Here is a 57,447-nt window from a genome sequence, read left to right as displayed (position 1 = left end):
GTGAATTTCCCCCATGCCCAGCGAGTAGAAGTCGACAACGGCATTATCCGGGTCCATACCGTCGGTTTTGTTAGCCACAAGGAAGGTGGCTTTTTCACGGGCACGCAGATGACGGGCAATCTGCTCATCCGCTGGCATAACCCCGGCACGGGCATCGACCATAAACAGCACGACATCCGCTTCTTCGATAGCCATCAGCGACTGCGCGGCCATCCGGGTTTCGACCCCCTCTTCGGTGCCATCAATACCGCCGGTATCAATAACAATGTATTCCCTGCCTTCAACTTCAGCGCGCCCGTATTTACGATCACGTGTCAGACCAGGGAAATCCGCTACCAACGCATCACGGGTACGCGTTAAACGGTTAAAAAGTGTGGATTTTCCTACGTTGGGACGTCCAACCAGCGCGACCACAGGTACCATAATAAAGCCTCATGACAAAAAAAATCGACCGAATCCGATGATTATAACGATTCCTGATACAGAGTTCAGGCAATTAACAGGAAAAACTGTCGGCCGAAGAAAAACGAAACGGCCCCTGCATCACAGGAGCCGTCATTAACAGGTATTTGACTACCGGATTTTTACTTATCCCTTAACGGGTAAAGGCATAAACCTCGCCGTTTTTCGCCTGAATTAACAGCTTATCACCGGCGACGACCGGCTGGGTCTGGAACCCGGAACTGTCAACTTTCTGCTGAGCGACAAAACGACCATCGGTGGTATCCATCCAGTGCAGATAACCTTCGCCGTCACCCACTACCAGGTAGCCATTATACAGCACCGGGGAGGTCAGGTTACGGTGTAATAAACCGCTCTGACGCCAGATTTCAACACCACCGTCGATATTAACCGCATCGACGCGGTCATTCTGATCCACCAGATAAATACGGCCATTATCGACAACCAGGTTTTTAACCCCGCCGATATCGCGTTTCCAGATGATCTGGCCCGAGCGCAGATCCAGCGCAGACAGGGAACCGTTATACGCCAGCGCATACACCACACCATTAACGATAACCGGCGTGGTATCAACATCACTCAGACGATCGATTTCGGTCGCACCGCTTGGCTGGGAAATACGTTGCTGCCAGATAATCTGTCCCTGGTTCATGATAACCGCACTCACGCGCCCGTTATCACCCCCGATAATCGCACCGCCGTAAGCGGTCGCCGGAGCAGATTCACCACGCAGAGAGAGTGCCGGCACGTCCAGGTTGACCACCCATTTACTGGCACCGGTGTTCTGGTCCAGCGCCTGGAACATACCGTTGCTGGTATGGATCAGCACTAAACCATCGCTGACCACAGGACGGGATAACGCTTCGCCAGCCACCTGGGTCTGCCAGGCAACCGCACCATTACTGCTGTTCAGGGCGAAGACTTTACCGTGCTCTGTACCAATATACAGCAGGTTACCCTGAACCGTGATCCCGCCGGATAACAGCGCCGGAATATTGGAAGAGAAGAAGCCGGTACGGGTGGAAAGATCAACTTTCCATTTCTGTTTACCGGTATTCGCATCCAGAGCTTCAACAATACCGTAGCGATCAGCCGCATAGACAGTATTATCCTGCCATACCGGGTGCAGATTCGAATAAAAATCACCCACACCATCGCCAACCGATTTATCCCACACCATTTTAGGGGTGAACTGATTTACTACTTTTGGCAGAGGTGCCATTTTTACGACATCTTCTTCGCCACTGAATAGCGAACAACCGCTGAGCAAAGTGACCGAAACGAGTCCCGGCAGCAGGTATTTACGTAATTCCATGCGCTCTCTCTTTACTGGCTTAGCTTAAATTATTCAATTTCATTTGCATCATCTGCTTCAGAGCCGGTGATGCATCAGAATCAATACCTTTACTCCAGGCAGCGCGGGCACCCTGCTTATCGCCTTTACTGAGCAATGCTTCGCCACGGATATCCGCACTCAGTGCCGTCCAGCTATCGCCTTGAATGCTGTCCAGAGTCTTCAGCGCATCGTCCGCCTGGTTTTGTTGCAACTGCAGACGGGCGAGACGTAAACGCATGACTGCCTGAAGATTCGCATCATCGCTGTCTTTCAGCCCCTGCTCCAGTTGCTGAGTCGCTTTATCCAGGTGACCACCGTCGACATACACCTTAGCCAGGTTCATCGCTGCCAGAGCACCATAAGAGCCGTGAGTCTGGTTCACAAAAGCAGCGAGCGCATCCAACGTTTCCGGCTTATCTGCATTCATGGCTTCAGATAACTGTTGGTAACGGGCCGACGTTTCCAGGGCATTACTTTCCTGATGACTGACCCAGATACGCCAGCCACCCAGGGCGGCAATACCGATCACCAGGCCAGCGGCCAGCGCTTTACCGTTGCTGGTAAAGAAGTTTCTGAGAGCAGCAGTTTGCTCTTGTTCGTTGCTGTAAACTTCCACGCAATCCTACTCCTGTTAAAACTTAATACTTATCCCTGGCTTACTGCAGTGCGCTCAGTAAAAACCCGGAGACGTCATTCCGGTCAACGGTTTGCTGGTCGCCGGAGCTCAGATTCTTAATCACAACCTGCTGGTTGGTGACTTCATCTTCACCTAACACCAGGGCCAGTTTCGCGCCCCACTTATCCGCACGGGCAAACTGTTTTTTAAAGTTTCCACCGCCAAAGTTGGTCATCAGTCTAATCTCCGGAGCCGCATCGCGGACTTCTTCAGCCAGCTTCATCGCCTCTGACTGGACACCTGCGCCGGAAGAGATAACATAGACATCCACTTTGCGGTTCGGTTCAAATTCCGGGTTAACGGCCTGAACTAAAAGTACCAGTCGTTCCAGACCCATCGCAAAACCGACGGCTGGCGTAGCCCGGCCACCCAGCTGTTCAACCAGGCCGTCGTAACGGCCACCGGCACAGACTGTGCCCTGGGAACCCAGGCTGGTTGTTACCCACTCAAAGACCGTACGGTTATAATAATCCAGACCACGGACCAGGCGCTGATTCACAGTATAAGCAATACCGACGTTATCCAGCAGCGCACACAGACCATCAAAATGTTCACGGGATTCAGCATCCAGATAATCACCCAACTGAGGCGCATCGTTCAGGAGTTGCTGGATTTCCGGGTTCTTACTGTCCAGTACCCGCAGCGGATTACTGTACATGCGACGCTGACAATCTTCATCCAGCGCGTCTTTATGTTGTTCCAGGAAGGCGACCAGTGCATCCCGATAGGCGGCACGGGCTTCAAGTGAACCGATGGAATTCAGCTCCAGGCTGACATGGTCAGCAATGCCCAGCGCTTTCCACCAACGGGCGGTCATCATAATCAGCTCTGCATCGATATCCGGTCCGGTCAGACCAAAGACTTCTGCGCCAATCTGATGAAACTGACGGTAACGCCCTTTTTGCGGACGCTCATAGCGGAACATGGGTCCGATGTACCACAGACGTTGTTCCTGATTATATAACAGGCCGTGTTCAATACCTGCACGGACACACCCGGCGGTCCCTTCAGGACGCAGAGTCAGGCTATCGCCGTTACGGTCGTCGAAAGTGTACATCTCTTTTTCGACCACATCGGTCACTTCACCAATCGCGCGTTTAAAAAGAGGCGTTTGTTCAACAATCGGCAGACGGATCTCACTGAATCCGTAACCTGCCAGTACCTGTTTCAGAACCTGTTCAATTCGTTGCCACAGTGCGGTATCTGCTGGCAGATAATCGTTCATTCCGCGGATAGCCTGGATATTCTTTGCCACGTCAAAATCTCTTAACACAAAAACCTGTCCGGCATCATACCCTATAGGGCTAATACCGCACAGGAGCAATCATCAAAGAAATGTCTTCCCGAAGGAAGACATCAACCATTATTTTTCAAGCTGGCGGACATTAATTCGCTGGTTTTCGTCGAGCATCGAGGCCTTTGCCCGGATACGCGCTTCAAGCTGGTCGACCATATCGAGGTTATCCAGTCGCTCACGCTGACGGATACCATCTTCATAGAAACCACTCTTTTTATTACCGCCGGTTACGCCCAGTGTCGATACCGTGGCTTCGCCCGGACCGTTCACGACGCAACCAATTATCGAAACATCCATCGGTGTAATGATATCTTCCAGTCGCTGCTCCAGGGCATTCACGGTACCGATAACATCAAATTCCTGGCGGGAACAGGTCGGGCAGGCAATAAAGTTGATCCCGCGGGCACGAATACGTAATGACTTCAGAATATCGAAACCGACTTTTATTTCTTCCACCGGATCGGCGGCCAGAGAAATACGCAGCGTGTCACCGATACCTTCAGACAGCAGTAAGCCCAGACCGATGGCAGATTTTACCGAACCGGCACGGGCGCCCCCGGCTTCGGTGATCCCGAGGTGCAATGGCTGATCGATCTGTTTTGCCAGCAGCCGGTAAGATTCAACCGCCAGGAAAACATCCGAGGCTTTAACGCTTACCTTAAACTGATGGAAATTCAGACGGTCCAGGTGATCGACATGGCGCATGGCAGATTCAAGCAATGCCTGTGGCGTCGGCTCACCGTACTTTTCCTGCAGATCCTTTTCCAGGGAGCCTGCATTCACGCCAATACGAATCGGGATGTTTTTATCACGTGCGCAATCCACTACCTGGCGGATACGCTCATTATTACCGATATTACCGGGGTTGATTCGCAGACAGTCAACGCCATATTCAGCGACTTTCAGCGCGATACGGTAGTCGAAATGAATATCGGCAACCAATGGAACATCTACCTGCTGCTTAATCAGCCGGAAGGCTTCAGCAGCATCCATCGTCGGAACAGAAACACGAACGATATCGGCCCCCACACGTTCAAGGGCCTTAATCTGATTAACGGTAGCTTCCACATCGGTAGTACGGGTATTCGTCATTGACTGAACGGCAATAGGCGCTCCGTCGCCGACTGGCACCTTACCTACATAAATCCGGGTGGATTTACGACGGTTTATTGGAGCCTGGTTATGCATATTTTCTCTCCACAAGTCCCCGGGATGGCGTATTAATGCGCGCCAATCGTCAGGCGAGCGACCTGGTTAGTACGAACAAAACGACTTAAATCAACGGGCTGACCACGGAACTGTACAGAGACCACCGCAGGCGCACCGATTTTCACACGGTAAGGGGGTTTACCATTAAGATTCAGCTGACCGCCCTTATGCTGTAATCCGCTGAATAATTTTTTACCCTGCGCATCTGTCACTTCCAGCCAGCAATCGCCACGGAAAGTCATGGCCAGTGCATCGGTAGTGGCCACCGTCGCGTCGGTAGCGACCGGAGAGGCCGCTGGCGTGGCAGGTGCCTGGGTTTCTGCAGAATTCTGAACCGCCGGGGTCGCTGGCTGAGTTGCCGCCGGGGCTGTCTGAGACGGTGTCGCAGTCGCAGGCTGAGCCGCACTGCCGGTGCCATCAGCAGACGCTGGTGCAGCGCTATCGGCTGCCGTCGCGCTGCCGGTCGCTACAGGTGCTGCATTGTCCGTCGCGGCTGGCGCCGTATTGCCGGTATCCAGCGGGATCGCATTTCCGCCGGCAGAGGCATCATCATTGCCATCGGATAACGGAATCGATTGTTCATTACCGCTGCCCGCCGTGGTGCTGGTCATAGCATTGAGATCGGCCTGTGAGGCTTTATGATTCTGCCACCACCAGGCGACCGTCAGCCCGATAACCACAACGATCACCAGCACGGTAAATGTCATTAACATCCCGTCACGTTTTTTCCGGCGTCCGCTGCTGCCGAGGGCGATGTTATGCATCGGCGTAATTTTCGCCGCACGGATAGGAGCCTGTTTGGACAGCATCGGTAAAATTTCATCTTCCGGTACATGCACAAGACGGGCGTAAGAGCGGATATAACCGCGCAAAAACGTCGCAGCTAAATCGGCCGGAGACTTATCCTCCTCGATATCGCGTACCGTGGAAAGTTTCAGGCACAGACGTTCTGCAACATTTTGCTGACTCAGTCCTTTCGCTTCACGTGCTAAACGCAGGCGTTCACCGGTGGACTGAACTGCTGATTTTTCTTGGTTGGCTTCAGTATTCATTAGCTAAATAACGCTGGTACTGTATCGAAAGTGGAAAGATCCGCGCTAACTGTTCACCGTAACGTTTCACGTCATTGGCGTCATTCTGTCGCGCGGCGTAAAGAATCTTTAACCATAAGCTTTCTGCACTGGCAGAACGAAACTGGTGATAAATGTCCAGCAGGAGTCCGGCATCCGCAAATTTCTGCCGTTCAATGCGGCGCCCCGCTTCTGCCAGTAACTTATCTGCCGCAGCAGGTTCGGTACGGCTCACCGTCGTCAGTTTTTCTGCTGCCCGGGTCAGTTGCCCTTCATCAAGGAAGCAATATCCCGATGACAGCGTCGCCTGAGTCCGGTTGTCCCCTGTTGTTGAGAGGGTTGCCAGTAAAAAACGCGACTGCGCTTTATCATACTGCCTTAAAGCACAGAGAAACGCACCGTAATTATTAAGTACATAACCATTTTCAGGTGCCAGCTTCTCCGCCCGAGTGTAGCAGACTCCGGCCATCGCATCATGGCCCTGAGTCTGATAAAGCCGGGCAAGTCCCAGTATCGGGCGGTAATCGTCCGGCGATGCCTTGACCGCACGCCGTAAATTACGTCCGGCTGCAGTATATTCGCCCACCGCCAGATACTGCAGACCTAATTGTAAACGTATCTCTCCGGCCACAGGGCCAGGATGCGGAGTGCAGCCGGCGAATAACAATACCACCGGTAACCACGGAATTATCCCTGAATATCTGAACATCCTGCCTCTCCCTGCTGATAATTGCGATGTTACCAGCAGAGTCACACAAGGCTCAGAACAGGGATAGCCGGTTTTGTTTAAGCCTGAACCGTCTTCACAGAGATTTCTTCTCCGGCGATTTTTTTACGCATGGTCCGTTTGGTACGGTCAATCACATCCCCGGCCAACTGACCACAGGCGGCATCAATATCATCACCACGGGTTTTACGCACGATGGTAGTAAAGCCGTATTCCATCAGTACCTTAGAAAAACGGTCTACACGGCTGTTCGAACTGCGGCCATAAGGTGCGCCCGGGAAGGGGTTCCAGGGAATAAGGTTAATCTTGCATGGCGTATCTTTCAGTACTTCGGCCAGCTGATGCGCATCATCGGTACTGTCATTAACGTGGTCCAGCATGACGTATTCCACGGTAACACGGCCCTGATTCGCATTCGATTTTGTCATGTAGCGCTTCACCGACTGCAGGAACGCTTCAATATTATATTTTTTGTTGATCGGTACGATGTCATCACGCAGCGCGTCGTTCGGCGCATGCAGAGAAATGGCCAGCGCAACATCGATCATGTCACCCAGTTTATCGAGTGCCGGTACAACACCGGATGTGGATAACGTTACGCGGCGTTTAGACAGCCCGAACCCGAAGTCATCCAGCATGATTTCCATCGCCGGCACGACATTGGTCAGGTTCAGCAGGGGCTCACCCATCCCCATCATTACAACGTTCGTAATCGGACGCTGACCTGTCACTTTTGCTGCACCGATAATTTTAGCTGCACGCCATACCTGACCGATAATTTCGGAGACACGCAGATTACGGTTAAAGCCCTGCTGCGCGGTTGAGCAGAATTTACATTCCAGTGCACAACCTACCTGCGAAGACACACACAATGTCGCGCGGTCGTCTTCCGGGATATACACCGTCTCGACTAACTGGTCACCCACACGGATTGCCCACTTGATTGTCCCGTCAGAAGAACGCATCTCTTCGGCCACTTCCGGTGCACGGATTTCCGCGACCCGGGCCAGCTTCTGGCGCAGCACTTTATTGATATCGGTCATTTGCTCGAAATCATCGCTGCAGTAGTGATACATCCATTTCATGACCTGATCGGCACGGAACGGTTTTTCACCCATTTCAAGGAAGAATTCACGCATCTGCTGACGGTTAAGATCCAGCAGGTTGATTTTGGTGTTTTTCGGGGTCACGGTTACGGGGGTATCGGACACAGGAGTAGCTGCAGGTTCGGACATAATAATCTCTGGCCTCGTTGTTACACGTTATGGCGCGGTAATGGATAGTTAAAAAGGAACACCCCCACAGAAAACTCTGCGGGGGTGTTCATTGTACATTATCTGTTGCGGGATGCCATCGGGGGTGCCCCTTTCGATGACAATTTCGTCACTGTATTTTTACAGTGGATCCCCGCACCGACAGATTAACGGGTGCGTGCGCAGACTTCACCTTCACCGAAGAAGTAAGCAATTTCACGTGCCGCAGATTCTGCAGAATCTGAACCGTGAGTTGCGTTTTCGGTAAAGCTGTCAGCGTAATCGGCACGTAAAGTCCCTGCCAGTGCGTTGTCCGGGTTAGTTGCACCCATCAGGTCACGGTGACGCTGGATAGCGTTTTCACCTTCCAGAACTGAAACAACAACCGGGCCTGAAGTCATGAACTCAACCAGACCATCAAAGAAAGGACGTCCTTTGTGTTCTGCGTAGAAGCCTTCAGCCTGCTCTTTAGTCAGGTGCAGCATTTTAGCACCAACAATTTTGAAGCCCGCGCTTTCAAAACGGTTGTAGATAGCACCAATCACGTTTTTAGCAACAGCATTTGGCTTGATGATAGAAAAAGTACGTTCGATTGTCATTTTGACCTCAGTCTGAACTTCCAAAGTATGTCGCGTGGAATGGTCGGGTATTCTTATTAAAAGCGTACGAATTAACCATTCCGGCGAAGAAACGGCGCAAATTATAGGGGGCTAAGCGCTCATTGCCTATGGATAATCACACTTTTTTTGAAAAAAAGTCAGCAGACCGCCCGGGTTGGTCATTAGATGACCAACCCGGGCTGTAGGCGCAGATACGTCAGGTCCGGTCGTCACCGCCTGTCTGCGTCTTTTTATGCAGTGCCCCTTGAGATGCCCCTGAAAATCACCGACACTCAAAAAAACGCTTATTCACAGGAGAAGCTATGAGTCAGACGCTTTTTGTTACCACTGAATGGCTGGCCGAACATCAGCATGACCCACAGATTCAGGTTCTGGATGCACGTATGCTCCCCCCGGGACAGGAACTGACCCGCAATATTACGCAGGAGTATCTGGCTGAACATCTGCCCTCAGCGCCTTTTTTTGATATTGAAGCGTTATCTGACCCGACCAGCCCTTACCCGCATATGATGCCACGTCCGGAAGCTTTCGCGGTCGCAATGCGTGAACTCGGGATCAGCAGCGATAAACACCTGGTCGTTTACGATGAGGGCAGCCTGTTTTCCGCCCCCCGGGCCTGGTGGATGCTGCGTTATTTTGGCGTGGCAGAAGTGTCTATTCTTGCGGGGGGACTACAGGCCTGGAAAGCAGACGGTTACGCCACAGAGCAGGGCCATCCTGAACTGAAGGAGGGCCTGTTTGAAGCATATCCGCAGCCGGACCAGATTAAACGCCTGAACGATGTCCTGCTGGTAAGCCATGAAGGCGGAGCACAGATACTGGATGCCCGTTCAGCGCCACGTTTTAATGCCGAGGTGGATGAACCCCGGCCGGGGCTGAGACGCGGCCATATCCCGGGCAGCCTGAATGTGCCGTGGAATACTCTGGTCAGCAACGGACGCCTGTCGGATAACGCACACCTGCAATCCGTCTTCGAAGCGGCGGGCGTTGACCTGAAGAAGCCGGTGATTGCCTCCTGCGGGTCCGGAGTGACCGCCGTTGTCCTGCTTGCTGCACTCACAGAGCTCGGCCATAAAGATGCCTCACTGTATGACGGCTCCTGGGGGGAATGGGGAAGCCGGGACGATTTACCTGGCGTCCGGTAACGGGTCAGTAATTTTCAAAATCTCCGGTCATCCGAAGCTTTCCACCGCAAAAATAAAGGCAGGTATAGGTGAAGGAAAAAATCACCCTGGTGACCGGTGCCTCCAGGGGCATCGGCCGGGCAACGGCATTACTGCTGGCCCGTCACGGGCATAAGGTCTGCATCAACTACCGTAATAAGGAGACTCAGGCGGCGGAGGTGGTCTCTGAGATCCGCTCTGCCGGCGGCACAGCCATTGCCATTAGTGCCGATCTCGCAGATGAGCATCAGATAATCGGGATGTTCAACCGTCTGGACGATGAGTTTGGCCCGCTGACCGGGTTGGTCAACAACGCCGGGATCCTGCTGCCTCAGTCATCGATTGAAGATATCCGCGCCGATCGTTTGCAGCAAATCTTTTCTGTGAATGTCTCGGGCAGCTTTATCTGTGCCAGAGAAGCTGTCAAAAGAATGTCAGCCAGGCATGGGGGGAATGGCGGTTCTATCGTGAATGTTTCTTCGGCGGCCTCCCGTCTTGGGTCACCCGGTGAATATATTGATTATGCTGCGTCCAAAGGCGCTATCGATAGCCTTACGCGCGGATTATCTCTGGAAGTCGCGGCGTATGGCGTACGCGTAAATGCAGTCCGGCCGGGATTTATCTATACAGAAATGCATGCAGATGGCGGAGAAGCCGGGCGGGTGGACAGAGTGAGTGCCGCATTACCGATGAAACGCGGAGGACACCCCGAAGAAGTGGCTGAAGCCATCCACTGGTTACTTTCCGATGCGGCATCCTACGTGACCGGAAATTTTATTGACCTGGCGGGCGGTAAATAGTCCTGCAAAAGGCTGGCTATCTCCTCTCCCCCCGGGTAATAACTGCGCCGGGGAAGAAAGAGTGGCGACCGCAATTCGCCTGACAGCCCCTGCACCTCACTTTCTCCACGGGGCATCCTGTTGACTATTGCCTGCCAGAGCCTTTTTTTGAGATTGTTACACGGAGCCCTGAATGAAAACACAACCTCAATCTCCCCTGCCGGTTTACCGGCTCATTACCGGTCCTGACGATGCCTCTTTCTGCCACCGGGTGTCTGAAATGCTCAGTGCCGGGTATGTCTTGCACGGTTCACCCGCACTGACCTATGACCCTGAAAAAAAGTGTGTCATAGCTGCACAGGCACTGGTGGTGGACGCCGGCCAGCAGAAATAATGGCCTCCGCAGAACGGGGCCATGAGACTGCTGAGTCAGCAACGGTGCCGGCCTGAACAAGGCCCGGTCTGACGACAGAAATAAATCAGCCGCAGGGCTAATGGTGGACAGCCCCGCGCAGAAAACTGCCCTGCGGTCGCTGGTAGAAGGGCGGAATGTGGGCGACAAAAAAGTGGCTGACGCCGGACGACGGGTCACTGATCTCACAGAAATCAATCAGGGCATTTTCCGGTAACGTGTCCATGGCCACATGGCCCGCCGCCTGAATAATTTCATCAAGATCCGCGCTGGCCTCAATACCAATCAGAAAATTACCCTCTGCCTGCGCATCTTCCCGACACCAGGCAATAAATGCCCGGCGCACCGGTTTATAGCGACTGAAAAGCTGTTTCAGAGAGTCTGTCAGGACAGACGGAGGATCTTCTGTTGCCGAGAGTAACAGGGTCTGCCCCTCGGCCGGAATACTGATTTCCCCCAGCGCATTACCCTGCCCGCTGCACAGAGATCTCACCTCAGTGGCAGTAAAGACTTTGCTGCTTTTCAGTAAGGGGTTAAGGCACAGCGTATGGCCCGAAGTCATCGCGAACAGCTGGCTCACGGGCAGCGTTACCGCCGTCAGGCCATCGCCCGCCACTTCTGTAAACGCGGCTTTCGTAGTAAAAAAAGGGATCACTGCGGTGCCATCAAGCTGCTGACGGTAGTCAGGATCGAACACCAGGGAAGCATCCGGGGCCGGTTTACCGGCAACCCAGACATCCGACTGCATCAGTCGCCGGAAGAAGGCCGGCCGGTCTGCCGGACCCGTGGCCGCTTTTTCTAAAAGCTCGTCGAGGGAGAGTTCCATGATTGACCTGCCCTGAAAATAAAGGCAGGCCTGTGCCTGCCTCGCGAAAAAATCTGATGCTGTTATTTCAGCAACAGATTCGCCAGAGTACGCACGCCCAGCCCGGTCGCCCCGGCGGACCATTGATCGACAGCCCCTTTACGATAGGTCGCAGAGCAGTCGATATGTAACCAGCCGTGCTGATAACCTTCGACAAAGTAAGAAAGGAAGGCCGCTGCACTGCTGGCACCGGCAGAATGTGACGGGCTGGCAATGTTATTGAGATCAGCAAAATTCGACGGCAGGTGCTGGCGATGGAACTCAGCCAGCGGCAGACGCCAGAACAATTCACCTTCGCGTGCGGCACTGTCCAGCAGTTCACCGGTCAGCGCATCGTCAAAGCTGAACAGCGCATGGTAATCGTTACCCAGCGCCGTTTTCGCCGCACCGGTCAGGGTCGCCGCATCGATCAGCAGACGCGGTTTCAGCTTACTGGCATCGATAAGACCATCCGCCAGTACCAGACGCCCTTCCGCATCAGTATTCATAACCTCGACCGTCTTGCCATTACGGTAACGGATAATATCACCCAGACGTAATGCCCCGCCACTGACCATGTTGTCTGCACAGCATAAGATCAGTTTCACGCGTTTGTTCAGACCACGACTGATAGCCATCCCCAGCGCGCCGGTCAGCGTCGCAGCACCGCCCATATCCGCTTTCATCGAGTCCATAAAGGTACTGCCTTTCAGGCTGTAACCCCCGGTATCAAATGTGATGCCTTTACCTACCAGACAGATGTCCACAGGTGCAGAATCATCCCCGGTCGGGTTAAAATCCAGGGTCAGTAACACCGGCGGGCGGCTTGAACCACGTCCGACCGTATGCAGGCCCATATACCCCTGTTCACGCAGATCTTCACCTTTCGTAATACGATAGGTCACGGCATCACCGCCAAGGTCACTCAGCAGATCAATCGCCGCACTGGCCAGTTCTTCAGGCCCCAGGTCTTCGGCCGGCAGATTAATGACGTTTCTGACCCAGTCCACCACTTTCAGACGGTGTTGCAGTTCGGTTTTTTCGGCTTCGCTGAGGGCGGGCCAGTGCACATCGCGCTGCCCTTTCGGCGAGCGGAAGCCCTGCCAGAATGCCCAGCAACGTTCCAGATCCCACCCGTCACCGGTCAGTTCGACGGCACGGATCCCCTGCCCGTCAATTTTATGCGCTGCGCGCTGGATCACCGGTAACGCATCGTCGGCGGTGAGATGAATGGTCATGCCCTGATCGGTGCAGGAAAGAGTCGCTTTTTCTCCCCAGCGGGCATCAGCAGCCTGCTGGCTGAGTCGGATTTGCATGGTGTGTGTAGTCATGACATCGCTCCTTAATTATTACTCGTACTCGTCCATCCAGATTAGCAAAATTGCTTCGAGGATCTTTTCATTGGAAGCCTCAGGATTATCATCAAAATCCTCAAGCTCACAGACCCAGCGATGTAAGTCGGTAAAACGGACGGTTTTCGGGTCAGTGTCGGGAAACTGATCGTAGAGAGCTTCGCCGATAGGCCGGCTGTCGGTCCATTTCAGTGACATAATTATTCCTCAGAAACAACACGGGCCGGAATCCTCCGGCCCGTGCGGGGATCAATGTTCCCGTGCGTGGTTAATGGTGTAACGCGGGAATTCAACCACCAGGTCTTCATCCGTCACACGCGCCTGACAGCTCAGGCGGCTGTCGGGCTCCAGGCCCCAGGCCTTATCCAGCATATCATCTTCATCTTCGCTGCTTTCTGCCAGTGAATCAAATCCTTCACGGACCACACAGTGGCAGGTCGTACAGGCGCAGGATTTTTCGCAGGCATGTTCGACTTCAATACCATTGCGCAGCGCCACATCCAGGATAGTCTCTCCCGGGGTGGCATCATAGACACCGCCTTCCGGCAGCAGATCTTTATGGGGTAAAATTACAATCTTAGGCATGCTTAAACCTCATCCACAGAGTGTCCGGTCAGCGCGCGACGGATAGAATTATCCATACGGCGTGCCGCAAACTCCTGAGTCACGTGATCCAAATGTTTTATTCCGGCAGCAATCTGCGCCTCATTTTTATTTTCCAGCGAGTCACGCAGTGCCTGCTGTGCTTCGCGGATGGAATGCAGTTCCTGCTCTGAAAGGAGAGACTGGTCCTCACTCAGTGCACCTTCAAGACTTTCCAGTACCCGAAGTGCATCGACTTTTTTCTCTGCCAGCTGACGGGCTTCCACATCATCGCGAGCATAGGTCATAGAGTCGGTGATCATGGTCGCGATTTCATTTTCAGTCAGCCCGTAGGACGGTTTAACCTGAATAGAGGCTTCCACGCCGGTAGATTTTTCCATCGCAGTGACACTCAGCAACCCGTCAGCATCCACCTGGAAGGTGACGCGGATATGTGCACCCCCGGCCGGTAATGCAGGGATGCCCCGTAATGCAAAACGGGCCAGAGAACGGCAATCGCTGACCAGCTCACGCTCTCCCTGAACCACGTGGATACTCATCGCCGTCTGCCCGTCTTTAAAGGTGGTAAATTCCTGAGCACGTGCGACAGGGATAGTCGTGTTGCGCGGGATCACCTTTTCGGTCAGGCCACCCATGGTTTCCAGTCCCAGGGAAAGCGGGATCACATCCAGCAGCAGCATTTCACTGTCGGGTTTGTTGCCGGCCAGAATGTCGGCCTGGATGGCAGCGCCCAGCGCCACGACGCGATCCGGGTCAATAGAGGTCAGAGGTTCACGGTCGAAGAACTCCCCCACACTCTGCCTTACAGCTGGCGTGCGGGTTGAGCCACCGACCATCACCACTTCCATCACTTCATCGACACTGACACCCGCATCTTTCAGGGTACGGCGACAGGCAACCAGCGTCTTTTTCAGCAGCGGTGCAATCAGGGCTGTAAACTGTTCACGGGTTACCTCACCCTGCCAGCCTGCGACACGGACGGTCGTCGTTTCAGTATCACTCAGCGCAATTTTAGCCGCCGTGGCAGCATCAAGGATTTCACGCTGAACACCGGCATCACTGACATCAGTGATACCGGCCTGCTGACTTATCCACTCCGCCAGCAATTGATCGAAATCATCGCCGCCGAGCGCGGAATCCCCGCCGGTCGCGAGCACTTCAAACACGCCCCGGCTCAGACGCAGGACGGAAATATCGAACGTGCCGCCGCCTAAGTCATAGACGGCAATAATGCCTTCTTTGCCCGAGTCCAGACCATAGGCCACCGCCGCCGCGGTCGGTTCATTCAGCAGGCGCAGAACATGTAATCCGGCCAGCCGGGCCGCATCTTTGGTTCCCTGGCGCTGGGCATCATCGAAATAGGCCGGCACCGTGATAACCACACCGTCAAGTTCACCGCCCAGTGATTCCCGCGCGCGGTTCGCCAGCTCATGAAGAATATCCCCGGACACGCGGATAGGATTTACCTGGCCTGACGGGGTTTCCATCATCGGTAAACCATTTTCACTGGCAGTAAACAGATATGGCAGATGCGGGTAACGCTGGCGGATATCGGCCAGCGAACGGCCGATCAGGCGTTTGACTGAACTGAAGGTATGACGCGGGTCACGGGCTGCCTGCGCGCGGGCATCCCAGCCCACACGGGTCTGCGTTGCCTGGTAGTGGACAACCGAGGGCAACAGATGCCGGCCTTTGTCATCTGGCAACGTTTCTGCCAGTCCGCTGCGGACTGTCGCGACCAGAGAGTGGGTGGTTCCGAGGTCAATACCCGCCGCCAGCCTGCGCTGATGGGGGGCTGCGCTTAACCCGGGTTCACTGATTTGTAATAACGCCATAACGAGCTTCCCGTTTAAAAATCCAGCAGTTTTTCTTCCAGCTTTTCTGCTTCGACCCGCAGTTTAGCGAGAAATCTTAGCTTACGCACGGTATCTGCCGCTTCCGGCCACTGCTGATCAGCAAACTGCTGACGCATCAGCTGACTGCGTTGCTTTTCCATAGAGTCCAGCCGATGGAAATAAGGCGTCAGTGCATCGCTATTATTTTGCTGCTCAATGTGTTCAAGCTCTTCCCGCAGTTCGAGCTGTTCCATCAGAAAGGCCGTATCACGCAGGGTATGTTGTTCATTATTAATATCGAACCCATGAAGTGACAACAGATATTCTGCCCGGGAAAGAGGCTTGCGCAGGGCCTGGTAGCCCTGATTGATGGTTGCGGCATGCTGCAAGGCCTTCAGCCGTTCGGCTTCCGGGGCGGTCGCAAACCTGTCAGGATGGTACTGACGCTGCAGAGACTGAAACTTGTCAGACAGCGCTGTCGTGTCAAGTTCGAAAGATTCTGGCAAATCAAACAGGGTAAAATAATTCATAACCGGTCCGAAGCGTGGAATTAATAAAAAAAACGCCCCAGCAGGCTGGGGCAGATATTCAGAGTATGATACAGAGATTATACGTTGAAACTCTCGCCGCAACCGCACTCGTCTTTCACATTAGGATTGTTGAATTTAAAGCCTTCATTCAGGCCTTCTTTTACAAAATCCAGTTCTGTACCATCGAGGTAGACAAGGCTTTTGCCATCAACAACGACTCTGACGCCCTTCTCTTCAAACACAGTATCTTCAGGATGGGGTTCATCCACAAATTCGAGGACATAAGCCATGCCCGAACAACCTGATGTTCTGACACCTAACCGTAAACCGTAACCGGAACCACGATTCGCCAGAAAAGAACTGACGCGGGCTGCCGCTGAATCGCTCAGGGAAATCGCCATCTCTCACCCTCGCTTACTTGTCGGTTTTCTTACTCTTATAGTCAGCAATTGCTGCTTTAATCGCATCTTCAGCCAGGATAGAACAGTGGATTTTCACTGGCGGTAATTCCAGCTCTTCCGCGATCTGCATGTTGGAAATACTCTGCGCTTCATCCAGAGACTTCCCTTTTACCCATTCAGTGATCAGTGAGCTGGAAGCAATAGCTGAACCACATCCGTAAGTTTTGAAACGGGCATCTTCGATAATCCCGGTATCACTGACCTTGATCTGCAGTTTCATTACGTCGCCACAGGCAGGTGCACCCACCATGCCGCTACCGATGTTCGGATCCGTATTATCAAACGAACCAACGTTACGTGGGTTTTCGTAGTGATCGATTACTTTTTCGCTATAAGCCATTTTTTTATTCTCCTGAAGACTATTAGTGATGCGCCCATTCAATGCTATTCAAATCCACACCCGCTTTAAACATTTCCCACAACGGAGAAAGGTCACGCAGACGGCCGATAGATTTGCGTACCAGATCAATGGCGTAGTCGATCTCTTCTTCAGTCGTAAAACGTCCTAAAGAGAAACGAATCGAACTGTGAGCCAGTTCATCGTTCATTCCCAGGGCACGCAGCACATAAGAAGGTTCCAGACTGGCTGAGGTACAGGCAGAACCGGAAGATACAGCCAGGTCTTTCAGGGCCATGATCAGTGATTCACCTTCCACGTAGTTAAAGCTGATGTTCAGGATATTCGGCGCACCGTTCTCCAGATCACCGTTTAAATACACCTCTTCCATATCCTTAACGCCATTCCACAGACGGTCACGAAGTACCCGCAGACGGGCCATTTCGCTGTCCATTTCTTCTTTCGCTATGCGGTAGGCTTCACCCATACCAACAATCTGATGCACGGCCAGTGTACCTGAGCGCATACCACGCTCATGACCGCCACCGTGCATCTGAGCTTCCAGACGGATACGTGGCTTACGGCGAACATAAAGTGCACCAATGCCTTTCGGTCCGTACAGTTTGTGCGCGGAGAAAGACATTAAATCAACTTTCAGCTGACTCAGGTCAATAGGGAGTTTACCGACGCTCTGCGTGGCATCAACATGGTAGATAATGCCGCGCGCACGGCACATTTCGCCGATCGCCGCGATATCCTGAACCACGCCAATTTCGTTATTCACATGCATGATTGACACCAGAATAGTGTCTTCACGCATGGCCGCTTCAAGCGCAGCCAGGTCAATAATACCGTTGGTCTGAGGCGTCAGGTAGGTCACTTCAAACCCTTCCCTTTCCAGCTGACGACAGGTATCCAGCACCGCTTTATGTTCAGTTTTACAGGTAATAATGTGCTTACCTTTCTTCTGATAAAACTGTGCCGCCCCTTTGATAGCCAGGTTATCGGCTTCAGTGGCACCTGAGGTGAAAACGATTTCACGCGGGTCAGCGCCCACCAGCTCAGCAATCTGGTTGCGGGCAATATCAACTGCCTCTTCAGACTGCCAGCCAAAGCGGTGAGAACGGGAAGCTGGGTTACCAAAAACCCCATCCAGGGTCAGGTACTGCATCATTTTCTCAGCAACGCGTGGATCCGCTGGCGTAGTCGCAGAGTAATCCAGATAAATCGGTAATTTCATTGCTCTTAAACTCCGTACATCACTTCAATGCAAAATTTATGGTCGGACGGTCAAGGATCAGCCGGCCAATCACAGATTAATTATAATTAGCTGTAGGCTCGCAGTTTGACGTCAATCGCCTCAGGGATACGGTTATCACGGAAACGTCGGTTATCATTATTTTGACGGTCCGCTACCTTCAGAATGTCCTGGTTATTCACCAGTTCAGCCAGAGTAATATTATTCAGGAAGTCGCTGATGCGGTCGCTCAGATCGCGCCACAGCACGTGCGTCAGACAGCGTTCACCGCCCTGACACCCTTCTTTCCCCTGGCATTTAGTGGCATCGACAGACTCGTCAACCGCAGTAATGACAGTACCGACAGCGATTTCGCCGGCTTCTTTACCCAGTAAGTAACCCCCGCCTGGCCCGCGGACACTGGAGACCAGTCCGTTTTTACGCAGGCGGGAAAATAGCTGCTCAAGGTAGGAAAGAGAAATACCCTGACGTTCAGAAATATCGGCCAAAGGCACCGGGCCTTCATTGGAATGAAGTGCCACGTCCAACATGGCAGTGACAGCATAACGCCCTTTGGATGTCAGTCTCATCGTTACACGACCTCGATCAGTATCCGGTTACCGGAGTGTTAATAAAGTTCATGAGAATAAGTCTGACATTCCCGAGTGATTTGGTCAACTATTTAACCGGGTAAATTACTCAGGTATTTAACCTAACGTGTGCTGCTGGCCGCATCCCTTGCTATCACTGGTTTTCCTTATCCATTTTTTCGAAGGATGAGAGCATTCCGCGCAGAATATTAAGCTCATCACGCTCCGGGCGGGCGCGGGTAAACAGACGACGCAGTTTAGTCATGACCTGACCTGGCTGATCCTTACGAATAAAGCCACTGTTCAGCATCATCTTTTCCAGATGCACATAGAAACGTTCCAGGTCATCCACCAGCGGATACGGTGATTCCGCATACTGAGGAGCCGGCTCTGCGGCTTCCTGCGCCTGCAGCCAGGCCATACGCACTTCATAGGCAATCAGCTGCACGGCCATCGCCAGGTTCAGCGAGCTGTATTCCGGATTGGCCGGAATAGCCACATGGTAATGACACTTCTGTAATTCTTCGTTGGTCAGACCGACACGCTCACGGCCGAACACCAGTGCCACCGGAGCCTGCTGACCTTCTTCCACGCTTTTTACACCACACTCCCTGGCATCGAGCATCGGCCACGGCAATGAACGGGAGCGCGCACTGGTACCGACCACCAGGCTGCATCCGGCAATGGCTTCATCCAGTGAGTCCACAATCGAAGCATTACCGATCAAATCGCTGGCCCCGGCAGCCAGGGAAATGGCCTGGGAATCCGGTTTAATCAACGGATTGACCAGATAGAGATTCGAAAGACCCATGGTTTTCATGGCGCGGGCAACGGAGCCCATATTCCCGGTGTGAGAGGTCTCGACCAGGACAATACGAATATTCTGCAACATAGATTGGAAGCCAGTGTAAAAATGTATAGGAGGATATTAACATAAAAAGAGACATTGTCTGAACACACTGCTATACTTCGAGCCGTTTTTTCGTTCTTTAACATCCAGTGGGAATAACTGATGCATCCGATGCTGAACATTGCCGTGCGCGCTGCGCGCAAGGCCGGTAATTTAATCGCCAAAAATTACGAAACCCCTGACGCGGTTGAAACCAGTCAGAAAGGCAGTAACGACTTTGTCACCAATGTTGACCGTGACGCGGAACGCCTGATTATTGAGGTAATTCGTAAATCTTACCCTCAGCACACCATCATCACCGAAGAAAGCGGTGAGCTGGCTGGCGAAGACAAGGATGTTCAATGGGTTATTGATCCACTGGATGGTACGACCAACTTCATCAAACGCTTCCCTCACTTTGCCGTGTCTATCGCCGTACGCATTAAAGGCCGTACCGAAGTTGCCGTGGTTTATGACCCGATGCGCAATGAACTGTTCAGTGCCGCGCGCGGTCAGGGTGCACAGCTGAACGGTTACCGTTTACGCAGCAGCACTGCGCGTGATCTGGACGGGGCTATTCTGGCGACCGGTTTCCCGTTCAAAGCAAAACAACACTCCGTGCCTTTTATCAATGTCGTAAGCAAACTGTTTACTCAGTGTGCTGACTTCCGTCGTACCGGTTCTGCGGCACTGGATCTGGCCTATGTTGCCGCAGGCCGTACCGATGGTTATTTTGAAATCGGTCTGAAACCATGGGATTTTGCTGGCGGCGAACTGCTGGTCCGTGAAGCGGGCGGCCTGGTCACCGACTTTACCGGCGGTCATGGTTACCTGCAATCAGGCAACATCGTCGCCGGTAACCCGCGTGTTGTTCGCGCAATCCTGGCTTCTATGCGTGATGAATTAAGCGAAGCGTTAAAACGCTAAGCTCCCCTCCCCGGGCCGCCGCGCCCGGGGAGTATTCCGTCAGATTTCCGCAGTGCCCTTCAGTTATTACATTTTTCACAGGCATCGGCCTCCCCGCCGGGTTATTCCTTTACTGCCTCAGGCATTCCTTATCCCCGGGTTTTCGTCCCTGGCAGAGTCCCTCTCCCCCGTACCGCAGTGACAGTCACCCGAGCCACACTCAGACAAAAAAGCCGGCAGACAAAATGCCTGCAATCCGGCGTCCCTGAATTTCCACCCAAGGCGTGCAGGAATAACCGGTGACCGATCACAGTAAAACCGCTCTGTTATTTCAGCATTCTGCAGGAAAGTCAGCGGAATACAATGGACAGGCGTCACTTCACAAGAGTATGTCGTCGGAGATAGCAGAGGGTCGGATCATCAGGATATTCTGAGATACCGGCGTCAGTGCAGGTATATGGCAGGCAGGATTGGCAGAGACAACGATATCATGCTTCACTGAATACGGCGTCTGAACAGAGAAAGGCGACCTCTGGCCGCCTTTCTCTGTTCAGACGCCGGTCAGACCGGCGTTAGTCGTCTCAGGCATAGACCGGCAGACGGGCACAGATTTCCAGCACTTTACCTTTCACGCGCTCGATAGTGGCTTCATCGTTGATATTGTCCAGAATATCAGCAATCCAGCCAGCCAGTTCACGCACGTCCGCTTCGTTGAAACCACGACGGGTCACTGAAGGGGTACCGATACGAATACCGGAAGTGACAAACGGGCTCTTCGGATCGTTAGGAACGCTGTTTTTGTTAACCGTGATGTTGGCACGGCCCAGCGCTGCATCGGCCTCTTTACCGGTCAGATTTTTGTCGACCAGGTCCAGCAGGAACAGGTGGTTGTGAGTGCCACCGGAAACGATGTTGTAGCCACGGGCCAGCAGGACTTCGACCATCGCTTTCGCATTAACAGCGACCTGCTGCTGATAGGCTTTAAATTCCGGCTCCATCGCTTCTTTCAGCGCGACCGCTTTACCCGCGATCACATGCATCAGAGGGCCACCCTGACCGCCAGGGAACACTGCTGAGTTCAGTTTCTTATACAGGTCTTCATCACCGCCTTTCGCCAGGATCAGTCCGCCACGCGGGCCTGCCAGGGTTTTGTGGGTAGTGGTGGTGACGATATGTGCATGAGGTACCGGGTTCGGATAAACATCCGCAGCCACCAGGCCCGCGACGTGAGCCATATCGACAAACAGCCATGCACCAATGCTGTCTGCAATTTCGCGCATTTTTGCCCAGTCACAGACACCGGAATACGCAGAGAAACCGCCGACAATCATTTTAGGCTGATGCGTTTTGGCCAGTTCAGCCAGCTCTTCATAGTCTATCTTGCCGCTGTCATCGATACCGTAAGGGACAACGTTATAGAGTTTACCGGACAGGTTTACCGGAGAGCCGTGTGTCAGGTGACCACCGTGCGCCAGGTTCATCCCCAGAATGGTATCACCCGGCTGCAGCAGTGCGGTGTAAACAGCAAAGTTAGCCTGTGAGCCACTGTGTGGCTGAACGTTAGCGTAATCTGCACCAAACAGCTCTTTAGCACGATCGATCGCTAACTGCTCTACGATATCGACGTATTCACATCCGCCGTAATAACGCTTACCAGGATACCCTTCTGCGTATTTGTTGGTGAGCTGTGAACCCTGAGCCTGCATTACGCGTGGGCTGGTGTAGTTTTCTGAAGCAATTAATTCAATGTGCTCTTCCTGACGCACTTTCTCCTGCTCCATCGCCTCCCACAGTGGGGCATCATAATCGGCTATGTTCATCTCTCGCTTTAACATCCGCATCTCCTGACTCAGCTAACTTAAAAACGGCAATTTAACACCCATCGGCGGGTAACGGCCCACAGTGTAAACTCTTTTCCGGGAGGACGGTAGCCGGAATACACTCTTTTTACGCAAACGATTGGCATACCGACAGCATGCGGGTTACCTGCTGAAATGAAAGTGCTTTTTTAACTGATATTTTTTCATCTGCGACCACGATTTATTTCATATTGCAGGAAGGAATAACGATAAAAAACAAATACCCCTGTTTACTTTACGGGTAACGGGTAATAACATGCATTTTAAATGCATGTTATTACAACCCCGCGAAGGAACACCCCATGCTTGATGCGAAAACTATTGCACTGGTCAGAGAAACCCTCCCCGCCATCGCGGCCGCCGGCCCGGCGGTCACACAGCATTTCTATCAGCGTATGCTGAGCCATAACCCGGAACTGAAAGATATCTTCAATATGAGCAACCAGGCCAGCGGCCGTCAGCCGGAAGCCTTGTTTAAAGCACTTTGCGCTTACGGCAGTCATCTGGATACCCCGGAAGCCCTGCTCCCTGCCGTCAAAAAAATTGCCCAGAAACATGTCAGCTTGTCGATTCAGCCGGAACAATATGCCATTGTCGGTGAACATTTACTGGGTACGATCCGGGAGCTGCTGGATCCTGGCAACGAGGTTCTGGCGGCCTGGGCGGAAGCCTACGGTGTCCTGGCAGATATCTTTATCAACCGTGAAGAGCAGATTTACGCACAGCATGAACAGCTGTCCGGCGGCTGGCGCGGAACCCGCGATTTTGTGATCAATGAGATTAAGCAGGAAAGCGAGGTGATTAAGAGTTTCGTACTGACCCCGGCAGACGGGCAGCCCGTTTCAGAGTTTACCGCCGGGCAATTTGTCGCGCTATATCTTAAACCGGAAGGATTTACCCACCGCCAGATCCGGCAGTATTCACTGACCCGAAACCCGGACGGTAAGAGCTATCGCATCGCCGTCCGTCGCCAGCCGCAAGGACAGGTCTCAGAATGGTTACATCGTCAGGCAAAATGCGGTGACCGGGTGTCACTTTCGGCACCGTCCGGCGATTTCCAGCTGGACAGTTCGCTGTTTCCGGCACCGATCACTCTCATTTCTGCGGGGTCCGGACAGACACCGTTGCTGGCCATGCTGCATGCGCTGGCGAAACATCAGTATCCGGCGCGGGTTAACTGGTGGCATGCCGCACACAATCGTGCAGAACATGCATTCGGTGAAGAAGTCACACAGGTGGGCACGACGCTGGAGTCTTTCCGTGAGGTCATCTGGTATAAACAGCCCGACGGTGCACTGGCGGACAGCCGTTACCGTTCAGGTCTGATCAATATTACACAGGCAGGTAGCGCGCTCGATAACCCGCAGTGCCACTATTTTGTCTGTGGTCCGACAGGGTTTATGCAGTCTGTCATCCATCAGTTAACCGAAGCCGGCGTCAGTCAGTCGCATATTCATTATGAACTGTTTGGCCCGCATCAGGATCTCTGAGCTGTTCAGCGGGCCACCCTGTTGCGGTGGCCCGGGGGATCAGATAGCTTCTTCGTCTTCTTCACCGGTACGGATACGTACTACCCGTGCCACGTCGAACACAAAAATCTTACCATCACCGATTTTACCGGTCTGTGCGGTACGCATAATCGTTTCCACACAGGTATCGACGATATCGTCGGCAATCACTAATTCAATTTTTACCTTCGGCAGAAAATCGACCATATATTCTGCGCCACGGTATAACTCGGTATGTCCCTTCTGACGCCCAAAGCCCTTCACTTCTGTCACTGTCATGCCGGTGATGCCGACTTCTGCCAGCGCTTCACGGACATCATCCAGTTTGAAGGGTTTAATAATCGCATCAATTTTTTTCATAGCTGAACCTTTTTCGCTTTCATCTGTGACGCCAGGGTCATTTCCCGGAGGTTAGTGCGCTCACCGGTGTGTCCGGTAAAAAATAAACGCGTGCAACTTACCTTGTAAAATCGTCCGCGTCCAGTTTCTCTCCGGCATCCGGGATCCGTATTAGCGGCACCGGGCGCTTTCCGCTGCCATATGCACGGTTCGTCTGGCTCACGCGGCCGTCCCCGGTCCACAGACCGAATGCCGGTAACGGCCTTCAGGGTAAGTTTCCGCATCGTTTTAATCATGGCACTCTTTAACCGGAAGATCCTCTGCCGGGGGAAATTCCGCGCAGCTCCTCTGTTATCGGATAATCACGTTCAACCGACTCCTGCTGTACAGACCGGATGCGGTATCACAACCTGCCGCGCACCCGCCCGGATATCCTGAGGCCCTGCCAGTAAAAAAGCGCCCCGCAGGGCGCTTTTAAGACGGTGTAGCCGGTATCAGCCTAACTGCTGACGGGCATTACGGAAAATACGCATCCACGGGCTGTCCTCGCCCCACTCCTGAGGATGCCAGGAGTTACTGACGGTACGGAATACACGCTCAGGGTGCGGCATCATAATCGTGACACGGCCGCTGGTATTGGTGACTGCCGTGATCCCTTGCGGGGAACCATTCGGGTTTGCCGGATAGGTTTCGGTCGGTTGACCATAGTTATCCACATAACGCAGTGCCACCAGGCCGGCCGCCTGCAGCGCATCCAGTTGTGCCTGTCCTGAGAATTCAGCAAAGCCTTCGCCGTGTGACACCGCGATCGGCATCCGGGAGCCTGCCATGCCGGATAACAGCAGTGACGGGCTTTCGGCCACTTCGGTCAGGCTGAAACGACCTTCAAAACGCTCTGACTGGTTACGGACAAATCTCGGCCACAGGTCGCTGCCCGGGATCAGTTCACGCAGATTCGACATCATCTGACACCCATTACAGACGCCGAGTGCCAGTGTCCCGCTGCGGTTAAAGAATTGCCCGAAGGTGTCACGGACCCGCGGATTAAACAGGATCGATTTTGCCCAGCCTTCCCCGGCCCCTAAGACATCCCCGTAAGAGAAACCACCACAGGCCGACAGCAGATGGAAATCGTCCAGAGACTGACGTCCGGCCAGCAGATCGCTCATATGCACATCCACCGCTTCAAAACCGGCACGGTGGAAGGCGGCTGCCATTTCCACATGTGAGTTGACCCCCTGCTCGCGCAGTACGGCCAGCTTCGGTCTGACGCCGGTCGCTATCATCGGCGCAGCGATATCCTCTGCCGGGTTGAACGTCAGGCTGACATTCAGCCCCGGGTCGTTATTATCCAGTTTTGACTGATGTTCTTCATCGGCACAGTCCGGGTTATCACGTAACCGCTGCATCTGCCAGGTGGTTTCCGCCCACCAGCGACGCAGTGTCGAACGCTTCTCCTGATAAATCACCTGCTGACCGGCATTGATGACAAACTCATCACCCGGCTCAGCGGCACCGAGAACATGCAGGCAATCTGCCAGACCATGACGGGCAAAAATATCGCTAATGGCCTGTTTATCTTCCGCTTTCACCTGGATAACGGCGCCCAGTTCTTCGGTAAACAATGATGCCAGTACATCCTGCCCCAGTGAGGCCACATCCACACGCAAACCGCAGTGACCTGTGAAGGCCATTTCAGCCAGTGTTACCAGCAGCCCGCCGTCAGAGCGGTCATGATAAGCCAGTAATTTCTGCTCAGAAACCAGTTGCTGGATGGCGTTGAAGAAACCGGCCAGCTGTTGTGCATTGCGGACGTCTGCCGGTTTGTCTCCGAGCTGGCTGTAAACCTGTGCCAGCGCTGTTGCCCCCAGAGTATTGGCACCCGCCCCCAGATCCACCAGCATCAGCAGGTTATCTGTGCCGGGCTGTAACTGAGGTGTCACGGTGTGACGAACATCTTCGACACGCGCAAAGGCAGTGATCACCAGCGATAACGGTGATGTCATCTCTCGCGGCTGATTATCCTGCTGCCAGCGGGTTTTCATCGACATCGAATCTTTCCCGACCGGAATCGTCAGACCCAATGCCGGACACAGTTCTTCACCGACGGCTTTTACCGCCGCATATAACCCGGCATCTTCGCCCGGGTGTCCGGCGGCGGACATCCAGTTTGCGGACAGCTTAATGCGGCTCAGAGAACCAATATCGGTGGCGGCCAGGTTCGTCAGAGCTTCACCGACGGCCAGCCGGGCGGAGGCGGCAAAATCGAGCAGAGCGACAGGCGCACGCTCACCCATGGCAAAGGCTTCGCCATGATAGCTGTCCAGGCTGGCCGTGGTAACGGCACAGTTCGCAACAGGGACCTGCCACGGTCCGACCATCTGGTCGCGTGCCACCATCCCGGTGACGGAACGGTCACCGATAGTAATAAGGAAGGTCTTTTCTGCGACGCCCGGCAGATGCATAACGCGTTTAACCGCCTCGGCCAGTGATATGTCATCACGGTTTAACGCCGTCCCGCAGACCTGTTTTGTCTCGACGTCCCGCGTCATTTTCGGGGTTTTGCCGAGCAGCACATCCAGCGGCATATCGATAGGCTGATTATCGAAGTGCGTGTCATTCAGGGTCAGATGCAGTTCTTCGGTCGCTTCACCGATCACCGCATAAGGTGCGCGTTCACGCTGACATAACTGCTCAAACAACGGCAGTTTGTCCGGCGACACCGCTAAAACATAACGTTCCTGCGACTCATTACACCAGACTTCCAGCGGGCTCATGCCGGGTTCATCGTTCAGGATGTCACGCAGATTGAAACGCCCGCCACGTCCACCGTCACTGACCAGTTCCGGCATCGCGTTGGACAGCCCGCCTGCACCGACATCATGGATAAACAGAATCGGGTTCTGTTCGCCCAGCTGCCAGCAGCGGTCGATCACTTCCTGACAGCGACGCTCCATTTCCGGGTTGTCACGCTGAACAGACGCAAAATCCAGATCGGCATCGGACTGACCGGAAGCCATCGATGACGCCGCTCCACCGCCCAGACCGATATTCATCGCCGGACCGCCCAGCACGATCAGTTTAGCCCCGATGCTGATCTCGCCTTTCTGCACATGATCACCACGGATGTTACCGATCCCTCCGGCCAGCATGACCGGCTTATGGTAACCACGCAGTTCTTCACCGTTATGGCTGGTCACCCGCGCTTCATAAGTACGGAAGTATCCGTTCAGCGCCGGACGACCAAATTCATTGTTAAATGCCGCTCCGCCCAACGGACCATCGGTCATGATCTCCAGTGCGGTCACGATACGATCCGGTTTACCGAAATCCTGCTCCCACGGCTGTTCAAAGCCCGGAATACGCAGGTTAGAGACAGAGAAACCGCTGAGACCGGCTTTAGGTTTAGCACCTCGTCCGGTCGCGCCTTCATCACGGATTTCACCCCCGGATCCGGTCGCGGCCCCCGGCCACGGAGAAATCGCCGTCGGGTGGTTGTGCGTTTCGACTTTCATCAGGATATGGGCATCTTCCTGGTGGAAATCGTAAATCCCCTGCTTATCGTCCGCATAAAAACGGCCAACCTTCGAGCCTTCCATCACGGCGGCATTATCTTTATAGGCCGACAGCACGTGCTCAGGGTTTTTCTCAAAGGTATTTTTGATCATCTTAAACAGCGATTTCGGCTGTTGAACACCATCGATGATCCAGTCGGCATTGAAAATTTTATGCCGGCAGTGCTCAGAGTTAGCCTGAGCAAACATATAGAGTTCGATATCGTTAGGATTGCGTCCCAGTCCGGTAAACGCAGCCAGCAGGTAGTCAATTTCGTCCTCTGCCAGAGCCAGGCCGAGAGACGCGTTCGCTTCTTCCAAAGCCTGACGACCTTTACCAAGGATATCGACCGCTTTTACCGGCTGAGGCGTTTGCTGAACAAATAACTGCTGCGCCTGAGCCAGTGAGGTATAAACCGTTTCCATCATCCGGTCATGTAATAACGCGGACAATTCAGCCCATTGAGCCTCTGAAATAGCCTCAGCCTGAATATAGAACGCCAGTCCTCTTTCCAGACGGATGACTTTCGCCAGTTCACAATTATGGGCAATATCCGTGGCTTTAGAAGACCAGGGAGAAATCGTCCCGGGACGAGGAGTCACCAGTAATAAGCGTCCGGCAGGTTCATGCTCCGCCAGTGAGGGGCCGTATTTAAGAAGACGTTGAAGACGGTTTTTTTCATCATCACTCAGGGGGGAACTGACATCGGCAAAATGTACATATTCAGCATAAATATCGCTGACGGGCAGGTGAGCATTTCTGAAACTGTTCAGGAGTTTGTTAATACGAAATGCCGACAGAGCGGGCGAGCCACGCAAAATTTCCATCATTAAAGATCTCTCGTCTTCGAAACGCCGGACGACGCTTCATTGGGCGCAACAGGGGAAAACGGACGTCATTATAAAGAATAACCCTCTGTTACGAAACCGTTTGCGTTGATTTTCTGCGGATAATCCTGCGGTCAAAAAACAAACATTTCTTGCTATAAAAGTTGCTCTTTGTCGTTTTGTTGCTCAGAATGCACCTCGCTCCGGGGAGTTTACCCTCTGTTACATTCCTGCCAAAAGGCTAAACCCGGAGCTGATTAACGAGATAACTTTTTGAAATACTTAAAATTAAATTATCTTTTGATCGGTCTTGTCACCTTGTTACTGGCAATGGCTCTATGGCCTGCTATCTCCTGGCATTCAGGTACACAAGATACTCTGTCGCAGATTAAATCCCGCGGAGTGTTACGTGTCAGCACCATAAGCTCTTCTCTGACCTGGCAAAAGAACAGCAAAAATCCGACGGGGATGGATTATGAGCTGGCTAAACGCTTTGCAGACTATCTGGGCGTGAAGCTGGACATCTCCGTGCGTCCAAACATTGAAAGCCTGTTTGATGATCTTAACCATCATCGTACCGATATCCTGGCTGCCGGACTCGCCTGGGATGCAGAACGTCAGCGCGATTACCGTAGCGGCCCTGCTTATTATATGACAACGCAGCAACTGGTTTACCGGGTGGATAAACCCCGCCCGAAAAATCTGGATGATTTACACGGCACCTTGTCGGTGCCTTCGGAGTCGTCCTTTATTTCGACCTTGCAGGCGTTCAAAGCGAATAAATATCCGCAACTCAGCTGGCATGTGGAGAATAAGCTCAGTCCGCAAGCCATGCTGGAGCAGGTGGCTGACGGCAAACTGGATTATACCATCGGCGATTCAGCCACTATCGGGATGATGCAACGCATCCACCCGCAACTGGCCGTGGCATTTGATGTCACCAATGAAGCGCCGGTTAACTGGTATATGGCAAAAACGGCTGACGATAGTCTGAACGCTGCACTGCTGGATTTTTACAATCAGCTGAATGAAGAAGGCACACTGGCCAGACTGGATGAGAAATATCTGGGGCATACCGGCAGCTTTGATTATGTCGATACCCGGACTTTTCTGCGGGCTATCGACAGTACGTTACCGTCATTACAGCCGCTGTTCAGGAAGTACGCCAGCCAGATCGACTGGCGACTGCTCGCAGCCATTGCTTACCAGGAATCTCACTGGGACCCGCAGGCCACCTCTCCGACCGGGGTCCGGGGCATGATGATGCTGACACGTAATACTGCCGACAGTCTGGATGTGGCTAATCGCCTGGACGCCGCAGAAAGTATTCGTGGCGGTAGCCAGTATTTGCAGAAGCTGATGGATAAAGTTCCGCCGACCATCCCTCAGGATGAGCGGATCTGGTTTGCGCTGGCGGCCTATAATATGGGCTTTGCTCATATGATGGATGCGCGCAAGCTGACCATGATGCAGGGCGCTAACCCGGACAGCTGGGCCGATGTTAAACAACGGCTGCCGCTGCTGTCACAGAAGCGCTACTACCGTCAGACCACTTACGGGTTTGCCCGCGGCACCGAAGCCTATAATTACGTGGAAAATATTCGTAAGTACAATATCAGCCTGGTCGGATATCTGCAGGAAGCAGAAAAGAAGAGGCAACAAATCATCCCTATTCCTGACTCTGACATGCCTTCTCCGTCAGAGCCACAAATAGCGATGAACTGATCCGATAACCTACTGATCCTCGCGCTGCGTCTGACGCAGCGCTTTTTTTTGTGCTCTGCGCTGGCGGAAGAACTCGCTTAACTGATTCGCACACGCTTCTGCCAGCACGCCCCCCTCCACGACTATCCGGTGATTCATCCCGGGATGATGCAGAATATCCAGTAATGAACCCGCAGCCCCCGTTTTCGCATCACGGGCGCCATAGACCAGCCGGGAGATACGGCTATGGATCATCGCCCCGGCACACATCGTGCAGGGCTCCAGGGTGACATAGAGGGTGGTATCCAGTAACCGGTAATTTTCTAATGCCTTTCCGCCATTGCGTAATGCCATCATTTCGGCATGGGCCGTCGGATCATGATCCCCGATGGGATGATTCCAGCCTTCGGCAATCACTTCGCCGCCCTGCACTAACACCGCTCCGACAGGCACCTCATTATTTTCCTGAGCCCGGGTGGCTAACGTCATGGCATAACGCATCCAGTACTCATCATTTTTGTCGGTCACTCTCTTTCCTCTGAAACGATAACAGCGCCGATTATAACGATTTCAGGCGGTAAATCGTAGTACGGCACGGTTTTTACCGGCAGTCATGCTGAAAGAGGCAATACGGAAAGTAACTTTAGTTATTAATAATAATTTCTTATAAAATTAAATTATTAACATTAATTTATATTACGATATATTTCAGCAGAAATAATTTTACAAAAAAACCACAAAACAACCCGGGATTAAAAAACCAAAAAATCCATCTAAAACAATCCACTGGCATACCATTCCGCAAAAAATCACCTGAGACTGCCTTTCTGTATTCGAGCGCCCCACCCGCTCAGTTAACTGAGACTTTTCTTATTCATGTGATAATCTGTTGTTAGCCAAACAGAAAGTAAAGATAAATTAATCATTATTAACACCGGTAACGACGACCTGAAAAATCAGACATGTAGTGATTGGTCAGAAAAACACTGCGCTGCCGGACATACTGCCGTCTTCCACACTGCATAAGGTTACTTGATTATGAAACTCAGAAAAACGCTGTTAATTACGTTAGGGGTCGCCTTAACCACTGCCTTCACCAGTCTTTCGGCCAGCGCGGCTGAAGGGACATTAACCGGCCAGGTTGGGGTTCAGGTGACGATTAAAGAAGGTTGTACTGTCGCCAACGGCAGTTCGTCTTCGGGCACGAACAGCTGGGGAACACTTAATTTTGGTACCTATGCTGATCTAACCTCAATCATTAATGGCAGTGTGTTAGGTTCAGACGGGAAGGATGCCGTAACGGTGACCTGCACCTCAGGGCTAAGCCCGACCCTGACACTGGATGGCGGCCTGAATGAATCGGGTAATGTCCGTAATATGGTAAACACTACCACCACCAGCGGTACCACTACCAGCTCGGACATCGCTTATCACCTCTATTCCGATGCTTCTTACGACACAGAAATTGAACCCGGCACCGCTATTTCACTGACAGCCAGTGGTGATGCACAAAGTATTCCTATCTATGGGCGGATCCTGCCGACCGGCCAAACCTCGACGGCACCGACCTCCGGGACATATACCGATACAGTGACAGCGACCTTAGCCTGGTAAACAGGTGAAGATAAGTGAAATGACCTGCCACTTCACTTTAGCCGCCTTGTTAGCCCTGTTTTCCGTGGCCGCGTCTGCAGATACCACGACGAGCAGCTTCACCGTCTCCTCAGTGATCACCAGTGGATGTGCTCTCGGAACAAGCAGTAGTGATTCGGTAACCGATTTCGGCACATTGAATTTTGGTTCGATGTCCTCGATCGCGGATAACGTGGATGTGGCAAGTACTCCCGGGGCGGGTTCCATTGTCGTGACCTGCACCCCGGGGATGTCTGTTTCAATCGCACTGGATTACGGGCTCCATGGCGGGTCTGCCAGCGAACGTTATATGGAAAACAGCGACAGCACTGCGACCCTCGGCTATCAGCTTTATCAGGATGCCGCTTACAGTACCGTTTGGGGAACGGGCTCACTGGCCTATAGCGTCGCATCCTTTCCCGACACGCCCCAGACATACACCCTATACGGACGGTTATTTCCGGTCACCGGTTTACCCACTGCCGGCACCTATACCGATACCATTACCGTTACTCTGACTTATTAAAGCGTAAATACATGAAAATCCGATCTGTCTTACTGTCTCTCTTACTCTCACTCCCCGCATTATTTACTGCCGCTCATGCCGCAAGCTCCATCCTGGTATGGCCGATATTTCAGGTGATAAAAAATAGCGACAGAGGTTCAGAGCTATGGCTACAGAATGAGGGAGGTAATGCCGTCACCCTGCAGGTGCGGATTTTTAAATGGCAGCAGCGTCACTCCGCCTCTGTTTACTCGGACCAGAAAGATGTGCTGGCAAGCCCCCCTTTCGTGACGATCCAGCCAGGGGGAAGACAACTGATCCGTCTGATCCGCCTGCGGCCGACGGCTGCGCAGCAGGAAGATGCCTACCGCATTGTTATCGATGAGATCCCGGGGGTGATGGCACCTCAGATGCAAAACCACAATGCCGGACTGATCATGCGCATGCGGTATGTATTACCGCTGTTCCTGTATGGTCAGGGTATCCAGCCTGTCGGTGAGAACGGACCGGTGACGGATATCCGGAAAAACCTCTCCTGGCAGATACTCTCCTCCGGGGGCAAACCCGTGCTGGCCATTACCAACCATGGAACACGCCACGCCAGGCTGAGTGATATTTTCTGGGGAAGTGATGCGATGCATCCTGATGTTTTTATCTCGAAAGGATTTCTCGGGTATGTTCTGCCAGGGCAGACGGTGAACTTCCCTCTGCCGCAAAAGCCCGCCCTGCATCCACAACTCTTTACGCGACTGGCAGATAATGTGGCGCCGGTCATGATAGACGCTGGCAGATAATCATGAATAAGGCCTTACATCCGCTGCTGTTAAGCATGGCCTGTAGCCTGTCCGGCATCGCCCGGGCAGATGATTATAACCAGTTGCCGCCACCGACACTGGGCCAGGCAGAAAGTAAGGCCTATACCCTTTACCTGACCTTGTCAGTTAACGGTAATAAAAATCCTGAACTGGTGCCGGTATCGGTGAATAATGATCATTTCCTGGTGGGCGCCGCCGTCTTAAGAAAAAACTATCTTAAGTTCCCGGCCACGTCAGGGTTAGTGGATGTCACTCAACTCCCCGGGGTACATGCCACTTATGACAGTGCCCGGCAGCAACTGGATCTGCGGGTTCCTGATGCCTGGCTACCTGAACAATTCCTGGGTAACCGCCGGCGGCAGAAAGAATTGGTTCCGGTCACCAGCCATGGCGTCTTGCTCAACTATGATGCTTACAGCCTGAAATCCGGATCCGGTACAGCCACCACCAGTACGCTGTTAGAAGGCCGTTTCTTCAGCGATGAGGGCACACTTTCACAAAGTGGCGTCTGGCGAACGACCTGGCAAGGCAACGATAACACCCCGCAAGGGTATATGCGTTATGACACATCCTGGAAATACAGTGATGTTAACCGGTTAATCAGCGTCCAGGCCGGAGATTTCATCAGTGACTCTCTGACCTGGAGTAATTCCGTTCGGATGGCCGGATTACGGATCAGCCGTAATTTCAGCGTTCGTCCGGACCTGGTGACATACCCGCTATTAAACTGGTCGGGCTCGGCGGCCGTCCCCGGAACGGTCAATTTATTTGTTAACGGCTACAAAACCAGTAGCCAGTCAGTGAATGCCGGTCCCTATACGCTGACAGATGTTCCTTTTATTAATGGTGCCGGTGAAGCCACGGTAGTGACGACCGATGCGCTGGGACGTCAGGTTTCAACCACTATCCCGTTTTACGTCTCCAATAAGTTACTTGCGCGCGGCATGAGCGATTTTGACCTCTCAGCCGGCGTATTACGCCGCAACTACGGTACAAAAAGTAATGATTACGGCGAAGGTGCCTTCAGTGGTATTTACCGTTACGGGCTGACTAATCGTCTTACCGGCTCCGTGCACAGTGAAGCCAGCGAAAAATTATGGCTCGCCGGCACCGGCGCCGACTTCACTCCGGGGCAGTGGGGAACCCTCAGCCTGTCCGTAAGCCACAGTCAGTACGACAGCCTGCAATACGGGCAGCAGTATACCTCCGGCTGGTCCTACTATGGCCGGCTCTGGAGCCTGAATCTTCAGCATATCAATACCCGCGGCACTTATCTGGATCTTTCCGATGACAGTAATGACGCGGTATCCAGCAGGAGTTCAGATCAGGCCACCTTCAGCATTACCCCTATCGGCCAGGCCGCCGGAACCTTCGGGTTGGGTTATTTCGCTATCCGTGCGCAGGATGGCACCCGGACCCGGCTGGCTAACGCATCATGGAGTCATGCCATCGGCCGTAGTGCCAGCTTTAGTCTGAGCCTGAACAAAACGCTGAGCAGTCATGCGCTGACCGGGGTAGCACAACTGACTATCCCATGGGGTGACCAGTCAACCGTGAATGCCACCGCTAATCAGAACGCCAATGGCAAGGTCACCGGACAGATCGGCTACACCCGGGCCGCCCCGGTGGAGGGAGGGCTGGGATGGACGGTCGCCCACTCCTTCAGTAAAGAGAATTATAACCAGGCAAACCTGACCTGGATAAACCGTTACTCGACAGTCAGTGGCGGATTCTATGGCGATGACAGTAACGTTAATCAGTGGATAGAAGCCAGCGGGTCTCTCATTGCGATGGATAATGATTATTTTCTTTCGCGGCCAATCAACGACGCTTTTATTGTGGCTGATACCGATGGCTATCCGGATACCGTCGTCAGGTATGAAAACCGTCGGGTCGGGGTTACCGATAAACAGGGACATCTGCTTATCCCCTGGGTCTCCGGCTGGTATGCGGGAAAAGTCTCTATCGATACCATGAATTTACCGGCAGATATTGATGCTCCGGTACCGGAAAAACGGGTGGCTGTACGTGAGGACAGTGGTGCCATCGTGCACTTTCCTGTGATGCGGGTACGCTCAGCAATACTGACCCTCACTAATGATCGGGGACAACCATTGCCGGTGGGAACTCCCTTAAACGAACTGGACAGTGGTCAGTCTGCAGTCGTCGGCTATGACGGCCAGGCATGGTTATCTCATCTCGGCAGACAGAATCGCTTAGTGATCACTACCCCGGACGGTGAATGTCACTATTCCTTCACCTTACCTCAGGAAACCCGGATCCCTGCCACTATAGGCCCGATAGAATGTCACTTCCCCTCAGTAAAGGAGCCGCTTAATGACCGGTAATTCCTTCCTCCTGCGGCTGGCAGGACTGTTATTACTCTTCGTTTCTCATCTCTGTCTGGCCGACTGTACGGCCAGTTCGGCCAGCGGAAGCTTCGGCTCGCTCAGTTCATTCACCCTGGCAAGCACGGCTGAAACCGTGGAGACCGGTTCCGGCTTTACCTGCACCGGCGGGTTATTAACGTTATTAAGCACGGATACTATCACCGCGACTATCGCCTCCTCGGCCGGGGAAAGTGGCAGCACACCGCAGATGACCAGTGCGTCGGGCAGTGCGATCCCTTACACAATATGTGCCAGTTCCGGTTGTGGCACCACCTATACCATAGGCCAGACCATCACCTGGAGCTCAACCTCATTACTCGGGCTGCTGGGATTGTTTGATGCCAGTGACGGATCGTTACCCCTGTATATCCATACCGCCGCCGGCCTGAATGTGCCGGCAGGAACCTATACCGATACCATCACCATCAACTGGCATTACAATATTTGTTTTATCGGCCTGCTGGGGATCTGTGCCTATACCACGGGTGATACGACATCGACAGTCACCTTAACCGCGATAGTCACTAATGATTGCACTATTGAAGAGGCTCCGGATGTCAGTTTCGGCAGTGCCGCATTACCGGCAGACTTCGCCTCTGTTGCCAGTGCACTGACGGTCCTGTGCACGAAAAATGCCGCCTATACCGTCAACCTGAGCAGCAGCAATCCGGTCAGCGGGGACTGGCGACAGATGTCATCGGCGATTGACGGATCGACCCGCTATTTGCTCTATCAACTTTATCAGGCGGATGGCACCGCCTGGACACCCGAAAACGACCTGAGTGAAACCGGCACCGGTGAATCCCAGACGATCAATTATACCGCCACGGTGGACAGCTCTCAGACCAATCAGCCCGCCGGAAGCTATACGGATACCATCACGGTGACGGTCACCTATTAGCCCCGCAGCCCCTGGCTTCGGCAGACAGCGACAGCTACCTGATGCGCTGCATTTCACCGCCGGGGGTGATCCGCCAGCGGTGCTGGCAAAAGGACAACAGCGGGTTGTCCTGCCGGCTGTCACTGTAGCCGCTGAATAACGCGAGCGGATGACCCATCCGTTTTTCCAGCTGTGTCACTTTCTCATGGCCCAGACAACGCAGAGTCAGTACCCTTCCGCCAAAGCGTCTTTCCATCCGGGTCGCAATCAGATTCACCGCCGGCAGGAAATCACTCTGCTGATACACCTGTTCGACCAGCGATTGTGGCGAACCGGTGATCAGCCAGACCCGGGTATCACTGGCCTGCAGATATTCATTAAGACGTTGTATCACCCGCGGGAATGGCGTCACGCGCTGGCGGAACCAGCAGCAGAAATCAGCGTCCTGGCGAAGCAACGTCGCTTCACTCTGCCCTGCGGTGATTGCCCAAAGTAACAGACTCATTGGCCAGCGTGCTGCCCTGCCGCACAACAGCAACCCGAGGATAACCAGCGGAAATAACGGAACCACCAGCAGCATATTTTTCGGCTGTCTGGTCAGCGAAAAACGGAGATAGCAACCAAACAAGTCCTGTTTATGCAGCGTGCCATCAAGGTCAAAGAAAATGTTCCGTTTATCTTGTTTCTTCATCGATAGGTTCCCTTAGCCGGTATCCGGTGACGGACGGTATCGTCACTGACGAGGTAATGTAAGCCACATTCCGGAGGCAGAAAAGAGCTTTATCCGTTTGCTCTGCCGCGGAAGGGGGAAGTTGTCAGGCGAATTCCCCCCTGCGGTCAATCACCGCAATCGGCCTCTTTTAAGCATAGGGATGCCTTCCCGGGTAATGCTACCAACTTATTGATTTAGTCTATGCTGGTGTTTTTGAGGTGCTTTTATGACTTCAATTCCCGTGCGTTGTCCCGCCTGTGCCGGGACTGAAGACGTAGTTCGTAACGGTAAAAGTACTGCAGGTCATCAGCTTTACCTCTGCAAGCCGTGTCGTAAGACATGACAATTCACTTTCACCTATACCGCCTCCCAGCCCGGTAAACACCAGAAAATCATTGATATGGCTATGAATGGCGTTGGATGCCGGGTATTTTTTACGACTTGATATAGCTTTTTTTTACTTTATTATGGGCATCAGTTATAAACTCGAACCGATACTTTTCACCGTTTAGTACATAAATCAACTCATAATTCGTACTATTTTTAAGAATCAAAGGTATGCAGGTATCATGATATTTTTTCGCGATATTATCTTCTGTTAAAATGGGTAGCGCATAACTATTTTCTGACGAACTTAAAGAATAATATTCCAGAATATCACCGGGGGTCGATGCTATACAAACCCGGTTTTCATTTACGGTTGCGCTGCCCTTTTTATGAAATGCAAGTCTGTCGCCAGCGCAACCCGCCAGTAAAAAAAGGGAAAAGAATAATAAAAGAATTTTTATCATTGAGGAAATCCTTTTAATATCCCTTGATATTTCGCAATCAAATCTTTCACAGATTGAGACGAATCATCATCTTTATAATTTACCATTCTTTTGTTATTTATGAAGCCAAACTTCATTAGTAACCAATAATCGGACACTATTGAAGCCTGCTGCTCCATCGAATAACCAGATAAACTTTTCTTATCAAGGCTATATTTATAATTCGCAGCCCATGAAACCAAACCTCGCATTCTGATGTTCATGCCACGCTGATATTGCCTGACGTGCATCATTTCATGTATAAACAGATGCTGGTAATCCACCGAAGCTATAGAGTAATCATCACGATAAACATTGGTTTCAAACCATATTTCACCATTCGGTGTCATAGCGGTATTATTTCCCTGCATACCAAATGCGAGATAGCTCCCGTGATGAACCCATACCCGATTGTATTGGATGCTGTGACGGTATAACTCAGTTGCCAGACGAATTTCACCCGAAGTTAATAATCGCAAACCACCTCTTTTAAGCATAGGGACTCCTTCCCACATAAGATCCATCCATTTCAGGTTAACTCTATAACATGAAGCAATTTTATGTCCAAGATATTATGGCTTGATCTCGAGACTTTCAGCAAAGTGCTCATAAAAAATGGAAATCATGCTTACGCCGAAAATGTGGAGGTTATGCTGTCTGCCTGGGCTATCGATACCGCGCCGGTACATTTATCGGACGTGGCCTGTGTAAGCAGACCTGTTTTAGTTCCAGACACTTTTTGAAGTTTCCGGTTTTCAGTCATCAACCGGTATTCTTCCGGCATCAGATTATTCAGGGATTCATGAGATCGCTCGCGGTTATATTCTGTCAGCCACCGATCTGTGATCTCCCGTACTTCATTCAGTGTTCTGAACAGATAAAAATCCAGTATTTCAGTCCGGTATGTCCGGTTAAATCGTTCAATAAAAGCATTCTGAGTGGGTTTCCCGGGCTGAATAAACTCCGGATGTACACCATGCTCTTTAGCTCATTAAGCCAGTGTCAGTGAGATGAATTCCGGCACATTATCCGCCCTCAGTTTAGGGAACTCTGCATAGAGCGTAACCTTACCGGCCTTACTGAAATATATGCGTAAATAGCTCTCTTTTTCATACTTAGATCGTTATCTCTGGTGTTTGAGTATGTTTTTTGCTGCCGTAATACAGATTCACATGTGTGAGCTTCTGTATGGCGGCTTACATCCTTCCCAGCGCCCCAAGGTGCTCAACGCACCGTCATGATTGGGCTTTATGGGGTTCTGTGGTACAGTGCGCGCCATTAAAATCCTCCGTCTGTGCCCGAAAAGACAGTTACCCTGCTGAGGCTTTACAGGTCTGAGTGACGTTTTGTGGAATACGGGCAGGCATCCGTGATGTCCGGGGTCTGCGAACAGGTGTCTGTGGCTCAGCATGGCTGACTATCTGTAACCCGTGGATGACCCGATAAAAAAGGTAAGTGACTGAAGTGGCTTTGTTAATTACAACACGTTGTATCAACTGTGATATGTGTGAACCCGAGTGCCCTAATCAGGCCATCTCAATGGGCGAGACAATTTATCAGATAGATGTGGATCGTTGCACAGAATGTGTCGGCCATTATGATGCACCGACCTGTCAGAGCGTCTGCCCGATCACTAATACCATTATCACCGATCCGCAGCAGACGGAAACCAAAGACGCATTATGGGAAAAGTTTGTCACCCTCTGGCATTCTGCCTGAACGGACGTTGATCCGGCTTAGCTTTCCAGGATCACCGTTGCACAGGCATACCGCCGTTCATCTGCCAGGGTGACATGCACATGCTGTACACCCAGCGTTTCGGCCAGGGTGCTCGCCTGACCAAAAAAACGCAGACAGGGTTTGCCAAGCGCATCGTTGTAGACTTCAAACTGATTAAATGCCAGCCCTCCGCGGATACCGGTACCGAATGCCTTAGCCACCGCCTCTTTTACTGCAAAACGCTTGGCCAGAAAACGCACCGGCTGATGGTGTTGCTGATATTGCTGCCATTCAAACCCGGTCAGTACCCGTTTCGCCAGCCGGTCGCCGGAGCGGGTGATCACCTGCTGGATACGTTCTATTTCAACGATGTCTGTCCCTAACCCCAGAATAGCCATTAACGACGCGCTTCCCTCAGCAGAGCCTTCATCTCACTGACGGCACCCGCCAGGCCACTGAACACTGCCTGTCCGATAATGGCATGGCCAATATTCAGCTCATAGATCTGCGGGATAGCGGCGACCGGTAAAACATTATGATAGGTGAGTCCGTGCCCGGCATTCACTTTCAGTCCACGGGATGCAGCATATTCGGCTGCCTGACGGATACGTTCCAGCTCAGCGTCACGGGTCGGGCCTTCTTCTGCTTCAGCATAGGCCCCGGTGTGTAATTCGATATAAGGTGCGCCGGCGGTGACAGCTGCGTCAATCTGTTGCTGATCCGGGTCGATAAACAGTGAGACCTGAATCCCCGCCTGGTTCAGACGGCGTACCGCCTCATTGAGTTTCTCCTGCTGACCGGCCACATCCAGCCCGCCTTCGGTGGTCACTTCCTGGCGTTTTTCCGGCACCAGACAGCAAAAATGCGGTACCGTGTCGCAGGCAATACTCAGCATTTCTTCGGTGACGGCCATTTCCAGGTTCATGCGTGTCTGCAGGGTCTCGCGTAACATACGGACATCACGGTCGGTAATATGCCGGCGATCTTCACGCAGGTGAACCGTGATCCCGTCTGCACCGGCCTGCTCGGCAACAAAAGCCGCCTGCACCGGATCAGGGTAACGGGTGCCTCTGGCATTTCTTAGCGTGGCGATATGGTCAATATTGACCCCTAACAGTAACTCCGTCATACAATCCTCTGTCTTCAATAGCGATACAACACACGGCCATGGCGGCAACCGGTCACTCCTGCGACGGGGATACCGGGCCGGCGGGTAACGTAAACTGCCGGAATAATTCCTGGCTCTTTAAGGGTTTACCCCCAAGATAAGGCTTTAGGGCCATGCGTGTAAAACGTTTTGCAGCTTTCAGAGTGTCACTGTCAGGAAATTCCCGGTCAGAAAGCGCCATCAGCTGCCTGCCGGTGAAACTGCGCTGATTAAGCACCAGGCTGGCAATAAAGCCCTTCTCTTCACGATAGCTGTAAGTCATGGTTTCTGTCACCGGTTCACCACTGCCCGCACAGTGCAGGAAGTCAACGCCATAGCCAAGGTGCCCGAGCACCGCCAGCTCAAACCGGCGCAATACAGGCTCCGGCGTACCGGTGGCTGAAGCCAGCCCCTGGAGACAATAGAGGTAATCGAAGAACAACTCGTCGAAGGGAATTTCCTGCCCAAGCACACGGGACAGCAGTTCGTTGACGTACAGGCCGCAATAGAGATAGCGGCCACTGAGCGGTAACGCCAGGGTCATCGCTTCGGCCGTATGCAGGGTTTTCATTTCTCCTTTGCCGGACCACCGGGCCAGTAAAGGAGTGAAAGGCTGTAACGTGCCCTTCAGCCGGGAGCGTTTAGAGCGGGCTCCTTTGGCGATAACCCGCACCCGCCCCTCATTTTCACTGAACAGATCCAATAGCAGGCTGGTTTCGCTGTAGGGGCGACTATGCAGCACAAAAGCGCGTTGCCAGCCTTCCATCAATTACAGATCGTCAGTATAACCCAGGCTGCGCAACGCACGTTCGTCGTCCGCCCATCCGGATTTCACTTTTACCCAGAGTTCCAGATGCACTTTAGCCTCGAACATCTGTTCCATATCTCTGCGGGCTTCGATACCAATGGTTTTGATACGGGAGCCTTTATTACCGATCACCATTTTTTTCTGGCCTTCACGTTCCACCAGAATCAGGCCGTGAATATCGTAACCGCCACGGTCATTGCTGACGAATTGCTCAATCTCAACCGTCACCGAATACGGCAGTTCAGCACCGAGGAAACGCATCAGCTTTTCGCGGATGATCTCAGAGGCCATAAAGCGCTGGGAACGATCGGTCACATACTCTTCCGGGAAGTGATGTTCGGCTTCCGGTAACAGTTTATGCACGATAGCCGCGATGGTATCGACATTCTTCCCTTCTTCTGCAGAGATCGGCACCACATCCATAAAGTTCATCTTCTGACTCAGCATCTGGATATGGGGCAGCAGAATAGATTTATCCTGCAGATTATCAATTTTATTGATTGCCAGCAGCACCGGGGCTTTTCCGGCCTTCAGTTTACCCAAAACCATCTCATCATCATCGGTCCAGCGGGTGCCTTCAACCACAAAGATAACCAGCTCAACATCGCCAATAGAACTACTGGCTGCACGGTTCATCAGGCGGTTGATCGCCCGCTTTTCTTCCATGTGCAGTCCGGGCGTATCCACATAGATAGCCTGATAGTTATCCCGGGTATCAATACCCATGATACGGTGCCGGGTCGTCTGCGGCTTGCGCGATGTAATAGAGATCTTCTGCCCCAGTAACTGGTTCAGAAGCGTGGATTTACCGACATTCGGACGGCCGACAATTGCGATAAAACCGCAATGGGGTGCTAATTCGCTCATTCAATTCCTAACTTAATCAGTGCCTGTTCGGCAGCTGCCTGTTCTGCTTTACGGCGGCTGGAACCAACACCAACTACCGCTTCATCCATCCCGCTGACCTGACAGTGAATAGTAAATTCCTGGTCATGAGCTTCACCGCGCACCTGTACTACCAGATAAGAAGGTAATGGCAGATGACGGCCTTGCAGAAACTCCTGTAAACGGGTTTTCGGGTCTTTTTGCTTATCGCCAGGGCTTATGGCCTCCAGACGACTCTGATACCAGTTAAGGATCAGTTTTTCTATTTGCTGAATATCACTGTCGAGGAAAATTCCACCGATCAGTGCTTCAACGGCATCGGCCAGGATAGATTCACGGCGGAATCCTCCGCTTTTCAGCTCGCCCGGGCCTAAGCGCAGACACTCGCCGAGTTCAAATTCGCGCGCCATCTCAGCCAGGGTATTCCCCCGTACCAGTGTCGCGCGCATACGGCTCATATCGCCTTCATCCACACGCGGAAAACGCTGATAAAGTGCATTGGCGATAACATAACTCAGAATTGAATCGCCCAGGAATTCAAGTCGTTCATTATGTTTGCTGCTGGCACTTCGGTGGGTTAACGCTTGCTGTAATAATTCTGCTTGAGAAAAAGTATAGCCCAGTTTTCGCTGGAGCTTATTAATCAGGATGGGGTTCATGCGTTTCCAGTCTTATATTACGTCTGTTACTCTGCACAAGGAACAGGGCTGAGACAGCTCTCTCTGTTTCGTGTGCAGTGGCATTTTAGCCATGTTAAGAAACAAGGCCCGTAAAACGGGCCCGCGTGGAGATTAATGGATACCACCGATACGGCTGAGGCGCACACCGGTAGGCCATTGACCTTCCTGTTTGTTAAAACTCATCCAGATAGCGACGGCTTTACCGACCAGGTTCTTCTCAGGGACAAAGCCCCAATAGCGACTATCGGCGCTATTATCACGGTTATCACCCATCATAAAGTATTCACCGGCTGGCACAACCCAGGTCGCAGGCTGTTGACCTGGTTGCTGGTAGTACTGACTGACCTGACTTTGAGCTTCATTGATCAGTAAAATATTGTGCGTCACATCGCCCAGTGTTTCTTTACGGGTGCCGAGACGTAATCCGCCCTTCATGCTCTGATCCAGCGGTAACTGATAGAAGCCATTGCCGACTTCGTTACCGTCGAACCCGCTGAAGGTCTGGATAAACTTGCTCGGCTCCATATCACTGTAAGTCACCGGCAGCGCCTTTCCGCATTGGCCTTCGCCACATCCCGGAATGATGGTCAGTGTTTTACTGAAAGGGTCAAACACAATCTTATCACCCGGCAGACCGATAACCCGCTTAATATAATCCACGCTCGGATCTTTCGGATATTTAAAGACCGCAATATCACCACGTTTCGGATGCCCGGTTGGGATCAGCGTCGTTTGCGTAATCGGGTCTTTCAATCCATAGGCAAATTTTTCGACCAGAATAAAATCGCCAATCAGCAGCGTCGGCATCATAGACGCTGACGGGATCTGGAAGGGTTCAAAAATAAATGAACGGACAATAAATACCACAAACAATACCGGGAATACCGATACTGCAGTTTCAATCCAGCCTGGCTTACGATTGAGGGTATTAAGCGCTGCGTTATCCAGCCCATTGTCTGTCTGTGCCCGCGCCTGTTGTTGCTTAAGGCGGCGAGCCGGTGCCCATTTAAATTTATCGATACACCAGATGATTCCGGTCACCAGTGTAGCCAGTGCCAGAATCAGTGCAAACATATTTGCCATGCCAGGTCCTTATTTATTGTCCTTACCCACATGCAGAATAGCCAGAAACGCTTCCTGAGGTAATTCCACATTACCTACCTGCTTCATACGTTTTTTACCGTCTTTCTGCTTCTGCAACAGCTTCTTCTTACGACTGACGTCACCGCCATAACATTTGGCGAGTACGTTTTTACGTAATTGTTTCACTGTTGAACGGGCAATGATGTGATTACCAATCGCGGCCTGGATCGCAATATCGAACTGCTGACGTGGGATCAGTTCTTTCATTTTCTCAACGAACTCACGTCCGCGATACTGCGAATTATCCCGGTGGGTAATCAGTGCCAATGCATCGACACGTTCTGAGTTAATCAGAACATCGACACGTACCATGTCAGAGGCCTGGAATCGTTTGAAATTATAGTCCAGAGAAGCATAACCCCGTGAAGTCGATTTCAGACGGTCAAAGAAGTCGAGAACCACTTCTGCCATCGGAATTTCATAGGTCAGTGCTACCTGGTTTCCATGATAAACCATGTTGGTTTGGACGCCGCGTTTCTCAATACAAAGTGTAATGACATTCCCCAGGAATTCCTGCGGTAACAGCATATGACACTCTGCAATCGGTTCGCGTAGTTCTTCAATGTTGTTCAGAGGTGGTAACTTGGAAGGGCTATCCACATAAACGATACCACCATCGGTGGTCTGAACCTCATAGACTACCGTCGGTGCTGTGGTAATCAGGTCGAGGTCATATTCGCGCTCCAGACGTTCCTGGATGATCTCCATGTGCAGCAGGCCCAGGAATCCGCAACGGAAACCAAAGCCCAGTGCCGTCGAACTTTCCGGCTCATAGAATAACGAGGCGTCGTTCAGGCTCAGTTTACCCAGAGCATCCCTGAAGGCTTCATAATCGTCGGAGCTGACCGGGAACAGTCCGGCGTAAACCTGTGGCTTCACTTTCTTGAAGCCGGGTAACGCTTTATCGGCAGAGTTTTTGGCACCCGTCAGGGTATCCCCGACCGGGGCGCCCAGGATGTCTTTAATAGCACACACCAGCCAGCCAACTTCACCACATTTCAGTTCGGTACGGTCGACCCGTTTTGGCGTGAAGATGCCGAGACGATCGGCGTTATACACCTGACCGGTACTCATCACCTTAATTTTTTCGCCTTTGCGCAGGGTTCCGTTTTTGATACGTACCAGGGAAACGACGCCCAGATAGTTATCAAACCAGGAGTCAATGATCAGTGCCTGCAGCGGGCCTTCCGGATCACCTTCCGGTGGCGGGATATCACGGACTAAACGTTCCAGCACTTCCGGCACGCCGACGCCGGTTTTGGCAGAACAGCGGACCGCATCGGTCGCATCGATCCCGACGATATCTTCAATTTCCTGAGAAACTTTGTCCGGATCTGCCGCCGGCAGGTCGATTTTATTCAGTACCGGCACCACTTCCAGATCCATTTCCATGGCGGTATAGCAGTTTGCCAGTGTCTGAGCTTCCACGCCCTGCCCTGCATCCACCACCAGCAATGCCCCTTCGCAGGCCGCCAGTGAACGGGAAACTTCATAAGAGAAGTCGACATGTCCCGGGGTATCGATGAAATTCAGCTGATAAGTCTGACCATCCTGAGACTTATAATCGAGGGTGACACTCTGCGCTTTAATGGTAATGCCACGTTCACGTTCCAGATCCATTGAATCCAGGACCTGTGCGGCCATTTCGCGATCAGTTAATCCGCCACACGTCTGGATCAGGCGATCGGAAAGCGTGGATTTACCGTGATCGATGTGCGCGATAATGGAAAAGTTTCTTATATGCTTCATTTATATGAATATCTTCGCGTAAAAACGTCTGTTGAATACCAGGGCACAGAGATGATAAGTAACATCACTCGTTACTCGTATTGAGTCAGCCTCATTAATGAGGAGGCATATTACACTGTTAACGCGCGGTACGAAAGCCGCTAGCCTGGTGTAATTGCAACAGGGGAAAGGAAATTAAGGATACAAAAAGGCCGGACAATGTCCGGCCCGGCTTACTCGTAACGGGTCGCATCCACACGCAGAATATCCGGAGGTAATGCCACACTCAGGATCACCGGCTGAAACGCTTCTTTATCACCAATTAATGCCGAAATACCTTTCGATAAAATAAACCCGCCGACACCGCCGAGTAATGCCCCGCTCGCGGAGGCCAGATCGGAATGAAAGAGTGCCTGAAACAGGCCAGCGACCAGAAACAGCCCGATCAATGGCGTCATATAGACCAGTAAGGCCGAGCCTAACAGGCTGCTTTCCCGGATGCCGATCTCAATCCGCTGTCCGGCCTTCAGCGGCTGCTTGCTGGCGATTTTGATCACCTCAGCATCCTCCGGCCCGAGCTTATTCAGCAAATGACTACCACACCCTTTACGGGCATTACAGCTATTGCAGGAAGTCTTCGCTTCAGTATACAGCGTCGCGACCCCGTTATCCCAGGACGCGACCGTCGCCCACTCTTTCATCATAATCAGTTACCCGCATCCACGTTATCTGCAATCCGTTTTGCCGTCGCTGCAGGCAGTTCACCCACAACGCTAATCTCCTTATTATTGCGCACTTCTATCTGAACCGTACGACGCCCAGTGCGGTATGTCTGATTTATGCTGTTTTTATCAGCATCTGTAACATTGATGGTAAAGCTGAACAACCCGTCAGAATATAAACGCGTTTCAAAGGATTTATTCACATTCGGTAACTGACGACGGTTCTGCGATATCATCTGCATACCTGAAGGGATCCAGCCGGTCTTCCAGCGAAAGGCCGTCTTTTCTCCGCCCGGCAGTGATAATGCCGGTGGCAGATTGGCATTCTTCAGGCCTTGCATCATATGAACGACGCCCTGGTCTACCGCAAAACTGATCACCTGAAATTGCTCTATCGGCTCGCCATCCTGATCCAGTAAGTCTACGCGCAGCGGTAATGAGGTATCCACATCCAGCCAGATAACATAGCTAAACCGTGAACCATCCCGTGAAACGACACGCAAGACATCACACATCTGATCGGCCACACGGGAGCGGCCCACCGGAATAAAATCATAGAAATTGTGCAGACGGTTAAAGTCCGCATACAGCACCGAAGGCAATCCATCCAGAATATGTTCACCCGGCAAGGTGAAAGGCTGTAGCCCTGCATCAAAATAACTGATGTCATTTCCGCGCTGAATCACTTCCCGTCGCGGACCATCCATCTGGAGTAATTGCGCATAGGTTTGACCGTCGACTATGGCATGGCGATAACGCAACGATTCAATGCCCTGGCGGGAGACATTGATATAGGCGAGTTCATAATTGAGCGAGGTACTGGCTTTTTCCATCTGCTGCAACATCGTCTCTGGCGCAGCCGGTTGCTGCGCAGAGACGAAAGGAGATAACAGCAAACTACCGGTCAGTGCGGTAACAAAAAGCAAATGTTTTTTCATTACTGCTGCTGAATACCTAGAGACTGGTTACCCGGTACATTCACCTGAGCCTGTTCCGGAACACCGGACTCAAACTGGTCATTATTCAGACGACGTTGTAATTCGTAGTCCTGCAGCATCGCATTCACCTGCTGCTGCTGTTGCTGTACCTGCCGGGAAGCTCCGCCCGCATCAAAGATATCGGAAGGCACCCCGAGGCTTACCGGTGAGGCTTTACCCATCATCGGCAGAGTATTAAATGCCGGGCTGTCTGACGATTCGGTGACATGGTCGGCAGATGCGGTATCGTAGTGCTGAACGCCGACAATGACGGCCAGCGAAACACAGGCTGCTACACCCGCCTGAGCCAGTTGTGAAACCCATGCCCCCTTTTTGCCAAAGAAAGGCATACGGCTCCAGCGTGAAGGTTCCGGCTGAGCTTCCGGGATCAATGTCGAGACATTATTACGTACGGGTTCCTGCGCAATGGCCTCTGCCACCCGTGCAGAGATGTCAAAGTGCAATTCTGAGGCAAGATCACCACGCATCGTGTCACGGATCAGGTGATAACTTTCCCAGCGCTGCTGCAATTCCACATCTTCCGCCAGTGAAGTAAGCAGTGACTTATCTAAGACTTCACCATCCATTAACGCGGAAAGTTGTTCTTTCTGCATGCCATTTACCTTTCAAGTAGCCGCGACCATTAACGCTGGATCAACGGTTGAACTTTGTTATCAATAGCCTCGCGGGCCCTGAAAATACGGGAACGCACGGTTCCTACAGGACAATCCATGATTCCGGCGATTTCTTCGTAACTCAGACCATCAATTTCACGAAGGGTAATCGCCATCCGCAAGTCCTCTGGTAATGTTTCGATCGTCCGGAATACAATTTGTTTCAATTCATCAGACAACATTAAGTTCTCAGGGTTCGAAATTTCTTTTAATGCCCCTGCACTTTCGAAATTTTCTGCCTCTGAGGCATCCACATCACTGGAAGGTGGCCTGCGGCCCTGAGCTACCAGATAGTTTTTAGCGGTGTTGACTGCAATACGGTATAACCACGTATAAAAGGCACTATCGCCGCGAAAGGATTCCAACGCACGATATGCTTTAATAAACGATTCCTGCACCACATCCGGGACATCCCCGGGGGGTACATAGCGCGACACAAGGCTTGCCACTTTATGCTGGTATCTTATCACCAGTAAATTAAATGACTTCTGATCCCCTTTCTGGACGCGCTCAACAAGAACCTGATCTGTTAACTGCTCGCTCATCCGAGGTTGTATCCCCACAAAATATGTTCTACATCCAATGAAATCACCAGTTACATCTCATCCTATATGAGCAAGCAATTCCTTTGAGTAGACTCTTTAAAGAAAGTTCAGATTTTTCCTGCTTCTCCGCTGACACATTAAAATTTCAGACCCACAATGCGGTGTGCGGACAGCTCAGAATCCCGAACTAAGTCCCTCTTCTCACTTCAGAAATGAGTCAGGGCTGTTTTACTGGCAGGTTACCCGATTGCAGAAAGCATTTCACCCCAATTTCAGAGTCTCGAAAGTTTTTCCGCCCGGCTCCTGACCCTGCGCCGGCACCGGGCGGTTCAGGGCCGGCGGTCGGGGTATGCGCCTGACCTCCCGAAGCAGAGCCATGACGACGGTTCAGGCCGAAAATTCACGCTATTGTCATTACTGTCTGGTACAAACTATAGCAAACTCCCGGCCGGGGTCGCAGGGTTATTCGTGAGGCCTGGGCAGGTAAAATTCGCCGGTCAGTGCCTGATAATCATCGGAATATTTCCCGGAAGGGTCGCGGATCACCAGGGTCCGCTGTGCAGTCTCTCCTGCAAGGAGGGAAAACACCAGTAATAAACGATGCGGCGCTCTCAGCGCATACTCCGTGATCGTCAGCCGCTGGCGTAAATGCCATCCGCAGGCCTGCGCGAGGCGGGTAAACTCATGACCGGTCTCTGCAGGCAGGATCACACAAAATAATCCATCCGTGGCGAGCAGTTTTTTAGCACTGAGCAACAGCCCTTCATGCGTCAGAGTCCCGGTATAACGTGCCATCCCGCGCGCAGGGTTACGACACCCGGGTCCGGGTGTATAAAAAGGAGGATTGCTGACAATAACCGGATAGCGTGACTCCGTTCCCCCGCACCAGTGCAGAATGTCGGCATGATGTACGGTAATGCTGTCGGGCCATGGTGATTCAGCAATGTTATCCCGCGACTGCTCAACTGCCGTTGCCTCCAGTTCAATCGCATCGATAACCGGTGGCGTACCCCGCGCGTGAAGACGCTGGGCAAGCATCAATGAAATAAGACCACTGCCGCTGCCAATATCCAGAACGCGGCCATCCGGGGGTAACGGCGCGGCGGCACCTAAAATTATTCCATCGGTACTGACTTTCATGCCACACTTATCATGTGCGACGAAAAATTGTCTGAAGGTGAATCCGTTTTTTCTGAATGTACGCGCAACCGGCATCCGCCATCTCCTGCATTATTTTGCCCCTGACATCCGGGGCACCAGTGTAACCGGCAAAAATAAATATTACCGCGAAAAACCTTACTCAGCAGGCCGATGGCAGACAGAAAGCGTGTTTATCCGCCAGGGTTGCGCAGACAATAGATGAAGAATGCGTCCGAAGTGTCTATAATCGGCGCCCCAAACAGAGGTAGACCATGACTGTAACCACTTTTTCCGAACTTGAACTTGATGAAAGCCTGCTGAATGCATTGCAGGATAAGAACTACACACGTCCCACTGCAGTACAGGCAGAGGCAATTCCACCTGCTCTGGATGGACGTGATGTCCTGGGTTCTGCACCAACAGGCACCGGAAAAACAGCGGCCTATTTACTGCCAGCTCTGCAACACCTGCTCGATTTCCCGCGCAAGAAATCCGGCCCGCCCCGCATTCTTATCCTTACGCCGACCCGTGAACTGGCGATGCAGGTGGCCGATCAGGCCCGTGAGTTAGCGAAATATACCCATCTGGATATTTCGACCATCACCGGCGGCGTGGCTTATATGAACCACGCAGAAGTATTCAGTACCAACCAGGATGTGGTGGTAGCGACCACGGGGCGTCTGCTGCAGTACATTAAAGAAGAGAACTTTGACTGCCGCGCCGTAGAAACCCTGATCCTCGATGAAGCCGACAGAATGCTGGATATGGGGTTCGCGCAGGATATCGAAACGATCGCTGCTGAAACCCGCTGGCGTAAGCAGACCTTATTGTTCTCCGCGACACTCGAAGGAGAGCATATTGAAGAATTTGCTCAGCGTATTCTGAATGAGCCACTGGTCATTGATGCTGAACCGAGCCGTCGTGAGCGTAAGAAAATCCAGCAATGGTATTACCGCGCGGATGATCTGGAGCACAAAACAAAACTGTTGATCCATCTGCTGAAGCAGCCAGAGGCGACCCGGACTATCGTTTTTGTTCGTAAGCGTGAACGACTGCACGAAGTGGCTGAATGGATCCGTCAGGCCGATATCCGCTGTAGCTATCTTGAAGGCGAAATGGTTCAGGCGAAACGTAACGAAGCCATTAAGCGCCTGAATGAAGGCCGCGTTAACGTCCTGGTAGCAACAGATGTGGCCGCCCGGGGGATTGATATTGATGACGTGACACTGGTCATTAACTTCGATCTGCCACGTACCGCAGACACCTATCTGCACCGTATCGGACGTACCGGGCGTGCGGGACGTAAAGGTACCGCCCTGTCTCTGGTCGAAGCTCATGACAATGAATTACTGCTGAAGATTGGCCGCTACCTGAATGAGCCACTGAAAGCCCGTACCATCAGTGAACTGCGGCCTCAGACGCGGGCACCTGCCGCTACCGGACCGAAGAAACCGTCTAAGAAGCAGCTGGAAAAGCGTAAAGAAAAGAAAAAAGAAGACGATAAAAAACCACGGGTTAAAAAACGCCACCGTGATACAAAAAATATCGGTAAGCGCCGCACGCCTTCTTCTCAGGCAAGCGAAAGCTCTGAAAGCTGATTGTTTTTAAAATCAACAGCACCTCAAAAAAGTCGCCCGTAACGGGCGATTTTTTTTGGAGATATGAGGATAATTTTGCTCTCAGACGGGCCGCTTTTCTGATAATCAGCAAAAATCAGTGACAGAATAAATAAATTACGTTAATGCTTTGATTAGTCTTATGATTTGTCTGTACAAAAAAAGGCGCATCGCGCCTTTTTGTTCACTCTGAACGCGTTACAGACTTTCGGTAAAAGTGCGGGTGATAACATCCCGTTGCTGTTCCGGAGTCAGTGAGTTAAAACGGACAGCATAGCCTGACACACGGATAGTCAGTTGCGGATATTTTTCCGGATTTTTTACCGCATCTTCCAGCGTTTCACGACGTAAGACATTCACGTTCAGGTGCTGTCCGCCTTCGACACGTACCTGAGATTTCATTTCCAGGGGGATTTCACGGTACTCGATGTCTCCCAGTTCCTGTAAAGCAACCACCTGATCCTGCTGATAATCCCCCTTCGCACACAGGCAACGAACTTCAGCGTTTTCGTCATCCAGTAACCAGAATGAATTAAGCAGAGCATTATTGGTGGTTTTTGTGATTTGAATTCCATTAATCATTTAGCGCCTCCCGGGGCTTGTACGGTCATACAAGAGAGTAATCTGAATCAACTATCTGCTCACTGTATAACTTATGTACAGAAAGGTATCTTTGATATTTATCAACAAACCACAGCCATCCGGGATGATTTAAATCTAACCCTATGAAATAAAACAATAAAATGAATAAACTTTATTTGCAGAAGTTAAAATAAATTTTAACCCTTTACCCGTCACCGAAATTAGTTAAGCTGACCGGCAAAATATTCAGGAGCGGATCATGACAACAACACAGACATGGCACGATGTGCTGGCGGCGGAGAAACAGCAGGACTACTTTATTGACACACTGAATACGGTCGCAGAGCGCCGTCAGCAGGGTGTGACTGTCTACCCGCCACAGAAAGATGTATTTAATGCTTTCCGGCTGACAGAACTTCATCAGGTCAATGTTGTGATCCTGGGACAGGATCCTTATCACGGACCCGGACAAGCGCACGGACTGGCGTTTTCGGTACTGCCAGGCATCGCAACTCCCCCGTCCTTATTGAATATGTACAAGGAGCTGGAAAAGGATATCCCCGGCTTCACGCGTCCGAATCACGGCTATCTGGCCAGCTGGGCCACTCAGGGGGTACTGCTGCTGAATACGGTACTGACCGTGGAGGCCGGTAAGGCACATTCACATGCACGACTGGGATGGGAGCAGTTCACCGATAAAGTGATAGAAGAAATTAATCAGCACAGGGAAGGCGTGGTTTTTCTGCTCTGGGGGGCTCATGCTCAAAAGAAAGGCAGGATCATCGACAGGGAGCGCCATCATGTGCTGCAGGCTCCCCACCCTTCGCCGTTATCAGCGCATCGGGGCTTTTTTGGCTGCGGGCATTTTTCAGAGACTAATAAACGACTGGAGCAATCAGGACGCGCTCCTATCCACTGGATGCCGGAATTACCGGAAACGACATCCTGATAGCATCCTTCCCGGCAGCCTCTGCTGCCGGGAGAGGATAAAACCCGCTATCAGGCTTTACCCTTCGATACTGCCACCATCGCAGGACGCAACAGACGACCATTCAGGGTATAGCCGTTCTGCATCACCATCAGGACATGGTTAGCCGCAACGTCATCAGATTCCATCATCGACATAGCCTGATGCAGTTCAGGGTTGAACGGTACGTGAGTCTCCCCCACTACTTCAACACCGAATTTACGTACCGCACCCAGCAGGGATTTCAGGGTCAGTTCGATACCTTCGATCATCGATGCCAGCTCCGGATTATTTTTATCCGCCACCTGCAGCGCACGTTCCAGGTTATCAATCACCGGTAATAATTCATTAGAGAATTTTTCCAGTGCAAATTTATGGGCTTTTTCAATATCCAGTTCACAACGGCGACGGACATTTTCAATCTCAGCCTGGGCACGTAATTGAGCTTCACGGACACCGCCACTCAATTGTGCGACTTCGGCTTCGAGTTGAGCAATACGCTCATCACGGGTATCCGTCGTCCCGGAGGTTTCTGCATTTTCAGCCGTAGTCTGTTGTTCTGCGGCCTGCTCTTCTGAAAATTGCTCGTTAGGGGTATTCTGTTCTTTACTGCTCATGAAAATCTCCGCGTTTTCCATAGTCATATCGCCGATAGGCTTATTATGGGGATCAAAATTTCGGATTCAAGGGACTGTGTCATATTGACTGCTGTTTTGGTGAGAGGAATAGCCTGCAAATGAATAAATTTTTTAACTGCATTGGTATCGTGGGACATCCGCGTCATCCCAACGCCTTAGCGACCCATGAAATGTTATGTCACTGGCTGACGACCTCCGGATATCAGGTGATTGTCGAGCAACAGATTGCCGATGATCTGAATCTGCGCGAAGTCATGACCGGCACACTGGCAGAAATTGGTCAGCAGGCCGACCTGGCCGTGGTGATAGGGGGAGATGGCAACATGCTTGGCGCAGCCCGTGTGCTTTCCCGCTATGATATTAAAGTGATCGGGGTCAACCGCGGGAATCTGGGGTTCCTGACCGATCTCGATCCGGAAAATGCGCGTCAGCAACTGGCAGAAGTCCTTGAGGGGAATTTCTTTACTGAACAACGCTTTTTACTCGAAGCTCAGGTTTCAAGACCGCAACAGACGCCGCGGGTTGCCACCGCCATTAATGAAGTGGTGCTCCATCCCGGTAAGGTCGCTCATATGATTGAGTTTGAGGTCTATATTGATAACAATTTTGCCTTTTCTCAGCGTTCCGACGGGCTGATTATCGCGACACCCACCGGCTCAACCGCCTACTCACTCTCTGCCGGTGGACCTATTCTGACACCGGGTCTGGAAGCGATCAGCGTGGTGCCGATGTTCCCGCATACCTTGTCTGCCCGTCCGCTCGTGATCAACAGCAGCAGTGTCATTCACCTGCGCTTTTCTTCATTGCGTAGCGATCTGGAAATCAGTTGTGACAGCCAGATAGCGCTGCCCATCCGGGAGGGAGAAGAAGTGCTGATCAAGCGCAGCCCGCAGCATCTGGATCTCATCCATCCCAAAAATTACAATTACTTTAATACGTTAAGTACTAAACTCGGCTGGTCGAAAAAATTATTCTGAAAATTATGCCCGGTCTCTTTACTGTATAAAAAACCAGTTTATACTGTATAAAAAAACAGTCATGTTTTTCTATACAGGTGATACTATGCTGGCACAACTGACCATCAGCAATTTTGCAATCGTTCGTGAACTCGATATCGACTTTCAACAGGGCATGACCGCAATTACCGGCGAAACCGGTGCGGGGAAATCCATTGCGATAGATGCGCTCAGTTTGTGTCTCGGCGCCCGGGCTGATGCCAGTATGGTCAGGCCCGGCGCCGCCAGAGCGGATATCTGTGCCCGCTTCCGTTTAACCGCCTCCCCGTCCGCCAGACAGTGGCTGGCTGACAATCATCTCGATGATAATGAAGAATGCCTGCTCCGACGGGTGATCAATGCCGATGGCCGTTCGCGCGGGTTTATCAATGGTACGTCAGTGCCCCTGTCCCAGTTACGTGAACTGGGACAGTTACTGATCCAAATCCACGGTCAGCATGCACACCAGTTGCTACTGAAGCCGGAACATCAGCGTCATCTGCTGGATGCTTATGCTGATCCGACCCGGTTATCGGAGAAAATGCAGCATCATTATCAGCAATGGCATCATGCCTGTCGGACACTCGCGGTACTGCAGCAGCAAACTCAGGAACGGGAAGCCCGCCGGGAATTATTACAGTACCAGCTAAAAGAACTTAATAGCTTCTCTCCTCAGCAGGGCGAGTATGAAGGGGCGGACAGTGAGTACAAACAACTGGCCAGCAGCGGTCAGCGCCTGACCGTGAGCCAGCAGGCATCCAGTATGCTCTCTGACGGTGACGACACCACATTACAATCTCTGCTCTACAGTGCCCGACAGACCGTGGGTGAGCTTATATCGATGGATGACAGCCTGACCCCGGTACTTAGTATGCTGGACGATGCCTCGATTCTGGTCAGTGAAGCCGCCGATGAACTCCGCCACTACTGCGAGCGCATAGACCTCGATCCCAACCGGTTACAGGATCTGGAACAGCGTATTTCGCGCCAGATTTCCCTGGCCCGTAAACACCATGTCGCCCCGGAAAGCCTGCCGGATTTACATCAGCAATTGCTGGAAGAGTATCAGCAACTGGAACAACATGACGATGAACTGGAAGCTCTGAGCCAGCAGGTCGGAGAACTGCATCAGGCTGCGCTGGAGACGGCACGTGAATTACATCAGCAGCGTTGTCATTTTGCGGCTGAGTTATCCGAAAAGATCACGACCTCTATCCATGAGCTTTCGATGCAGCATGGCCGGTTTACTATCGACGTCATCTTCCGTGAAGACCGTTTAACCCCTCAGGGAGCTGACCAGATTGAATTCCGTGTCAGTACTAACCCGGGCCAGCCGCTGCAGGCTCTGGCGCGCGTCGCCTCCGGGGGAGAACTGTCGCGTATCGCCCTGGCAATTCAGGTGATTACCGCACAGAAAATGGAGACGCCGGCGATGATTTTTGATGAAGTCGATGTCGGTATCAGCGGCCCGACGGCTGCTATCGTCGGTAAAATGCTGCGTCAGTTAGGTGAATCCACTCAGGTGATGTGTGTCACCCACCTTCCGCAGGTCGCGGGCTGTGGCCACAGTCATTTCTTTATCAGTAAAATTACCGATGGTTCGATGACAGAAACCCAGATGCGGCTGCTGGATAAGTCTGCCCGCCTGCATGAACTGGCCCGGTTACTGGGTGGAAGTGAAGTCACCCGTAACACTCTGGCGAACGCAAAAGAACTTTTAGCCGCCTGACAGGGCACTTTTTTTCTTATCGGAAGTCATATGCATGCCCTGCAAAGGTTTCCATCTGGCGAAAGGTCTATTATTATCGGTATCTTGTATCGCCGGACGAAGTAAACCTGTTACAGGCAGCATTCATCGTTGATGGCAAAGAACCGCCTTGCACAGGCATATGTGTCCGAAAAAGGAATCTATACATGCGCAGTAAAATACTGGCTGCTGCTGCAGTAGTAATGTTGATGACAACCGCTGGCTGCTCAACACTTGAACGAGTTGTCTATCGTCCGGATATCAATCAGGGTAACTACCTGGTAGCAAGCGACATCAGTAAGCTGCATACCGGAATGGATCAGCAACAGGTGGCATATACCCTCGGAACCCCGATGATGAAGGATCCTTTCGGCAGTAATGTGTGGTATTACGTGTTCCGCCGCGAGCCGGGCCATGAGAAAGTCACTCAGCAGACGCTGACGCTGACGTTTGACAGTAATGGTATCCTGACAAACATCGATAATAAACCGGCATTGACCCAATAATCTGGCCGCGTTATCACCGTCGGTAGCAAGTAAAAGACCACCTTCTTAGAAGGTGGCTTTTGAGAATGCCCCCTGTAAGGGGGGCTACTTTCACCTTCCGCTTAC

General features: G+C 52.2%; 58 protein-coding genes and 3 pseudogenes (1 of these 61 only partly in view). 18 read left to right on the top strand and 43 right to left on the bottom strand.

Translation table 11 applies throughout. The features are described 5' to 3' along the window. From der to ndk, 9 genes are all read right to left on the bottom strand, one after another. Window positions 1-423: the 5' portion of a ribosome biogenesis GTPase Der gene (gene der / locus JK223_RS05815; protein WP_212713276.1), read on the bottom strand. It extends 1,065 nt beyond the left edge of the window; 423 of the gene's 1,488 nt are visible here — the first part of the coding sequence; its start codon is at window positions 421-423; the stop codon falls past the left edge of the window. Window positions 424-595: 172 nt separating this feature from the next. Further along, complete coding sequence (bamB, locus tag JK223_RS05810; RefSeq protein WP_212713275.1) at window positions 596-1,777, bottom strand: outer membrane protein assembly factor BamB; 1,182 nt, start codon at window positions 1,775-1,777, stop codon at window positions 596-598. A 19-nt stretch (window positions 1,778-1,796) separates the two neighbouring features. Then, window positions 1,797-2,414, bottom strand: a complete 618-nt coding sequence (locus JK223_RS05805; RefSeq protein ID WP_212713274.1) for a YfgM family protein — start codon at window positions 2,412-2,414, stop codon at window positions 1,797-1,799. A gap of 40 nt (window positions 2,415-2,454) precedes the next feature. Then, window positions 2,455-3,729 (bottom strand): histidine--tRNA ligase, encoded by a 1,275-nt coding sequence (hisS, locus tag JK223_RS05800; protein WP_212713273.1) that lies wholly within the window; start codon window positions 3,727-3,729, stop codon window positions 2,455-2,457. 108 nt (window positions 3,730-3,837) lie between these two features. Next, window positions 3,838-4,959: a flavodoxin-dependent (E)-4-hydroxy-3-methylbut-2-enyl-diphosphate synthase gene (ispG, locus tag JK223_RS05795; RefSeq protein WP_212713272.1), complete on the bottom strand. Its 1,122-nt coding sequence runs from the start codon at window positions 4,957-4,959 to the stop codon at window positions 3,838-3,840. A 32-nt stretch (window positions 4,960-4,991) separates the two neighbouring features. Beyond that, window positions 4,992-6,032: a cytoskeleton protein RodZ gene (rodZ, locus tag JK223_RS05790; protein WP_212713271.1), complete on the bottom strand. Its 1,041-nt coding sequence runs from the start codon at window positions 6,030-6,032 to the stop codon at window positions 4,992-4,994. After that, window positions 6,022-6,759: a type IV pilus biogenesis/stability protein PilW gene (pilW, locus tag JK223_RS05785; protein WP_212713270.1), complete on the bottom strand. Its 738-nt coding sequence runs from the start codon at window positions 6,757-6,759 to the stop codon at window positions 6,022-6,024. Before pilW ends, rodZ begins: the two co-directional genes overlap by 11 nt. Window positions 6,760-6,836: 77 nt before the next feature. Beyond that, window positions 6,837-8,012, bottom strand: a complete 1,176-nt coding sequence (locus JK223_RS05780; protein WP_212713269.1) for a bifunctional tRNA (adenosine(37)-C2)-methyltransferase TrmG/ribosomal RNA large subunit methyltransferase RlmN — start codon at window positions 8,010-8,012, stop codon at window positions 6,837-6,839. A 185-nt stretch (window positions 8,013-8,197) separates the two neighbouring features. Beyond that, complete coding sequence (gene ndk / locus JK223_RS05775; RefSeq protein ID WP_029684669.1) at window positions 8,198-8,629, bottom strand: nucleoside-diphosphate kinase; 432 nt, start codon at window positions 8,627-8,629, stop codon at window positions 8,198-8,200. 323 nt (window positions 8,630-8,952) lie between these two features. Here ndk and sseA point away from each other — a divergent pair, with 323 nt between their 5' ends. The 3 genes from sseA (at window position 8,953) to JK223_RS05760 (ending at window position 10,986) form a co-directional block, all read left to right on the top strand. Then, window positions 8,953-9,795 (top strand): 3-mercaptopyruvate sulfurtransferase, encoded by an 843-nt coding sequence (gene sseA / locus JK223_RS05770; protein ID WP_212713268.1) that lies wholly within the window; start codon window positions 8,953-8,955, stop codon window positions 9,793-9,795. Window positions 9,796-9,863: 68 nt separating this feature from the next. Then, on the top strand, window positions 9,864-10,613 hold the full coding sequence (locus JK223_RS05765; protein ID WP_212713267.1) for an SDR family oxidoreductase: 750 nt from the start codon (window positions 9,864-9,866) through the stop codon (window positions 10,611-10,613). A gap of 172 nt (window positions 10,614-10,785) precedes the next feature. Next, a complete protein-coding gene (locus JK223_RS05760) occupies window positions 10,786-10,986 on the top strand; it encodes a DUF1737 domain-containing protein (protein WP_212713266.1) in 201 nt (66 codons plus the stop codon). Window positions 10,987-11,083: 97 nt separating this feature from the next. On the opposite strand, the gene JK223_RS05755 is transcribed toward JK223_RS05760, so the two are convergent. The 11 genes from JK223_RS05755 to trmJ form a co-directional block, all read right to left on the bottom strand. Then, entirely contained in the window at window positions 11,084-11,830 is a 747-nt protein-coding gene (locus JK223_RS05755; RefSeq protein ID WP_212713265.1) for an enhanced serine sensitivity protein SseB C-terminal domain-containing protein, read from the bottom strand. 62 nt (window positions 11,831-11,892) lie between these two features. Further along, a complete protein-coding gene (gene pepB, locus JK223_RS05750; RefSeq protein WP_212713264.1) occupies window positions 11,893-13,179 on the bottom strand; it encodes an aminopeptidase PepB in 1,287 nt (428 codons plus the stop codon). An 18-nt stretch (window positions 13,180-13,197) separates the two neighbouring features. Then, a complete protein-coding gene (iscX, locus tag JK223_RS05745; protein ID WP_025903686.1) occupies window positions 13,198-13,398 on the bottom strand; it encodes a Fe-S cluster assembly protein IscX in 201 nt (66 codons plus the stop codon). 51 nt (window positions 13,399-13,449) lie between these two features. Beyond that, window positions 13,450-13,785: an ISC system 2Fe-2S type ferredoxin gene (fdx, locus tag JK223_RS05740; RefSeq protein ID WP_025903687.1), complete on the bottom strand. Its 336-nt coding sequence runs from the start codon at window positions 13,783-13,785 to the stop codon at window positions 13,450-13,452. A 2-nt stretch (window positions 13,786-13,787) separates the two neighbouring features. Beyond that, the gene (gene hscA / locus JK223_RS05735) at window positions 13,788-15,638 is read right to left on the bottom strand and encodes a Fe-S protein assembly chaperone HscA (protein WP_212713263.1); all 1,851 of its coding nucleotides are present in this window, start codon (window positions 15,636-15,638) and stop codon (window positions 13,788-13,790) included. A 14-nt stretch (window positions 15,639-15,652) separates the two neighbouring features. After that, window positions 15,653-16,168 carry a co-chaperone HscB gene (hscB, locus tag JK223_RS05730; protein WP_212713262.1) on the bottom strand — a complete coding sequence of 172 codons (516 nt, stop codon included), beginning with the start codon at window positions 16,166-16,168 and terminating at the stop codon, window positions 15,653-15,655. 77 nt (window positions 16,169-16,245) lie between these two features. Continuing rightward, the gene (gene iscA, locus JK223_RS05725) at window positions 16,246-16,569 is read right to left on the bottom strand and encodes an iron-sulfur cluster assembly protein IscA (protein WP_212713261.1); all 324 of its coding nucleotides are present in this window, start codon (window positions 16,567-16,569) and stop codon (window positions 16,246-16,248) included. 13 nt (window positions 16,570-16,582) lie between these two features. Then, window positions 16,583-16,969: a Fe-S cluster assembly scaffold IscU gene (gene iscU / locus JK223_RS05720; RefSeq protein ID WP_212713260.1), complete on the bottom strand. Its 387-nt coding sequence runs from the start codon at window positions 16,967-16,969 to the stop codon at window positions 16,583-16,585. Window positions 16,970-16,991: 22 nt separating this feature from the next. Beyond that, window positions 16,992-18,206 carry an IscS subfamily cysteine desulfurase gene (locus JK223_RS05715; protein WP_212713259.1) on the bottom strand — a complete coding sequence of 405 codons (1,215 nt, stop codon included), beginning with the start codon at window positions 18,204-18,206 and terminating at the stop codon, window positions 16,992-16,994. Between the two features lie 86 nt (window positions 18,207-18,292). Then, a complete protein-coding gene (gene iscR / locus JK223_RS05710; protein WP_212713258.1) occupies window positions 18,293-18,793 on the bottom strand; it encodes a Fe-S cluster assembly transcriptional regulator IscR in 501 nt (166 codons plus the stop codon). A 154-nt stretch (window positions 18,794-18,947) separates the two neighbouring features. Further along, window positions 18,948-19,685, bottom strand: coding sequence for a tRNA (cytosine(32)/uridine(32)-2'-O)-methyltransferase TrmJ (trmJ, locus tag JK223_RS05705; RefSeq protein WP_212713257.1), 738 nt, complete (start codon window positions 19,683-19,685; stop codon window positions 18,948-18,950). Window positions 19,686-19,805: 120 nt separating this feature from the next. Here trmJ and suhB point away from each other — a divergent pair, with 120 nt between their 5' ends. Then, the gene (gene suhB, locus JK223_RS05700) at window positions 19,806-20,609 is read left to right on the top strand and encodes an inositol-1-monophosphatase (protein WP_212713256.1); all 804 of its coding nucleotides are present in this window, start codon (window positions 19,806-19,808) and stop codon (window positions 20,607-20,609) included. 560 nt (window positions 20,610-21,169) lie between these two features. On the opposite strand, the gene glyA is transcribed toward suhB, so the two are convergent. After that, window positions 21,170-22,423, bottom strand: coding sequence for a serine hydroxymethyltransferase (gene glyA / locus JK223_RS05695; protein WP_212713255.1), 1,254 nt, complete (start codon window positions 22,421-22,423; stop codon window positions 21,170-21,172). Between the two features lie 326 nt (window positions 22,424-22,749). On the opposite strand from glyA, the gene hmpA reads away from it, so the two are divergent. Then, on the top strand, window positions 22,750-23,937 hold the full coding sequence (gene hmpA, locus JK223_RS05690) for an NO-inducible flavohemoprotein (RefSeq protein WP_212713254.1): 1,188 nt from the start codon (window positions 22,750-22,752) through the stop codon (window positions 23,935-23,937). Between the two features lie 39 nt (window positions 23,938-23,976). Here the strand turns inward: hmpA and glnB are convergent, their stop codons facing one another. Together glnB and purL are read right to left on the bottom strand one after the other, a co-directional pair. After that, complete coding sequence (gene glnB / locus JK223_RS05685; protein WP_025903699.1) at window positions 23,977-24,315, bottom strand: nitrogen regulatory protein P-II; 339 nt, start codon at window positions 24,313-24,315, stop codon at window positions 23,977-23,979. A 473-nt stretch (window positions 24,316-24,788) separates the two neighbouring features. Beyond that, a complete protein-coding gene (gene purL / locus JK223_RS05680) occupies window positions 24,789-28,679 on the bottom strand; it encodes a phosphoribosylformylglycinamidine synthase (protein ID WP_212713253.1) in 3,891 nt (1,296 codons plus the stop codon). A 270-nt stretch (window positions 28,680-28,949) separates the two neighbouring features. Here purL and mltF point away from each other — a divergent pair, with 270 nt between their 5' ends. Next, window positions 28,950-30,401 (top strand): membrane-bound lytic murein transglycosylase MltF, encoded by a 1,452-nt coding sequence (mltF, locus tag JK223_RS05675; RefSeq protein ID WP_212713252.1) that lies wholly within the window; start codon window positions 28,950-28,952, stop codon window positions 30,399-30,401. 9 nt (window positions 30,402-30,410) lie between these two features. On the opposite strand, the gene tadA is transcribed toward mltF, so the two are convergent. Beyond that, the gene (gene tadA, locus JK223_RS05670; protein ID WP_212713251.1) at window positions 30,411-30,908 is read right to left on the bottom strand and encodes a tRNA adenosine(34) deaminase TadA; all 498 of its coding nucleotides are present in this window, start codon (window positions 30,906-30,908) and stop codon (window positions 30,411-30,413) included. A 510-nt stretch (window positions 30,909-31,418) separates the two neighbouring features. Here tadA and JK223_RS05665 point away from each other — a divergent pair. Genes JK223_RS05665 through JK223_RS05645 form a run of 5 tightly spaced genes read left to right on the top strand, consistent with a single transcriptional unit; the run spans window position 31,419 to window position 36,623 of the window. Continuing rightward, window positions 31,419-31,994, top strand: coding sequence for a spore coat U domain-containing protein (locus JK223_RS05665; protein WP_212713250.1), 576 nt, complete (start codon window positions 31,419-31,421; stop codon window positions 31,992-31,994). Between the two features lie 19 nt (window positions 31,995-32,013). After that, window positions 32,014-32,538, top strand: a complete 525-nt coding sequence (locus JK223_RS05660) for a spore coat U domain-containing protein (protein WP_212713447.1) — start codon at window positions 32,014-32,016, stop codon at window positions 32,536-32,538. Window positions 32,539-32,549: 11 nt separating this feature from the next. Then, a complete protein-coding gene (locus JK223_RS05655) occupies window positions 32,550-33,311 on the top strand; it encodes a molecular chaperone (protein ID WP_212713249.1) in 762 nt (253 codons plus the stop codon). A 2-nt stretch (window positions 33,312-33,313) separates the two neighbouring features. Beyond that, window positions 33,314-35,680, top strand: coding sequence for a fimbria/pilus outer membrane usher protein (locus tag JK223_RS05650; RefSeq protein ID WP_212713248.1), 2,367 nt, complete (start codon window positions 33,314-33,316; stop codon window positions 35,678-35,680). Continuing rightward, a complete protein-coding gene (locus JK223_RS05645; protein ID WP_212713247.1) occupies window positions 35,670-36,623 on the top strand; it encodes a spore coat protein U domain-containing protein in 954 nt (317 codons plus the stop codon). The genes JK223_RS05650 and JK223_RS05645 overlap by 11 nt, the downstream gene beginning before the upstream one ends. Window positions 36,624-36,657: 34 nt before the next feature. Here JK223_RS05645 and yfhb read toward each other — a convergent pair whose 3' ends face one another. Continuing rightward, a complete protein-coding gene (gene yfhb / locus JK223_RS05640; protein ID WP_212713246.1) occupies window positions 36,658-37,293 on the bottom strand; it encodes a phosphatidylglycerophosphatase C in 636 nt (211 codons plus the stop codon). 247 nt (window positions 37,294-37,540) lie between these two features. On the opposite strand from yfhb, the pseudogene JK223_RS05635 reads away from it, so the two are divergent. Next, window positions 37,541-37,741: pseudogene (locus JK223_RS05635) on the top strand (IS1 family transposase); the annotation flags it as partial. 7 nt (window positions 37,742-37,748) lie between these two features. Here JK223_RS05635 and JK223_RS05630 read toward each other — a convergent pair. From JK223_RS05630 to JK223_RS16890, 4 genes and pseudogenes are all read right to left on the bottom strand, one after another. Then, window positions 37,749-38,105 (bottom strand): putative T6SS immunity periplasmic lipoprotein, encoded by a 357-nt coding sequence (locus JK223_RS05630; RefSeq protein ID WP_212713245.1) that lies wholly within the window; start codon window positions 38,103-38,105, stop codon window positions 37,749-37,751. Beyond that, on the bottom strand, window positions 38,102-38,620 hold the full coding sequence (locus JK223_RS05625) for a type IV secretion protein Rhs (RefSeq protein WP_212713244.1): 519 nt from the start codon (window positions 38,618-38,620) through the stop codon (window positions 38,102-38,104). The genes JK223_RS05630 and JK223_RS05625 overlap by 4 nt, the downstream gene beginning before the upstream one ends. 225 nt (window positions 38,621-38,845) lie before the next feature. Further along, window positions 38,846-39,165: pseudogene (locus JK223_RS05620) on the bottom strand (integrase core domain-containing protein); the annotation flags it as partial. Then, window positions 39,163-39,402, bottom strand: a pseudogene (locus JK223_RS16890) (recombinase); the annotation flags it as partial. The pseudogenes JK223_RS16890 and JK223_RS05620, both read right to left, overlap by 3 nt. A gap of 185 nt (window positions 39,403-39,587) precedes the next feature. On the opposite strand from JK223_RS16890, the gene JK223_RS05615 reads away from it, so the two are divergent. Beyond that, complete coding sequence (locus JK223_RS05615; protein ID WP_025903712.1) at window positions 39,588-39,842, top strand: YfhL family 4Fe-4S dicluster ferredoxin; 255 nt, start codon at window positions 39,588-39,590, stop codon at window positions 39,840-39,842. Between the two features lie 17 nt (window positions 39,843-39,859). Here JK223_RS05615 and acpS read toward each other — a convergent pair whose 3' ends face one another. The 12 genes from acpS to JK223_RS05555 all read right to left on the bottom strand — a co-directional run bounded on the left by acpS (window position 39,860) and on the right by JK223_RS05555 (window position 50,291). After that, window positions 39,860-40,240, bottom strand: a complete 381-nt coding sequence (gene acpS, locus JK223_RS05610; RefSeq protein WP_212713243.1) for a holo-ACP synthase — start codon at window positions 40,238-40,240, stop codon at window positions 39,860-39,862. Continuing rightward, a complete protein-coding gene (pdxJ, locus tag JK223_RS05605) occupies window positions 40,240-40,971 on the bottom strand; it encodes a pyridoxine 5'-phosphate synthase (RefSeq protein ID WP_212713242.1) in 732 nt (243 codons plus the stop codon). The genes acpS and pdxJ overlap by 1 nt, the downstream gene beginning before the upstream one ends. Window positions 40,972-41,023: 52 nt before the next feature. After that, window positions 41,024-41,755: a DNA repair protein RecO gene (gene recO, locus JK223_RS05600; protein ID WP_212713446.1), complete on the bottom strand. Its 732-nt coding sequence runs from the start codon at window positions 41,753-41,755 to the stop codon at window positions 41,024-41,026. A gap of 3 nt (window positions 41,756-41,758) precedes the next feature. Then, window positions 41,759-42,664, bottom strand: coding sequence for a GTPase Era (gene era, locus JK223_RS05595; RefSeq protein WP_212713241.1), 906 nt, complete (start codon window positions 42,662-42,664; stop codon window positions 41,759-41,761). Then, a complete protein-coding gene (rnc, locus tag JK223_RS05590) occupies window positions 42,661-43,341 on the bottom strand; it encodes a ribonuclease III (RefSeq protein ID WP_025903717.1) in 681 nt (226 codons plus the stop codon). The genes era and rnc overlap by 4 nt, the downstream gene beginning before the upstream one ends. 132 nt (window positions 43,342-43,473) lie before the next feature. Next, entirely contained in the window at window positions 43,474-44,445 is a 972-nt protein-coding gene (gene lepB / locus JK223_RS05585; RefSeq protein ID WP_212713240.1) for a signal peptidase I, read from the bottom strand. 9 nt (window positions 44,446-44,454) lie between these two features. Next, complete coding sequence (gene lepA / locus JK223_RS05580) at window positions 44,455-46,254, bottom strand: translation elongation factor 4 (protein WP_212713239.1); 1,800 nt, start codon at window positions 46,252-46,254, stop codon at window positions 44,455-44,457. A 212-nt stretch (window positions 46,255-46,466) separates the two neighbouring features. Further along, window positions 46,467-46,937: a SoxR-reducing system protein RseC gene (rseC, locus tag JK223_RS05575; protein ID WP_212713238.1), complete on the bottom strand. Its 471-nt coding sequence runs from the start codon at window positions 46,935-46,937 to the stop codon at window positions 46,467-46,469. A gap of 2 nt (window positions 46,938-46,939) precedes the next feature. Further along, complete coding sequence (gene rseB / locus JK223_RS05570; protein WP_212713237.1) at window positions 46,940-47,893, bottom strand: sigma-E factor regulatory protein RseB; 954 nt, start codon at window positions 47,891-47,893, stop codon at window positions 46,940-46,942. Then, the gene (gene rseA, locus JK223_RS05565; RefSeq protein ID WP_212713236.1) at window positions 47,893-48,546 is read right to left on the bottom strand and encodes an anti-sigma-E factor RseA; all 654 of its coding nucleotides are present in this window, start codon (window positions 48,544-48,546) and stop codon (window positions 47,893-47,895) included. The genes rseB and rseA overlap by 1 nt, the downstream gene beginning before the upstream one ends. 29 nt (window positions 48,547-48,575) lie before the next feature. Further along, window positions 48,576-49,151, bottom strand: a complete 576-nt coding sequence (gene rpoE / locus JK223_RS05560) for an RNA polymerase sigma factor RpoE (protein ID WP_212713235.1) — start codon at window positions 49,149-49,151, stop codon at window positions 48,576-48,578. Between the two features lie 462 nt (window positions 49,152-49,613). Further along, window positions 49,614-50,291 carry a tRNA1(Val) (adenine(37)-N6)-methyltransferase gene (locus tag JK223_RS05555; RefSeq protein WP_305803610.1) on the bottom strand — a complete coding sequence of 226 codons (678 nt, stop codon included), beginning with the start codon at window positions 50,289-50,291 and terminating at the stop codon, window positions 49,614-49,616. Window positions 50,292-50,563: 272 nt separating this feature from the next. On the opposite strand from JK223_RS05555, the gene srmB reads away from it, so the two are divergent. Then, window positions 50,564-51,889 carry an ATP-dependent RNA helicase SrmB gene (srmB, locus tag JK223_RS05550; protein WP_212713233.1) on the top strand — a complete coding sequence of 442 codons (1,326 nt, stop codon included), beginning with the start codon at window positions 50,564-50,566 and terminating at the stop codon, window positions 51,887-51,889. A 216-nt stretch (window positions 51,890-52,105) separates the two neighbouring features. Here srmB and grcA read toward each other — a convergent pair whose 3' ends face one another. Continuing rightward, complete coding sequence (grcA, locus tag JK223_RS05545) at window positions 52,106-52,489, bottom strand: autonomous glycyl radical cofactor GrcA (RefSeq protein ID WP_212713232.1); 384 nt, start codon at window positions 52,487-52,489, stop codon at window positions 52,106-52,108. A 259-nt stretch (window positions 52,490-52,748) separates the two neighbouring features. Here grcA and ung point away from each other — a divergent pair, with 259 nt between their 5' ends. Next, window positions 52,749-53,438 carry a uracil-DNA glycosylase gene (gene ung / locus JK223_RS05540; RefSeq protein ID WP_212713231.1) on the top strand — a complete coding sequence of 230 codons (690 nt, stop codon included), beginning with the start codon at window positions 52,749-52,751 and terminating at the stop codon, window positions 53,436-53,438. 50 nt (window positions 53,439-53,488) lie between these two features. Here ung and grpE read toward each other — a convergent pair whose 3' ends face one another. Continuing rightward, window positions 53,489-54,073, bottom strand: coding sequence for a nucleotide exchange factor GrpE (gene grpE, locus JK223_RS05535; RefSeq protein WP_212713230.1), 585 nt, complete (start codon window positions 54,071-54,073; stop codon window positions 53,489-53,491). A 119-nt stretch (window positions 54,074-54,192) separates the two neighbouring features. On the opposite strand from grpE, the gene nadK reads away from it, so the two are divergent. From nadK to bamE, 3 genes are all read left to right on the top strand, one after another. Next, a complete protein-coding gene (gene nadK, locus JK223_RS05530; RefSeq protein ID WP_212713229.1) occupies window positions 54,193-55,071 on the top strand; it encodes an NAD(+) kinase in 879 nt (292 codons plus the stop codon). 85 nt (window positions 55,072-55,156) lie between these two features. After that, window positions 55,157-56,818 carry a DNA repair protein RecN gene (gene recN / locus JK223_RS05525; protein ID WP_212713228.1) on the top strand — a complete coding sequence of 554 codons (1,662 nt, stop codon included), beginning with the start codon at window positions 55,157-55,159 and terminating at the stop codon, window positions 56,816-56,818. Window positions 56,819-57,003: 185 nt separating this feature from the next. Next, window positions 57,004-57,342: an outer membrane protein assembly factor BamE gene (gene bamE / locus JK223_RS05520; protein ID WP_212713227.1), complete on the top strand. Its 339-nt coding sequence runs from the start codon at window positions 57,004-57,006 to the stop codon at window positions 57,340-57,342. The last annotated feature ends 105 nt before the right edge of the window (window positions 57,343-57,447 follow it).

Origin of the sequence: Tatumella sp. JGM118 (assembly GCF_018257515.1) — a bacterium.
Taxonomy (GTDB): Bacteria; Pseudomonadota; Gammaproteobacteria; order Enterobacterales; family Enterobacteriaceae; genus Tatumella; species Tatumella terrea.
This window is presented reverse-complemented; position numbering and strand designations above follow the sequence as displayed.

Excerpts from the sequence above, each read along its gene's own strand:
- bamB (WP_212713275.1), bottom strand. The coding sequence starts at position 1,777 with ATGGAATTACGTAAATACCTGCTGCCGGGACTCGTTTCGGTCACTTTG.
- ispG (WP_212713272.1), bottom strand. The coding sequence starts at position 4,959 with ATGCATAACCAGGCTCCAATAAACCGTCGTAAATCCACCCGGATTTAT.
- rodZ (WP_212713271.1), bottom strand. The coding sequence starts at position 6,032 with ATGAATACTGAAGCCAACCAAGAAAAATCAGCAGTTCAGTCCACCGGT.
- pilW (WP_212713270.1), bottom strand. The coding sequence starts at position 6,759 with ATGTTCAGATATTCAGGGATAATTCCGTGGTTACCGGTGGTATTGTTA.
- JK223_RS05780 (WP_212713269.1), bottom strand. The coding sequence starts at position 8,012 with ATGTCCGAACCTGCAGCTACTCCTGTGTCCGATACCCCCGTAACCGTG.
- ndk (WP_029684669.1), bottom strand. The coding sequence starts at position 8,629 with ATGACAATCGAACGTACTTTTTCTATCATCAAGCCAAATGCTGTTGCT.
- sseA (WP_212713268.1), top strand. The coding sequence starts at position 8,953 with ATGAGTCAGACGCTTTTTGTTACCACTGAATGGCTGGCCGAACATCAG.
- JK223_RS05760 (WP_212713266.1), top strand. The coding sequence starts at position 10,786 with ATGAAAACACAACCTCAATCTCCCCTGCCGGTTTACCGGCTCATTACC.
- JK223_RS05755 (WP_212713265.1), bottom strand. The coding sequence starts at position 11,830 with ATGGAACTCTCCCTCGACGAGCTTTTAGAAAAAGCGGCCACGGGTCCG.
- pepB (WP_212713264.1), bottom strand. The coding sequence starts at position 13,179 with ATGACTACACACACCATGCAAATCCGACTCAGCCAGCAGGCTGCTGAT.
- iscX (WP_025903686.1), bottom strand. The coding sequence starts at position 13,398 with ATGTCACTGAAATGGACCGACAGCCGGCCTATCGGCGAAGCTCTCTAC.
- fdx (WP_025903687.1), bottom strand. The coding sequence starts at position 13,785 with ATGCCTAAGATTGTAATTTTACCCCATAAAGATCTGCTGCCGGAAGGC.
- hscA (WP_212713263.1), bottom strand. The coding sequence starts at position 15,638 with ATGGCGTTATTACAAATCAGTGAACCCGGGTTAAGCGCAGCCCCCCAT.
- hscB (WP_212713262.1), bottom strand. The coding sequence starts at position 16,168 with ATGAATTATTTTACCCTGTTTGATTTGCCAGAATCTTTCGAACTTGAC.
- iscA (WP_212713261.1), bottom strand. The coding sequence starts at position 16,569 with ATGGCGATTTCCCTGAGCGATTCAGCGGCAGCCCGCGTCAGTTCTTTT.
- iscU (WP_212713260.1), bottom strand. The coding sequence starts at position 16,969 with ATGGCTTATAGCGAAAAAGTAATCGATCACTACGAAAACCCACGTAAC.
- JK223_RS05715 (WP_212713259.1), bottom strand. The coding sequence starts at position 18,206 with ATGAAATTACCGATTTATCTGGATTACTCTGCGACTACGCCAGCGGAT.
- iscR (WP_212713258.1), bottom strand. The coding sequence starts at position 18,793 with ATGAGACTGACATCCAAAGGGCGTTATGCTGTCACTGCCATGTTGGAC.
- trmJ (WP_212713257.1), bottom strand. The coding sequence starts at position 19,685 with ATGTTGCAGAATATTCGTATTGTCCTGGTCGAGACCTCTCACACCGGG.
- suhB (WP_212713256.1), top strand. The coding sequence starts at position 19,806 with ATGCATCCGATGCTGAACATTGCCGTGCGCGCTGCGCGCAAGGCCGGT.
- glyA (WP_212713255.1), bottom strand. The coding sequence starts at position 22,423 with ATGTTAAAGCGAGAGATGAACATAGCCGATTATGATGCCCCACTGTGG.
- hmpA (WP_212713254.1), top strand. The coding sequence starts at position 22,750 with ATGCTTGATGCGAAAACTATTGCACTGGTCAGAGAAACCCTCCCCGCC.
- glnB (WP_025903699.1), bottom strand. The coding sequence starts at position 24,315 with ATGAAAAAAATTGATGCGATTATTAAACCCTTCAAACTGGATGATGTC.
- purL (WP_212713253.1), bottom strand. The coding sequence starts at position 28,679 with ATGATGGAAATTTTGCGTGGCTCGCCCGCTCTGTCGGCATTTCGTATT.
- JK223_RS05665 (WP_212713250.1), top strand. The coding sequence starts at position 31,419 with ATGAAACTCAGAAAAACGCTGTTAATTACGTTAGGGGTCGCCTTAACC.
- JK223_RS05660 (WP_212713447.1), top strand. The coding sequence starts at position 32,014 with ATGACCTGCCACTTCACTTTAGCCGCCTTGTTAGCCCTGTTTTCCGTG.
- JK223_RS05655 (WP_212713249.1), top strand. The coding sequence starts at position 32,550 with ATGAAAATCCGATCTGTCTTACTGTCTCTCTTACTCTCACTCCCCGCA.
- JK223_RS05650 (WP_212713248.1), top strand. The coding sequence starts at position 33,314 with ATGAATAAGGCCTTACATCCGCTGCTGTTAAGCATGGCCTGTAGCCTG.
- JK223_RS05645 (WP_212713247.1), top strand. The coding sequence starts at position 35,670 with ATGACCGGTAATTCCTTCCTCCTGCGGCTGGCAGGACTGTTATTACTC.
- yfhb (WP_212713246.1), bottom strand. The coding sequence starts at position 37,293 with ATGAAGAAACAAGATAAACGGAACATTTTCTTTGACCTTGATGGCACG.
- JK223_RS05630 (WP_212713245.1), bottom strand. The coding sequence starts at position 38,105 with ATGATAAAAATTCTTTTATTATTCTTTTCCCTTTTTTTACTGGCGGGT.
- JK223_RS05625 (WP_212713244.1), bottom strand. The coding sequence starts at position 38,620 with ATGCTTAAAAGAGGTGGTTTGCGATTATTAACTTCGGGTGAAATTCGT.
- acpS (WP_212713243.1), bottom strand. The coding sequence starts at position 40,240 with ATGGCTATTCTGGGGTTAGGGACAGACATCGTTGAAATAGAACGTATC.
- pdxJ (WP_212713242.1), bottom strand. The coding sequence starts at position 40,971 with ATGACGGAGTTACTGTTAGGGGTCAATATTGACCATATCGCCACGCTA.
- recO (WP_212713446.1), bottom strand. The coding sequence starts at position 41,755 with ATGGAAGGCTGGCAACGCGCTTTTGTGCTGCATAGTCGCCCCTACAGC.
- era (WP_212713241.1), bottom strand. The coding sequence starts at position 42,664 with ATGAGCGAATTAGCACCCCATTGCGGTTTTATCGCAATTGTCGGCCGT.
- rnc (WP_025903717.1), bottom strand. The coding sequence starts at position 43,341 with ATGAACCCCATCCTGATTAATAAGCTCCAGCGAAAACTGGGCTATACT.
- lepB (WP_212713240.1), bottom strand. The coding sequence starts at position 44,445 with ATGGCAAATATGTTTGCACTGATTCTGGCACTGGCTACACTGGTGACC.
- lepA (WP_212713239.1), bottom strand. The coding sequence starts at position 46,254 with ATGAAGCATATAAGAAACTTTTCCATTATCGCGCACATCGATCACGGT.
- rseC (WP_212713238.1), bottom strand. The coding sequence starts at position 46,937 with ATGATGAAAGAGTGGGCGACGGTCGCGTCCTGGGATAACGGGGTCGCG.
- rseB (WP_212713237.1), bottom strand. The coding sequence starts at position 47,893 with ATGAAAAAACATTTGCTTTTTGTTACCGCACTGACCGGTAGTTTGCTG.
- rseA (WP_212713236.1), bottom strand. The coding sequence starts at position 48,546 with ATGCAGAAAGAACAACTTTCCGCGTTAATGGATGGTGAAGTCTTAGAT.
- rpoE (WP_212713235.1), bottom strand. The coding sequence starts at position 49,151 with ATGAGCGAGCAGTTAACAGATCAGGTTCTTGTTGAGCGCGTCCAGAAA.
- JK223_RS05555 (WP_305803610.1), bottom strand. The coding sequence starts at position 50,291 with ATGAAAGTCAGTACCGATGGAATAATTTTAGGTGCCGCCGCGCCGTTA.
- srmB (WP_212713233.1), top strand. The coding sequence starts at position 50,564 with ATGACTGTAACCACTTTTTCCGAACTTGAACTTGATGAAAGCCTGCTG.
- grcA (WP_212713232.1), bottom strand. The coding sequence starts at position 52,489 with ATGATTAATGGAATTCAAATCACAAAAACCACCAATAATGCTCTGCTT.
- ung (WP_212713231.1), top strand. The coding sequence starts at position 52,749 with ATGACAACAACACAGACATGGCACGATGTGCTGGCGGCGGAGAAACAG.
- grpE (WP_212713230.1), bottom strand. The coding sequence starts at position 54,073 with ATGAGCAGTAAAGAACAGAATACCCCTAACGAGCAATTTTCAGAAGAG.
- nadK (WP_212713229.1), top strand. The coding sequence starts at position 54,193 with ATGAATAAATTTTTTAACTGCATTGGTATCGTGGGACATCCGCGTCAT.
- recN (WP_212713228.1), top strand. The coding sequence starts at position 55,157 with ATGCTGGCACAACTGACCATCAGCAATTTTGCAATCGTTCGTGAACTC.
- bamE (WP_212713227.1), top strand. The coding sequence starts at position 57,004 with ATGCGCAGTAAAATACTGGCTGCTGCTGCAGTAGTAATGTTGATGACA.